The following is a 57113-nucleotide window of genomic DNA, read 5'->3' on the forward strand; positions in this document are numbered from 1 at the left end:
AGCGAGTGCCGGTGCGATGTCTCGCCAGAGAAAGGAGGAGTAAGGCGTGCCGTGCACGAGGACCATCGGGTCTCGCCCGTCGCCGAGCCGTGCCCACCGGATGATTCCGCCATCTGTCTCGAACTGCTCGGACAATGTCCAGGTCACCGTGGGTCCTCCCGCCGGCAGCGACCGACGCGCTGCTCACCGAGCACATACCCGACCTCTCGGCGAACGACACTGCCGAGCACCCCCTCAGCGGTCTCGCCGGACGAGCAGGCGGGCGAGCTCGTGCAGGTCACTGACGGCCGCCGGTTCGGGGCCGTCCCCGCCGACCGGGAGCAGGTCGAGAGCATCCGTCACGAGCGCGTCGGCCTTCGTCCGGCACCACGCGCGGCCGCCGGCGTGCTCGACGAGCGCGGCCGCCCTCGACACGTCGGCGTCGGACAGCTCGGCGTCGCCGCGGTAGAGCGCGGCGAGCTCGCGGCCGGCCGGCCGGCCGGAGGTGAGGGCGACGATCACCGGCAGCGACTTCTTGCGGCGGCGCAGGTCGCTGCCGGCCGGCTTGCCCGTGGTCCGCGGATCACCCCAGATACCCAGAAGATCGTCCACGACCTGGAACGCGAGCCCGATGTCGCGCCCGAAGCGCCGCAGGCGGGCGACCTCGTCCGGGCGGCCGCCGCCGAACAGCGCGCCGAGCGAGCACGCGCATCCCAGCAGGGAGCCCGTCTTGGCCTCGGCCATGTCGAGGCACTCCGCCAGCCCGACGTCGGTCCGTCGCTCGAACGCGAGATCGGACATCTGGCCCTCCACCAGCTCCTGGACGGTGGTGGTCAGCATGCGCACGCCCTGCCCCGCCGCCGGGTGCCCGCTACCGGCGAGCACGTCGGCCGCCAGCGCCAGCAGCGCGTCGCCCGCGAGGATCGCCGGACCGATGCCGAACACGGACCACGCCGTGGGGCGGTGGCGGCGGGTCGGGTCACGGTCCATGACGTCGTCGTGCAGCAACGAGAAGTCGTGCACCAGCTCGACGGCGACCGCGGCCGGCACGGCGTCCTGGACCTGTCCGGCGCCGACGACGCCGGCCGACAGCAGCGCGAGCGCGGGCCGGACGGCCTTACCGCCGCCGTCGGGCACGGGCGTTCCGTCGGCGTCCCACCAGCCCAGGTGGTAGCCCGCGACGTGCCGGACCGAACCGGGCAGCGAGTCGATCGCGGCCCGCTGGGCGGGCGTGACGGTGTCGCGGCACGCCGCGAGGACGGCCGCGACCGGCCGGTGTCCGGTGTCGGTGGGTGACCGGCCGGCCGTGTCCTCCGTCGCGGCGCCCCCGGAGCCGACCGTGGTCACCGGCCCAGCTGCACGTTCTCGAGGACACCCAGCGCGTCCGGCACCAGCACCGCCACCGAGTGGTAGGCGCTGACCTGGTAGGTCAGCACGGCGCGCTCGTCGATGCCGGTGAAGCGCACCGTGACGCCCGGCTCCAGCTGGTCCGGCAGCTCGTCGGGCCGCAGCCCGATGACGCCCTGGTCGTCGGCGCCGGTCCGCATCGCCAGGATCGAGCTGGTGCCGTCGGCGGCGATCGGGATCTTGTCCGACGGCAGCACCGGCACGCCGCGCCACCCGGCGTGCGGCCGGCCGTCGACCAGCACCGGGGCCGGGTAGACGCCCCGGCGGTTGCACTCGCGGTGGAACGCGGCGATCGCCTTCGGGTGCGCGAGGAAGAACGCCGTGCTGCGCCGCCTGCTCAGCAGCTCGTCCATGTCGTCGGGGCCGGGTGGCCCACTGCGGGTCTGCACCCGCTGGGCCAGCGCCACGTTGTGCAGCAGCCCGAAGCCGGGGTTGGTGAGCAGCTCCAGTTCCTCGCGTTCGCGCAGCTCGTGGATCGTGAGCCGCAGCTGCTGCTCGGTCTGGTTCTGCGGCTTGTTGTAGAGGTCGGCGACGCGGGTGTGGACCCGCAGCATCGCCTGCGCGACGCTCAGCTCGTACTCGCGCGGCTGCAGCTCGTAGTCGACGAACGTCCGCGGGAGCACCGCCTCGCCCGTGTGGCCGGCCGCGATCTCGATGGGCGCCTCGCCGTACCTGTTCGCTGCGGGCGCCGCTGCTGCGTTCCGCTCCAGGTGCTCGCGCAGGCCGGCTGCGGCGCCGAGGTACCCGTCGAGCGCGGCGCGGCCGAGCACCAGCACCACGCCACGGGTGGCGGCCGTGAGCGTGGCGGGCCAGAGGGCGTCGCGGCCGGTGAGCAGCTCCGCACCGGCGATGTCACCGTCGGCGAGCACCCCGAGCACGGCCGGGTCGCCGTAGGGGCCGGCGCCGAGCCTTCTGATCTTGCCGTGCGCCACCAGCACCAGCTCGTCGACCGGCTGCCCCGCCGTGGCGAGGACCTGCCCGGCCTGCACCTCCCGCTGTGTGAACAGCCCGGCGAGGCCGGCCAGGGTGGAGTCGTCCGCGACGCCGCGCAGCGCCCCGATCTCCCGCAGCTCGGCGGGGATGACCGTGACGGCGGAGCCGGTCTGCGCGAACGTCACGCGCCCGTCGCCGACGACGCTCGTCAGGCGGCGGTTGAGCCGGTAGGAGCCTCCGCTCACCCCTTGCCACGGCAGCATCCGCAGGAGCCAGCGCGGGGTGATGCCCCGCATCTGAGGGGCGGTCTTCGTGGTGGTCGCAAGCCGGCGTGCCGCCTCGGTGTGGAGGCTCGTGGCCCTCGTCGCGTCGGCGACGTCGGGCGTCTCGGTGACCGTCATCGCCGCCTCAGTCCTCGCGCCCGACCTCGACGTCCTCGAGCACGGCGAGCGCGTCAGGGACCATCACGGCCACCGAGTAGTAGGCGCTGACCAGGTAGGACGCGACCGCCTTGTCGTCGATCCCCATGAAGCGCACGTTCAGGCCGGGCTGGTACTCGTCGGGGAGCCCGGTCTGGTGCAGGCCGATCACGCCCTGGTCGTTCTCGCCGGTCCGCATGAGCAGCACGGAGCTGGTGCGGGCCCGGCTGATCGGGATCTTGTTGCTGGGCAGCACGGGTACGCCGCGCCACGCCGGTACCTGGTGGCCGCCCAGGTCCACTGTCGACGGATACAGGCCCCGGCGCGAGCACTCCCGGGCGAACGCGGCGATCGTGCGTGGATGGGCGAGGAAGAACCCCGGGTTCTTCCAGACGACGGAGAGCAGCTCGTCGAAGTCGTCCGGGGTGGGGGCGCCGCTGCGGGAGGGCAGCCGGTTGGCGAAGTCGGCGTTGTGCAGCAACCCGATCCTGCGGTCGTTGATCATCTCGTGCTCTTGACGCTCGCGCAGCTCCTCGATCGCGAGCCGCAGCTGCTGCTCGGTCTGGTTCATCGGCTTGTTGTAGAGGTCGGCGACGCGGGTGTGGACCCGCAGCACCGTCTGCGCGACGTCCAGCTCGTACTCACGTGGTGTGCGCTCGTAGTCGACGAACGTCTGCGGCAGCTGGTACTCGCCGACCAGTCCGGCGGCGAGGTCGACGGCGGCCTCGCCCTCGTCGTTCTGCGGCCTGTCGGCGGCGGTGAGGCGGTGCTGGATGTGCGCCCGGAGCCCGCCCGCGTTCCCGTCGAGCTCGTCGAACGCCTGCCGGGAGAGGGTTAGAACGGTGCCTGCCGTGAGCGCCCGTGCGGTGAAGTCCCACTGGCCGCCGCTGTCGGCGAGTACGTGGCCGCCGAAGTGGTCGCCGTCGGCGAGCACGCCGAGCCTGACCTCGTCGCCGTACTTGCCGGTGCGGAACTTGCCCACCTTGCCGTGCGCGATCAGGACGACCTGGTCGGCGGGTGTGCCTGCCTGCACCAGCACCTCGCCGGCCTGCACGTCGCGCTGGGCGAACCGGTCCGCCAGCGCGCGGAGCACGTCCTCCTCGTCGAACCCCTTGAGCAGGCTCAGCTCGGTGAGCTCGCGGGGGATGACCCGCACCTCGGCGCCGGTGCTCTCGAACTGGACGCGGCCGTCGTCGAGAGTGAAGGTCAGCCTGCGGTTGAGCCGGTACACACCGCCGTCGACCTGCACCCACGGCAGCATGCGCAGCAGCCACCGCGAGGTGATCCCCTGCATCTGGGGGGTGGACTTGGTGGTCGTCGAGAGGTTTCGCGCCGCCGACGTGTCGAGGCTCGTCCGCTGGAGAGCGTTCTCGAGGGCGGACGCGGCGGAGTCGGTCACGGTCATGACGGGATCACCATTCCTGGGAGAAGGGAGGAAACCGGACTGCAGGAGGCGGCCGCTCGGAAGTCGCGGTGGAATCCCAGGGGCCGAGGCAGGGTGAGGTCGGCTGTTGCGACGATACGCGGAACGTCAACGACGGCAAGAGTCCGAAAGTGGATGTCTCAATGGAGGGGTCACCGGAAGTCGGATGCGTAAATCGGTTCGACAAGATGCGCCGCCCGACTCGGAGCGATTTGTGAGAAGTGCTTGACGAGTTGACTATCGGAAGCGCCGCAGAGCGGCGAGCCCACCCATGCTCAACGTCATCACGAACACGGCGAGCACGGCGACGATCGCTGCGGTCATCCCGGATGGAGCAATCAGCCCTGCTTCTTCGGCGAGGCTCGACCTACTCGTCACGGGCGACCGCTCCGGCGGGGGTGGCGCCGGCTGCGGTAGCGCCGGGGGTTCCCCAGCCGGTTGGGCCGGTGGCGCGGCGGCCTGCTGGGCCGCAGGTCCGGCCGGTCCCTGGGCCGGCGGCTCGGCCGCTCCCTGCGGTGCTTGGCCTGCGGGTGCCGGCAGGAGCGGGGCGATGGGAAGCGGTGCAGGCGGTGGCGGCGGGGGTGGCGCAGGTGGAGGCGGCGCGGGCGGTGGTGGGGCGAGCGGAGGTGGGGCAGGTGGTGGCGGTGCGGGTGGTGGCGGCGCGACCGCGGCAGCAGGTGCGGGTCCCGGTGCAAGAGGTGGCGGCGCGGGGGCCGGCGGCTCCGGTGCTGCGGGGGAGGGCGCCTGGGCGGGCGAATCCGGTCGACACAGCACGCAGACATCCACCGGCGGGACCGAGACCTCCGCGAGGGACGACCCGCCGGGCGGCACGTTCGCGCGCACCCTGACGTCCGGGAGACCCGAGTCCGGGAGGCCGGCGCCGGGCAGGTCGACGTCCAGGCCGATGCCTCGTGCGCGGGTGTCCGGCGAGTCGTCGGTCTCGGAGTCGTCCGGTGGTGAGTCGTCGTCCCCCGGGAGATCGACGCGCAGCAGGGACCGGCCGCCCTGTGAGTCGTCGTTATCGGGGTCGTCCCGTGGTGAGTCGTCGCCGCCGGAGAGGTCGATGCGCAGCCGGTCGGACGAGTCGGAGTCCGGAGGGTCGTCGTCCCGTGAGTCGGAACCGAGGAGATCCAGGTCAGGCAGGTCGACGTCCGGCAGGAAGCCGTCCTCCGGGAGGGTCGCCGCGGGTGCCCGTGCCGGGCCCGCGGCGATACCGGTGTCCACGGCGGCAGCGGGGGCGCCGAACCCGATCACGGCAGTGGTCACGGCCATCACGAAGAAGGGAGCGGTCGGCAAGTTCGTCGGCATGAAAGCCCTTTCCCGTGCCGTAGGCGGGCTGTCGGATCGCGGGTGCCCTACCGGGACCACGGACGTGCCTATCCGCTTCACCGTTCCTAACGGACCGATTGCAGGGCGTACAAGAACATTCGGCAAGGGTTCACCCGATCCGGTGGACTACCTGCGACCTGCCTCGACCATCAGGTGTTGGGGAGCTTACGGTATGCGTCGGCCTACGACTGATCATTGTGCTGCCGCGAATTCGTCCGCGCCGACCGCAGCGGGCTCTCCTCGACTACCTATCACGGGGTCAATCCGTGTTGACAGATCTGATCCTCACCATAATCGCCCCCACGCTTATCGTGGTACTCGTCGCAATTCTTCGGGGCCGCCGAAAAACGGTCTCCGAAGGCGAGTTCGACTCCGACTCCGTCGGGTTCGCCGGCGGCGTGATCAGCGCGCTGTTCACCGTGATGCTGGCGTTCTACATCGTCTTCGCGTGGCAGGTGGGTGCCGACATCGAGGGCAACACGAAGTCCGAGGCCCACGCCGTCGTCGACGCGTATTGGCAGGCCGACGCCCTCCCCGAACCGCACCGCACCGCGATCCGGAGCGGGCTGGGGGACTACGTGTCTTCGGTGGCCGACGAGGAGTGGCCTGCCCTGGTGGCCGGCCGGACCCACCCACGGCCTGCCGAGCTGATCCAGGTCATCCGCACCGAGTTCACCACGGTGCCCGACTCCGGCGGGGCCGTCGCCTATGCCCGTGAGCAGGGCCTGCAGGACGTGCGCCAGCTCGACGACAACCATCGCGCCCGCGTCGACGCCGCCACCCGCGGCGACACGCTCACCACCGTGCTGCTGGTCGGAACGCTGATCGGGGCGGCCCTGATGATCGTGATACCGCTGCTCGTCGGGGCCAGCACGCGCCCCGCGAACGTCGTGATCCTGGGGGTTCTGACCGCCGCGGTCGGGGCGACGGTGTTCCTGGCCATCGCGCTGAGCCACCCGCTCGACGGGCCCTTCGGCGTCGAGCCGGGCGCGCTGGTCGACGCGTGGCAGGAGATCAGCCCCAGACCCTGACGAGGAGGAGCCGACCCATGGCGACACAGCAGGCTTTCACGATGCCGGACTTCTACCTGCCCTACCCCGCGCGGATCAACCCGCACCTGGAGCGGGCCCGAGCGCACTCGATGGCGTGGGCCCGGCAGATGGGCATGCTCGACGCGCCGAAACCCGGTGGTGGGGTCGTCTGGACCGAGGCCGCGCTGGCGCGGATGGACTACGCGCTGCTGTGTGCGTACACGCACCCGGACTGCGACGGGACCATGCTGGACCTGATCACGGACTGGTACGTGTGGGTCTTCTTCTTCGACGACCACTTCCTCGAGCACTTCAAGTACTCCCGCGACATCCCGGGGGCGACGGCCTACCTCGCGCGCCTCGAACTCTTCATGGCCGCGGACAGGCAGGAGCCACCCGAGGCGACCAACCCGGGCGAGGTGGGGCTGCTCGACCTGTGGCGGCGCACCGCGCCGGACCGCTCGCCGCACTGGCGGCGGAGGTTCGCGCTGAGCACCCACAACCTGATGATCGAGTCGATGTGGGAGCTGACGAACATCGAGCGCGGCCGCGTCGCGAATCCCATCGAGTACGTGCAGATGCGGCGGCGGGTGGGCGGCGCGCCGTGGTCGGCGAACCTCGTCGAGCACGCGGTCGCCGCCGAGGTACCCGACCAGCTCGCGGCCGCCCGCCCGATGCGGGTGCTCGTGGACACGTTCGCCGACGCCGTGCACCTGCGCAACGACCTGTTCTCCTACCAGCGCGAGGTGCAGGAGGAGGGCGAGAACTCCAACGCGGTGCTGGTGGTGGAGCGGTTCCTGGACTGCTCGACCCAGGAGTCCGCCGACGTGGTCGGTGAGCTGCTCACCTCCCGGATGCAGCAGTTCGAGAACACGGCGCTCGGCGAGGTGCCCGCGCTGCTCGCGGAGCACGGCATCGCGCCGGACGAGCAGCTCGGGATCGGGGCGTACGTCAAGGGCCTGCAGGACTGGCAGTCCGGCGGCCACGAATGGCATGCCCGGTCGAGCAGGTACATGAACGAGGGCATGGCCGCGGACGCGTCGGTCCCGCAGCCGGGCACGCTGCTCGCGGGCCCGACCGGGCTGGGCACCTCCGGCCTGCGCTTCCGGTCCAGCGGGCTGAAGCGGCGTGCGCAGCAGCACGCGTTCGCGCCGTTCCGGCCGGTCGGCCACCTGCCGGTTCCCGAGCTCTACATGCCGTTCGCCCACCGCGTGAGCCCGCACCTCGGCGCCGCCCGCGAGTACGCGCCGAGCTGGGCCCGCGCGGTCGGCATGTTCGACCCCCTGCCCGGCAGGCCCGACGTCGGCGCGCTGTGGGACGAGCGCCGGTTCCGCGGGTTCGACTTCCCGTACTGCGCCGCGATGATCCACGCGGACGCAGATCCCGAGCAGCTGTTCCTGACGTCGGCGTGGCTGAGCTGGGGCACGTACGCCGACGACTTCTACCCGCGCGTGTTCGGCCCGAGCCACGACCTCGCGGGCGCGAAACTCCTCACCGAGCGGCTCTCGGCATTCATGCCACTGGACCTGGGCGCCACCCCCGAGCCGGTCAACGCGGTCGAGCGGGGCCTGGCCGACCTGTGGCCGCGTACCGCGGAGCCCATCGCGGTCCCTGCGCGACGGAAGTTCCGCGCCGACGTGGAGCGGATGACCGCGAGCTGGGTGTGGGAGCTGCAGAACCGGGCGTGGGGCCGCGTCCCCGACCCCGTCGACTACGTGGAGATGCGCCGGGACACCTTCGGCTCGGACCTGACCAGCAGCCTGCGGCGGCTCGCCGGCGGGGGAGCGGTGGCGTCCGAGGTCCACCGGCACCGGGTGATGCACGAGCTGGACACCGCGGCCCAGGACTACGCGGTCTTCCTCAACGACCTGTTCTCCTACCAGAAGGAGATCGAGTACGAGGGCGAGATGCACAACATGGTGCAGGTCGTGGAGACGTTCCTGGGCGTCGATCGCAACCGCGCCGCCGCGGCCGTGGCCGAGCTGATGAAGGCACGGATGGAGGAGTTCGAGCTGCTCGTCGAGCACGACCTGCCGGCGATGTTCGACGAGCTCGCCCTCGACGCCACCACCCGGGCCGTCCTGGTCGACCACGTCGCCGGCCTGAAGGACTGGCTCTCCGGCATTCTCGAGTGGCACCGCCGGTGTGCGCGCTACACGGAGGCCGAGCTGCAGCGCAGCCGCGTGCCGACCACGCCGTCCGGGCTCCCGCTCGCGCCGGTCGGGCTGGGCACGTCGGCGGTGCGGGTCTTCGCCGGCAGCGGCGGAAGGTGACCCAGCGGCCTGTCCGCTCCGACCCGTGCCGCGCGCCGCCGATCACTGGCGGACCGCTTGGTCGAGGCTGCCGTCGAAGCTCTGCAGGGCGTGTGCAGTCTGCTGGAACATCCGGTGGAGCGACTGGGCCGCCGGAGTCAGGCGGTGCTCGCGCGAGCGGGCGAGCAGGATGCGCCGAACCGGTGCGTCGGGGCCGAGTCCGACGGTCGTGACGTCGTCACGCAGGCCGGTCAGTGCGAGCCGTGGTGCGAGTGCGATGCCGATGCCGACCGCGGCCATCGCCTGGGCCTCCTGGTAGTCGTGGGCCATGTAGGCGATCTTCGGTTCGAAGCCGGCCGCTCGGCAGCTCCTGGTCAGCACCTCGGAGACCGGGTGGTCCGAGCGCACGATCCACTGTTCCAAGGCCAGTTCGGCGAAGGTCGTCGACCCGCGAGCGGCCAATGGGTGCGCGGTGGACACGACGAGGGCGGTGGGGTCGTCCAGCAGGTGGGTGATGTCGAGGTCGTCCTCTGGCGTGCGGCTCCACGCGTAGTCCCACAGCAGCGACAGCTCTGCTTCCCGCTCCTCGAGCAGCTCGAGCAGGCCTTCCCTGCGGGCGCTGTGCACGACGAGGTTCACGGCGGGATGCCTGCGCCTGAACTCGCGCACCACGAGAGGCAGGAAGGATGCAGCGACGGTGGGGAACGTGCCCACGCGCAGGTAGCCCGACCGCAGGCCCGCCAGATCGTCCAGCTCCGTCCGAGCGGCCCGCAGCTCCCGTTCGATGCGCTCGGCGTGAGCCACCAGCGCACGTCCTGCACCGGTGAGCGTGACACCCCGGACGTGGCGTTCGAGCAACGGCTGGCCCGCTTCGGCCTCGAGCCTGCTGATCTGCTGGGACACGGCCGAGGGGGTGTAGGTCAGTGTGGCGGCGGCCGCGGTGATGGAACCCCGGCGGCCCACCTCGGCCAGCAACAGGAGCCGCCGTACGTCGAGGGCCATCTCACGTGCCTTAACTTCTGCTAAAGGGGTATGCAATTTTCCGACATTGTACTCAAGGGTCCCGAGGTCGATCGTCGATGCATGCGATATCTGCGCGGGACCTGGATGCGGGGCGGTACCAGCAAGTGCTGGCTCTTCGACGCAGAAGAGATGGCCGGCGCCGACCCGGACGACATGCTGGCCGCCGCGTTCGGTGCCGCTGACCCGCGTCAGCTCGACGGGGTCGGCGGGGCGACGTCCACCACCTCCAAGGCAGCGATCGTGCAGCGGTCAACCCGGCCCGACGCGGATGTCGAGTACCTCTTCGCGCAGGTCGGCATCGGCACCCGGCGGGTGGAGTGGTCGAGCAACTGTGGCAACTGTGCGACGGCGATCGGTCTGTACGCGCTGCTGACGCGGAAGGTGCCGGCCGGCCCCGACCGGACCACGGTCCGGATGCGCAACATCAACACCGGCGCCCTGCTGGCGGCGACGGTGTTGACGCCCGGAGGCGTCGTGCCGGAACAGGGATCGACGACGGTCCCGGGGACGGCGGTCGGCGGGGTGCCGGTCGAGCTCGCGTTCCTCGCGCCGGAGGGGACCACGACCGGGGCTCTGCTGCCGACCGGACGGCCCGTCGACGCTCTGCCGCAACCCGTCACGCTGGTGGACGCCGGGGCGCCGGCCGCGCTGGTGGACGCCGCCGCCCTTGGCTTGACGGCCGGCGAGTCCGTGGACGCGTTGGCGCCGCACATCGCCGAGCTCGTCCGGCTGCGCCGTGAGTCTGCGCTGGCGATGGGGCTGGCGAGACCCGGCGATCCGGTCGACCACGCCGTCCCGAAGACCGGAGTCGTCGGTCCGCCGATCGACTACCGCGCGGCTGACGGAGCCGTGATCCGCGCAGCCGACTACGACCTCGCGGTGCGGATGCTGTCCATGCACGCCCCTCATCCGGCGATCGGTCTCACCTCGGCCGTCGCCGTGGCAGCGGCGGCGGGCGTCGAGGGAAGCCTGGTCCGGCGCGCGCTGCGCGGTCGGATGCCGGAGGTCCTGCGGCTGGGCACCCCGGTCGGGATCGTCACGGCACGAGTGGAGCGCCGGCCGGACGGCCTGCGCGCGGTCTGGATGCCGCGGGCCGCCCGCCGGCTCGCGGTCGCCGAGATCTCCGTTCCCCTGGTCGGAGCGGATGAAGCGGCCGTGTTCGAGGCAGTCAGCTGACGCGACTCGACCGAAGGTAGGGAAACAGATGTCGCACGAATGGGACGTCGTCGTGGTGGGCGGCGGCAACGCGGGTTTCTGCGCGGCGCAGTCCGCTCGTGAACGGGGCGCACGCGTGCTGGTCCTGGAGAAGGCACCGCGGGAGTGGGCAGGCGGGAACAGCTACTTCACGGCAGGGGCGATGCGCACCGTCCATGGTGGACTGGACGACGTCGCCGGCCTCGTCGAGCCGTTCGACGCGGGATGTGTCGACCTGGACCCCTACAGCGAGCAGGACTTCCTCGGCGACCTGGACCGGGTCACCGGTGGTCGGTGCGATCGTGGTCTCGCGGAGATACTGGTGAGCGAGTCGCGGCAGTCCCTGAGCTGGCTGAAGCAGCTGGGCCTGCGCTTCGAGCTGATGTTCCACCGCCAGGCCTACGAGGTCGACGGGCGCTTCCGGTTCTGGGGCGGCCTCGCCGTCGGCGTGCTGGGCGGCGGTAAGGGCCTGGTCGCCGACCACCTGACCGCAGCGGCCGCGCACGGGGTCACCGTCCGGTTCGACGCCCACGTCAGGGAGGTGCTCACCGGACAGGACGGAGGCGTCGAGGGGGTGGTGCTCGCCGGTGGGGAACGGATCCGGGCCGCAGCGGTGATCCTGGCGTGCGGCGGGTTCGAGGCGAACCCCGCGATGCGCTCGGCCTACCTCGGGCCCGGATGGGACCTCGCGGCGGTGCGGGGGACGCCCTACAACACCGGCGACGGGATCACCATGGCGCTCGGCGTCGGTGCGCAGCCGTTCGGGCACTTCAGCGGCTGCCACTCCGTCGCCTGGGATGCTGGGGCGCGACCGGTCGGCGATCGCGACCTGACCAACCAGCTGACCCGGGGCGGATACCCGTTCGGCATCGTGATCAACGCCGACGGCGAGCGGTTCGTCGACGAGGGCGCAGACTTCCGCAACTACACCTACGCCAAGTACGGCGCGGAGATCCTGAAGCAGCCCGGCGGCTGGGCGGTGCAGGTCTTCGACGCCAAGACCACGCCCCTGCTGCGGCCCGAGGAGTACGCCGCGCCCGGCGCGACCAAGATCGAGGCCGACACGATCGAGGGGCTGGCGAAGGCGCTCCGGATCGACGAGACGCGGCTCGCCCGCACCGTCGAGGAGTTCAACCGGGCCGTGACCCGGGAGCGGTTCAACCCGACGGTCAAGGACGGCAAGCGCGCCGAGGGCGTGCGCCCGGTCAAGTCGAACTGGGCACAGGCGCTGGACACACCACCGTTCGTCGCCTTTCCGGTCGGCTGCGGGATCACCTTCACTTTCGGCGGCCTGCGCATCGACGAGGCCGGGGCGGTCCTGGACACCGCCGGACGTCGCATCGCCGGCCTGTTCGCCGCCGGTGAGCTGGTCGGTGGGTTGTTCTACTTCAACTATCCGGGCGGCTCCGGCCTGACGTCCGGCACCGTGTTCGGTCGCCGCGCCGGTCGTAACGCCTGCGCGTGAGCGGCTGCCGACCCTCGTGACCGACGAGCCCGTCAAGGAGGACGGATCATGACTTCAGCCCACCTGGCGGCACGACTGGATCGGCTGCCGATCAGCCGGTTCCATCGGCGGGTGCTGTGCGCGCTGGCCGTGGCCTTCGTGTTCGAGTTCGGCGATCTCAACACCTTCGCCTATGTGGCCCCGGCGCTGCAGGCCCACCTACGGCTGTCCGTGCAGGACATCGCGTTCGTGACCTCTGCGTCGTTCCTCGGCATGTTCATCGGAGCGGTGCTCGGCGGCCGGTTCGCCGATCTGCTCGGGCGGCGCCGGGCGCTGTTGGTCTCGGTGGCCGCCTTCTCGGTGTTCTCGCTGCTCAACGCGCTGGTCTCGACGGTGCCCACCCTGGCGGTCGCGCGTCTTCTCACGGGTGTGGGGCTGGCGGCGATGACCGTGGCCGCCACGACCTACATCTCCGAGATCATGCCTGCCGCCCACCGCGGGCGCATGCAGGCGGGCGTGATGGCGATCGGACTGCTGGGAATCCCGATCATGTCGTTCACCGCGTCGGGCGTCATCCCGCTGGGCACGGACGCGTGGCGGTTGGTCTTCGTGTTCGGCGCGCTCGGGCTGGTCGCGCTGCCCTTCATCGGACGGCTGCCGGAGAGCCCCCGCTGGCTGATGTTGCGCAGCGGCGCCGATCGGGCGGAGGAGGTGCTGGCCGCGATCGAGCGCGACGTCGAACGGCAGCACGGTGCGCTTCCCGAGGCGGCGAGCACCGACCCCGCCCCGGCCGTCAGAATTCGCTACCGCCAACTGCTGTCCGGCCGGCTCGGCCGCTGGACCCTGATGCTCGCGGTGGCCTGGGTCTTCCAGACCCTCGGCTTCTACGGGTTCGTGTCCTGGGTGCCGACGTTGCTGGCCGCTCACGGGTTCAGCCTCGTGCACACCCTGACCTTCTCCGCGCTCACGACCCTCGGCGCGGTACCCGGTGCGTTGCTGGCGTGGGGCATCTCGGACAGGTACGGCCGCAAGCTCCCGATCGTGCTGGTGGCCGTCGCCGTCGCGGCGTGCGGGCTCGCCTACGGCCTCACGTTCAACGTGGTCGCCATCGTCGCCTTCGGGTTCTGCGTGAACGCCCTCATCCAGACCTTCGCAGCGCTGCTGTACTCCTACACCCCCGAGCTCTATCCGACGGAACTGCGCAACTCCGGGAACGGTCTCGTCTACGGGCTGGGGCGGCTGAGCAACATCGCCGGCCCGCTCATCGTGGCCGCCGTGTTCACCACCCTCGGCTACCAGGCGGTGTTCGTCTACATCGCCGCCTGCTGGGTCGTCGTCGCCCTCACCGTCGGCCTGTTCGGTCCCCGCACCGGCATGCGCAACCTCGAGGGCATCGCGGAGGACGGTGCCGCACCGACGAGCGTGGGCGGCCGCGAGCTGCGGCCGCTGGGCGAGGAGAGCCCCTCCTACTGAGGCTGGATCCACGGGGGTGGCTCACCGAACGTCGGGATCCTTTCTGCAGGCGGGGCCCTCCAGGCGTCGTCGCTCTCGCGCTACGTCCGGTACCGGAACACGATCCGGCCCCGGTTCAGGTCGTACGGGCTGAGCTCGACGAGCACCCGGTCGAGCAGCACGATCTTGATGTAGTGCTTCCGGATCTTCCCGCTGATGTGCGCGAGCACCTTGTGCCCGTTCTCGAGCTCCACCCTGAAGGTGGCGTTGGGCAGGCAGTCGACGACGGTGCCCTCGACCTCGATGGCTCCTGCTGCCTTCGTCATACGCCACGCACCATTTCCACGGCGCTGCTCACGCGCTGCGCGCCGATGCCCTCGAACAGCGCCGTCGCCGCGCTGTTGCGCTCGTCCACCTCGGCCGACGCCGCCTCGACCCCGCGGCGGTGCAGCGCGCCCAGCACCTGGGCCAGCATCGCCCGGGCGATGCCACGGCGGCGCACACCCTCGCGGACCGCGACCAGCCCGATCCGCGCGTGCCGGCGCCGCGCCACCACCCGGACCAGCCCCACGTACCGATCGGCAGCCTCGGCCACTGCGTACTTCGACGGGTCCATGGGAGCCCCGTACGGCCGGGGCGGCACCTCGACCGGCATAGAGTCCCAGCCCTCGCGGGCGTCGACCTCGGCGCGGACGGCCTCGTAGACCTCGCGCAGCGCGGGCTCCCGCGCAGCACCGAGGCCCAGGATCGTCACGTCCGACGGCGCCTGCGCGGTGTCGAGCCCGGTGACCAGCGGGTCGACGGCGACAAGGTACTCCTGTTCCCGGCGCCGGACGGTGAGGCCTGCCCGCTCCCAGCGGGCCGTCAGGTCGTGGTCGGCCGCGTCGACCATCGTGTGCAGCGGGCTCGGCAGGTCCGCCAGCATCGCGGTCGCGAGCCGGTCGAAGACCGCACCGTGCCAGGTGTCGATGCTGAGGAAGACGCGGCCGTCGGGTCGGCGGGATGCCTCGCTGTGGCCGATCACCACGCCGTCCTCCACGGCCCGCCACCGCAGGTCGTCGAACCGGGTGATCACCGCGTGCGTGCCGACGGTCGGGGGTGCGCCCGCGCTGAAGTGCACGGAGTCCATAGGTTGTGCCCTCTCAGAAGTGCCTGGTGGGAGGCGCTCCTGGCGACACCTGCGTCAGTCGCCCGATCGTGACGGAGAGGGGAGCACCCACGTGCGTTCAACGAGCATGGGTCTCACCTCCACCGGCCGGGTCGCGATCGCGGGCACGGTATCAGCGCGGGCACCCTCGGCCGCCACGGATTTTTCCCGAGAAAGTTCGGAGTGGTCGTCGAAATCCGGTGGGGCCACCCGAAGGACGGGTTGAGGGCCGGATCAACCGGCCCCCCGGCAGAGGGAGCCCCATGCGACGCATCATCGCCTCGACCTACACGACGCTCGACGGATTCATCGACAACCCGCACGAGTGGTCGCTGTCGTACAACGACCCCGGCGCCCAGCAGTGCGCACTGGATCTCACTCTCGGTGCGGATGCCCTCCTGCTCGGCCGGGTGACGTACGCCGGGATGGCCCAGGCATGGCCGCACATGGGCGGCAACCCGTACGCCGACCATGTCAACAAGATCGAGAAGTACGTCGTCGCCTCGGAGCCGGTGGACGTCGAGGCCTGGGGTCCGACCACCGTCATCGCCGGCGATGACGTCCTCGGAGCGGTCGAGCGACTGAAGCGGAGCGTCGGCCAGGACATCCTGATCTGGGGCAACGGTCGACTGACCGACGCCCTGGCCACAGCCGGGCTGCTCGACGAGTACCGCGTCTGGGTCTACCCCGTCATCAAGGGCAGCGGCGAGCCGCTGTTCCGGCCCGAGAGCCGCACCGGCCTCGAGCACATCGGCACCACGACCTTCGAGTCCGGTGTGGTCGTGCTGTCCTACCGCGTCACCGCAGCGTGAAGGAGAACGAGATGAACACCGACGTCACCGCCTACATCGCCCGCACGAAGCCCTGGCAAGCAGAGGTCTGCAACGCTCTGCGCGAGACCGTCCACAGTGGCCTGGAGGTCGAGGAGGTCCTTCAGTACGGCAAGCCGCATTTCGTGCAGGAGGGGAGGAACGTCGCGGTGCTGCACGTAGCCGCCGCTAAGGTCTCGTTCATGGTCTTCGACGCAGGGGACGTCGAACCAGTACCGGGCCTGCTCCGCTCCCTCGGATCCGGCGACCGCAAGGTCGTCGACATCCGGGAGGGCGAGTCCGCCGATCTCCCGTTCATCGCCGATCTGCTGCGCCGCACTGCCGGCCACAACCAGTAGGAGGAACCACCTGTGCGCGTGATGGTGATCACCAAGGGCGATGGTGCCGACGAGGGCAAGGGACAGCCGACGACGGAGATGTTCGAGAAGATGCGGGCCTTCAACGAGCAGCTGGTCAACGCCGGCATCATGCTCGGCGGCGAAGGCCTCCAGCCCAGCGGCGTCGGAGCGAAGGTCGCGTTCTCGAACGCGGGGATCTCGGTCGTCGACGGCCCGTTCACCGAGTCGAAGGAAGTCATCGCCGGCTACTGGATCTGGGAGGTCAGCTCCCTGGCGGAGGCTGTTGAGTGGGCCAGGCGTTGCCCGTTCGATCCCGCGTACGGCGAGACGCAGGTCCTGGAGATCCGGCCGCTGTTCGACATGGCCGACTTCGCCGAAACCGTGGACGGCGAGACCCTCGCCCGCAGCGAGGAGCTGCACGACCGGACCTCGACCGAGTCGAGCCCGTCTCACGGCTGACCGGTGGAACTCCGGGATTCGGTCGACGCGCTCTGGCGGATCGAGGCGCCGCAGCTGATCGCCACGCTCGCCCGGCGCATCGGAAACCTCGACATGGCCGAGGACATCGCCTCCGAGGCGTTCGTCGCAGCCCTGGCGCAATGGCCCGTCGAGGGGGTGCCACCCCGGCCGGGCGCGTGGTTGATGACGACGGCATGGCACAAGGCGATCGACCGGGCCCGGCGCGAGGAGACGGCACGCACGAAGGCGCCGCTCCTCGTCGCCGGGCAGGACGGCGCGCTTCCCGACGTCGCCGCAGAGGCCCTCGACCCGATCCCGGACGACCTGCTCACCATGGTGTTCACCACCTGCCATCCGGTGCTGCCGCCCGAGTCCCGGGTCGCCCTGACCCTGCGGCTGTTCGGAGGCCTGACCACCGACGAGATCGCCCGGGCGTTCCTCGCTCCCTCATCGACCATCGGCCAGCGGATCTCCCGCGCGAAGCGCACGCTGGCCGGAGCCCGCGTGCCGATCGAGGCACCATCGGCCGACGAACTGCCCGGGCGCCTCCGCGCCGTTCTCGAGGTGCTGTACCTGGTGTTCAACGAGGGCTACTCGGCCTCCTCCGGCGAGAGCGTCGTCCGCGCGGACCTCGCGGTCGAAGCAATGCGGATGGGACGGGTCCTGGCCGGGCTGCTGCCGTCCGAGGCCGAGGTCTTCGGCCTGGTCGCACTCATGGAACTGCAGGCCTCCCGGTTCCGTACCCGCACCGACGGGAACGGCATCCCGATCCAGCTCGAGCTCCAGGACCGTCGGCGCTGGGACCGGACCCTCATCGACCACGGCCTCGGCATGCTCGACCGCGCTTTCGGGCTGGCCCGGCCGCTCGGGCCCTACTGCCTACAGGCCGCGATCTCCGCCTGCCACGCCCGCGCCCCCAGCTTCGCCGAGACCGACTGGGTGACGATCCTCGCGCTCTACGACGCGCTCGCCCAGATCACCGCCTCACCGGTGGTCGAGCTGAACCGCACCGTCGCGGTTCTCCACGTCGACGGCCCCGAAGCCGCACTCATCGCCACCGAGCCACTCACCTCCGACCGCAGATTGGCCGGCTACCACCTCCTGGGCGCCGTCCGCGGCGACCTCCTCACCCGCCTCGGCCGGCATCACGAAGCAGCCGCCGAACTCGAGCGAGCCGCCGAACTCGCACCCACGAAGCAAGAGCGACAGCTCCTCCTCGACCGCATGGCTGCAGCACTCAACGTCACCGGTGACTGAGCGAACCTGCTGCAGCTGGAGACCTCGCCGAGGGCTTCGGGACCGGCACCAGCACCGCATCCCATTGCCGGAACACTAGGAGCGGAAGGTCGTCAGCAGCTGCCGCACCTCCCGGCTGACGCGGTCCGGGTCGACGCCCAGCGCGACCAGGGCCTGCGTTGCGACCGTCTCGCCCTCGCCCGCGCGCACGAGGCTGAGCAGGACGTGCTCGGTGCCGACGTAGCTCTGGCCGATCCGCTGAGCCTCGTCCAGCGAGCGCTCCAGCACCTCCCTGGCCCGCGGCCCGAGCGGGACGTCCCCGCTCGGCGCCCGCCGGCCCCGGGGGACGATCCGCTCCACCTGGTCGCGCACACCCTCAAGGGTGATCCCGAGTGATTCGAGGACCTGAGCGGCGACCCCGTTGCCCTCACTCAGGAGGGCGAGCAGGACGTGCTCGGGGCCGACGTGGTCGTGGTCGAGCATCCGGGCCTCGTCCCGGGCCAGGGCGACGACGCGGTGGGCCCGGTCGGTGAACCTGTCCACCCTTGCGAACCCCTCGGTCATCGGGAACGCCTCCTCATCCACCGGCACCGAGCGCACGAACAGTTCGAACGCGTCGTCGTGCACGACGAGCCGCGGCCCTCCAGGACCGAGGTCGGGGAACACGCCGTCGAGGTGGTGGGTGACCAGCCGGCTGAGCGCCATGCTGTACTTCGCCGTCGTGGCCGGTCCGGGCATGCGGATCCCGAGCTCGTCCCGGCCGGGCCAGGACTGGACCTCGACGCCCGGGGGCAGCGCGCCCGCCACCGAGTCGGCGTCGGTCGTGAGGACCGGGAGCTTCGCGAGCCAGTGCGGCCCGTCCGCGGTCATGCTGTCGGCCGACTGTCGGGGCGTCTCGGCGGCCGGGGTCTTCCAGGCGGTGCCGGCCTGCTCCAGGCCGCGCGCGGCGGCCACTCCGCGCAGCCGGCGCACGGTGTCGTGGAACGACCGGTGCGCCCGGTCCCAGTCGTACCACCGCTCGTCGACGACGTGGCCCTCCCAGGTCCCGGCCTCGGCGTGCGGCACCGGGGCCGACAGCACAACCTGGCCGGCGAAGCGATCGGTGCGCACCTCGGGCCAGGACGTGAGGAGACTGCGGGCCTCGTCGATCGCCTGGTCCTCGCGGCGGCGCCGGTGCTCCACCGCCTCCGCGTGGTCGTGCAGCAGCGCCCCGGCGTGATCGAGGTCGTCGAGCGCCCGTCGGACGTCGCGGACAGCGAGACCGGCCTGGCGCAGGGTCGTCACGAGCACGGCCTGCTCCACCTGGTGCATCCCATAGGAGCGGTACCCGGTCTGCTCGTCGACCGAAGCCGGTACGAGCAGGCCCTGGGAGTGGTAGAAGCGCAGCGTCTGCGGCGGCAGGCCGGACACGGCGCTGAACTCGCCGATGGAGAAGTCCACGGCGCCCAGCATGGGGCTTGCAGCAACTACAAGGTCAAGGCGGTGGTGATGGGCGAGCGCCGGATCGCGGGAACGTCGGCCGCGACGGCCGTGTTCTGGCGGACGGTTCGGGGAAGGCGTGCGAGTCGGGTCTGGTGCATGAACGTGCGACATGCACGTGGATCCATCACGCGGAATTCCGCTCGACGTGTACTTGATCTTGTGTCCGAGGGGCGAGATGCGCACTAACCACACGGGTCGTATTGCCATAGTGCACGTTCGGTGCTGGCGGTACTAGTGAATCATTGATAGTGCGGGCATTGGCTCGGGCGCCGACCGCACAACACGCGGCCGCTGCCGCACCCCTGGCTCCTGCAGGATCTGCTCACGAGCGCGGCGTTCCTTACGGCTGTGGGCGAAGCTCACGCGGGCGGTTGGGGACCTCGACTCAGTTTTGCCCGCCCGGACTTCACTCTATGCGGCACCAGCTCGCGCCGCCGCCGAGGGTCGTCCTGGGCAGCAGGAGACGTTGCAAGCGGACTGTAGCGCTGTGCGGGTACGCCGACCGACGATCTGGACGCGTACGGCCCAGTCAGCAACGTCCCCAGCCAAGCGCTCCCTACCGCCGAGAGGCCAGGCGACCACCGGTACGGTGACGTTGGTGTCCACTGCCGCCGAGCCTCCCGCTTGTGCAGCAGCATGCGGCGGAGGTTGCGCGGGTCAACGCCAGAGCCTGGAGGGCGGTCGTCTGAGCGGTCGCAAGGAGCCTCTGGAGGGGTTTCGGGTGTCGAACACCGGTGAGAAGCTGTCCTGGCCAGGTAGCCGGGGTGCGATCTTCACCATGGGCGGAGACCCGCCAGCGAGGAGGCAGCGGGGCATTAGCTGTCACTGCTGCAACTGGGTGCCGTCGATCGACCTGACGTGCCACCCCGCGGCGACGCAGCTTGGCAGGCGTCGAGATCGGTCCGGGCGTAGAGCCGAGCTTCAGACCGGATCGCTGCTGCCGTTCGCTGCTGCGCGTCGCCATCGCTCTGACTTGAGTAGCCACACCATCCGCCGTACTGCGGGACCGCCAAGGTTCGGCCAGACGCGCGTGGCGTCACGGGCAGCCATCTGCGAGAAAAGCGTCGTCCCTCCGTGTTATGAAGAGGTCGTTCGCGAGGGACCACGACGGAAGGCCGAGGTTATCCCGATATGTCACGGTTGGGCGCGGCTGCGACAGCAGCACCGGGACTACCGAAATTCCGATACGTGTGCAGGGTGGGCCGGGAGTGGCACAGAAACCATGGATTTGATTGCATGCAGTGCTCAGCACTTCGGCGCGCGGCCGCGTTATGCGCAAACCGCCGACTGGCGGAGCGCTGTGACAGGAGTTCCAAAATTCTATCACTTGTCGACCCGGCAGAATGTGCCGTCGACTATTGCAGAGGACGGATGAATTGAACTCCACCGGCACGCTTGTACGTCGGCTTTGGAGCCTCTGCAACGTTCTGCGCGACGACGGAATCTCTTACCAGGATTATCTTTCTGAGCTTACCTATCTGCTATTTCTCAAGCTTGCCGACGAGCAGGGAACCGAATTCGAACTGCCGGAGCAGTACAGGTGGTCGAACCTTAGAGTTATTGCAGATCACCAATTGGCAACATTCTACCAGGAGAGTCTTCAGCGGCTGGCTGGTTCGGAGAGCCCTATCATCGCAGACATATTTGCTAATGCAAAGACTAATATCCGAAGCGGGCATTCGCTTTCACGACTCATACGTGCTATTGAGTCGCTAGACTGGTATGGTGCGACTGAAAATGGAATGGGAGACGTCTACGAAGGACTCATTGAAAAGAACGCGCAAGAGTCAAGGTATGGAGCGGGCCAGTACTTCACCCCTCGACCATTGGTCGAAGCGCTTGTTCGGGTAACGGATCCCAAACCGAGCGATGACGTATATGACCCCGCAGCAGGTACGGCCGGATTTCTGGTAGCCGCTGGTCAGCATGCTGCGCTACTGCATAGGCGTCCTCCACAGCTAGTCGGCAATGAGCTGGTGCCAGACGTCCGCCGAATGGCGCTTATGAACCTGCATTTGCATCAACTAAAGGCGGAAATTCATCTGGGCGACACCTTCTCTGTCGCCCCTGAGCGGGCGCAGCACTCCATCTGCTTGACTAATCCGCCCTTTGGGGTCAAGGGTGGTCTCAGTGCGGACCAAACGCGTCTCCTCGACTTTCCCACGAATAACAAGCAGCTAGCCTTCCTTCAGCACATCTACAAAAGCCTTAAAGTCGGAGGTAGAGCGGCTGTTGTCGTTCCTGAGAATGTTCTTTTTGAAGGTGGTGCTGGCGCCTTGGTGCGTACCCACCTTCTCAACCATTTCAACCTCCACACTATTCTTAGGCTTCCTACCGGAATCTTCTATGCCACGGGAGTCAAGACCGCAGTTCTGTTCTTTGCCCGTACAACGAGCACGGCAAGTACGTGGGTATATGATCTAAGATCGAACGGCGAGACATTCACGAAACGGCGTCAGCTTGAAAGAGCTCATCTTCAAGGGTTCGTGGCCGCATATGGGAGCGACCCGCTCGGCGAAGCCAGGCGGACTCGGTCAGCTGGCTTCCAAGAATTTTCTCGTGAGGAAATACGCGCCGGCGAGGACCGGCTAGACTTCGAAGTTGGACAGGGAGACGTCGGGCCGATTGACTCACCTGTCGCAAGGCTCGAGCTGATCACAAAGGAGCTTGAGGGGGCGGTGGAGGCAGCACGTGAGATGCGTGCTCTACTCACAGGAAAGACACCTCTGTGACCGACCAATCCGTTCTTGGGCCACTGCCTCCAGCATGGGCTTTATGCAAGGTGGGCGAAGCTGGCGAATGTTCTGTTGGACAAGCGAAGAAGGCTGCGTCGTCTGGCGACAATCTTCCGTACGTCCGGGCAGCAAACATTGATGACCAGGAGCTCAATCTTACTGACATAGCAACTATGCCCTTCGTCGACGCCAAGCGACATGAGCTTCGTCCAGGCGACGTGCTCTTGACCGAAGGCTCAGGCAGTAGGAGTCTCGTAGGAAGGTCGGCCCTGTACCGAGGTCAATTGGCGCCGCTCTATATGCAAAACTCTGTGCTGAGGTTCAGGCCACGGCCGGGAGTCCATCCAGAGTATGCATTACTGGTGTTGCGGGCATACCAGAAGAACGGCGTATTTGCTAGGGTTGCGAGAGGGTCATCAGGAATATCGCATTTGAGTCTTGGGCGTCTCCGTGAGCTTCCCTTTCCTCTCCCGCCACTGAGCGTCCAGCATTCGATTGCTTCAGTAGCGCAAGCAATCCAAGATAACTTGGATATCATAAATAGAACAGCAGGGTATGTTTCTTTTGCGTTGGAGAACATACTCCGCGAGATTCGCAACTTTGAGATCTTAGGCGAGGATCAATCGACATGGGTCGGCGGCACGATTGGAACGTCGCCATGGCCGGTCTGGTCGGCTGCCGAGATCGTAGATCGATCAGCTCCTATCGTCTACGGCATCGTCCAGCCCGGGCCAGATATCGTGGACGGAATTCCGTATATCAGGGGCCAGGATCTCCAAGAAGGTCATATCCTTACCGACCAGCTGCGCAGGACAAGCGCTGAAGTGGCGGCGCGATACTCGCGCTCTAGTCTCCGAGCTGATGATGTGCTCCTAGGCATCATTAGGCATACTCGTGTAGCCATCGTTCCGCCAGAGCTCGATGGCGCTAACATCACCCAGGGAACTGCGCGGTTGAGGCCAGGGTCCAAAGTGTCAAGCAGCTACCTGGCGCATTGGCTTTCAGGTGCGGCGGCCCAAGGATGGCTAAAGGCGCAAATGCGGGGCATCGACATGCCCGGACTCAATCTGCGGGATGTTCGTCGCGCGCCGATTCCTGTGCCTGATTTGGCGACTCAGGCTCGAATCTCGGGACGGCTAGACAGTGTCATTGGTGAAGCATCTGTCTTGATTGCGCGCCTACAACGACTTTCGACCGAGCTTCCTCAATTGGAGGCAGAGCTGTTGCAGGCTGCCGCGTACGGTGATTTGGCGGCAAGATCCAGCGAGGCTATGCTGGGGCGGGATTCAGATCAAGCGCAGGGCCTGCTCAATGAAATTCGGTCAGAAATATCGAAAACTTCTGATAATGCCTCCTCTGAGGGACGGAAGAAGCGAATGGCTCGAAGCCGAGGGAACCTGGAGACAGTTACTGCCGCGGAGATCCTGGCGGCACTCGAGACGTCGTCCGGCGCGCAGACACCAGGGGATCTCTTCGCAAAGCTTAAACTCGCTGAAGCGGCAGTTGATTCATTTTATTCAGGCTTACGTGAACTTGCACACCAGCATAAACTGCAAGTCTTGAGGCCTGACAGTTCGACGGTTCTCTTAGAGTTGATGACTTAGCATGAGGCTTCTGGAGCTCTCCATACCGAACTTCAAAAATCTGCATGATTTCTCGATTGATTTCGATCGAGAGTCACCAGTGACTGTTCTTGTAGGAAGAAATGGGGCAGGCAAGTCAAATGTCCTAGAAGCTATCACGCTTATTTTCCGTGATTTGGATCTAGGTCAACCGGCGAGTCTTGATTATCGCATATCATATGAATGTCGCGAGCGCCTGATCACGGTCGCCGGCACGGCAGGACAGCGAGGTGTGGAGGCAACAATCGATGCTCATACGTTGCCCTCAAACAAAATTGTTGGCGAAGGAGGACGTAATGCGCGGCCTGATTTCGTCTTTGGATACTATTCAGGTCCATCTAATCGACTAGAGGGCCACTTTATCCAACATCAAGAGCGTTTTTATCGAGACCTTGTCAATGGAGTTGAGAATCCATTGCGGCCGTTGTTCTATGCGCGTGCCGTGCACTCGAACTTCGTTCTTTTGGCGTTTTTTCTCGAAGAAGATCCGGACGTGCGCCACTTCCTGGTAGAGCATCTCGGAATTGACCACCTGGATTCTGTTCTGTTCGAGATGCAAAAGCCGAACTGGAACAGCCGAGCCGGAGATCCTCGCTTCTGGAATGCCCGAGGTATCGTGCAGGGATTCCTTGATAATCTTTACAGTCTTGCCCTCGCACCGATGCGCCTGGAGCCACGTGTGCGTGTGGGCAACCGAAGACCTGTCAGAGTGGAGCACCTGTATCTTTACCTTTCAAGCATGGAGGATGTTCGAAGGCTTCGTGGCTACTACTCCTCAAACCAAGAGTTCTTTAAAGCGCTAGAGAGCACGTACATATCCGATCTGATATTCGATGTGAGAATCCGTGTCGCACTTGGTCGGTCACGCGGCGCTCTAACGTTCCGAGAGCTAAGTGAGGGCGAGCAGCAGCTCTTGCTGGTCCTAGGGCTAATGCGGTTTACGCGCGAGGAGGAATCTCTCTTTTTGCTCGACGAGCCGGATACGCACCTCAATCCTGCCTGGAGTGCGCAGTATCGTGTGTTCTTGGAACGATTTGGCGGACTAGGGCCAACTTCGCATGTCCTGATGGCAACACATGATCCGCTCGTAGTGAGTGCGATGACTCGGCACGAGGTTCGGATCCTTGAGAGGGGCGAAGAGTCGATTATTCGTGCGCTTGAGCCTCTTGAAGATCCACAGGGCATGGGCGTGGGGAGCCTGTTGACAAGCGATGTTTATGGGCTCCGGGCCCCGGTGGATATCGTAACGCTCGAGAGGCTCGAGCGGAAGCGTTTCCTGTCCGCAAAGAGCGATCCACTCACAGGGGACGAAGCGGCTGAGCTGTCGAAGTTGGACGCCTACTTGTCCGGGTTGGGCATGTTACTCGAAGATCGTGACCCCGATTATCAGGAATACCTAAGGGCGCGCTATAGAACTGCCGCGGACTTGGAGTCTCACTCGGATACTAGAACTCAACAGGACGTGGAAGAAGATCGTGAGATCGCTGCTGCAGTTGTGCAGCGAGTGCTAGGTCGGCAGGTTCCGAAGAAGAGCGAAGGCTGAAGGCAAAACTAGGGTGCGATTTGTCGATACTGAGCGGGCAGAGGAAATCATCCCCGGGGAATGGTTGAGGACTGCCGCGGAGGCCATCAGCAATATCGACGTAGAAGAGGAGGCGGAGGCCAGAAAGAACTGGATGCGGCGTGCGGCTGCTCTCTGGCAGGAAGCAAAGCCATACCTTGCGAAGGTGATGGACGGAAAGTGCTGGTACTGCGAAACTAAGGATAGTCGGTCCGACAATGCAGTCGATCACTTCAGGCCAAAAAGTCACTACTGGTGGCTCGCTGCGCGGTTCGAAAACTTCCGCTTCGCGTGCACATATTGCAACAGCAGGCGAATAGATCGAGAGTATAGGACTGAAGGTGGCAAGCAGGACAGCTTTCCACTCTTCGACGAGTCGAATCGAGCAAAATCATCGGGCGACTCCCTTGATCGCGAGGGCCCAATTCTCATCGATCCATGCAAGTTCCTCGATCCGCGACTTCTGTGGTTTGATGAGACCGGTTTGCCGTCGGTCAATCCCGAGTATGAAACCGAAGAAGTTAAAGCGCGGGTCAAAGTATCAACCCGGCTATACCATTTAGACCACGCGCCGTTGGTGGCGGCACGTCGTCGGAAATTTCTTGAGGTTCATCGCCGATGTACCGTTGGTGATGCAATATATAAGGTTTATGAAGAGACGCGCGATCACGTCGAGCTTGAGAGATGGAGCCATGAGGTCGCGGCCGTATTTCGGCTCATTGACCGGGCGTCAGAATATTCTGCCGCCGCGCGGTGTGCACTTCTTGGATTGCGGAGTCGAAGCCCAACGGCGCAGGCGGCGCTGGAATGCTAGGAAGTAGTCGAGCGGTGGTGGTGGGCTATAAAGTTGCTCGCTGCGGGTCGAGAAGGCCCGCACGGAGTGAGCGCGTGGGTACGTGCTGCCGGCGAGGAGCGAGTCATCTCACCGTAGGGGTTCCGGCGGGCGGAACCCAGTTCGGATCGTCCGGGTCAAGCAGCTTCTCGTGCGTGTCGCGGTCGAACAAATCTGACGCGCGAAAGGCGGCGCGCTAAGCGGTGTTTCGTGACTGGTTTATGTCGATGTCGGTGCTCTCAACCTTCAAGTCGGCAAGTGTGCGGTACGGCTGACCAGAAGTGAGTCGATCACCCCGATTTATTGAGTGTTGATGTGTAAAGCTGCTTCCGTAAGGCTTCGATGTTCCAGCGCATATGGCCGCCTGGTGTTCTGAGGTTGGGGGTTATCTTTCCCTCTGATTCCCAACGGGCGATACTGCGGGCGCTGATGCCGAGAGCCTTCGCGGCCTCGGAGGTAAGCACGAGGTCGCCCCGGCACTCGGCAAGTATCGAGGCTAGTGCGTATGGTTTCTGATCTGTGACTCGTTTGTCGCGATTGACTCGATTCCTCGGAGGCTGTCGTGGTCGCAAGCCTGCCGACCTCGGCGCAGTTTGGAGCTGCCTACGAGGGCGTCTGCCGGGGTAGGCGCTGGTTGAATCAGACTGCCGGGCGGAGCCGTCTCTGCTGCTAGGGTGCGGTTTATGGATCTCGGCGAAGCCGCAGCACGTCGGTCCCTGGAAGAGGCTTGTGGCAGGCTTGGCGTCGCATCAGGTTCGGTTGAGTTGATCCGAGTCGGCACCAACGCTGTATTCCGTGTCGGTGGCGGCGTCATCGGGCGGGTCGTGCGGGACGAGGGGAACGAGCCGGACGTCGAGCGGCAAGTAGCCGTCGCGCGCTGGCTGGAGTCCGTGGGGTTCCCGGCCAACCGTGCGCTGGCCGTGGATCAGCCGGTAAAGGTTGGCGGCACGCTCGTGACGTTGTGGGAGTCGGTCTGCGACGGGGAGGTTTACGCGCCCATCGCCGATGTCGCCGCGGTGATCAGGCGCCTTCACGCGCTGGGATTGCCGCCCGACATCGATCTGCCGAGCTGAAGCCGTTCGGCGTTGAGGCGGATCCGCTCCCAGACTTCCCTGGCCTCAACGACGATGACGCCACGCTCCTACGCTCGCGGATCGAGTGGGCACGTCGGGAGTTCGACCGTCTCCCATTCGCGCTGCCGCGAGGAGTCATCCACGGCGACGCGAATGTGGGCAACGTGTTGAGTGGCCAGGATGGCCTGCCGGTCGTCATCGACCTCGACAGCTTCGCCGTCGGCCCGCGAGAGTGGGATCTCATCCAGACGGCGATCTTCTACGACCGTTTCGGATGGCACACTGCCGAGGAGTACCGCACGTTCGTCGACGTCTACGGCTACGACATCATGACGTGGCGCGGATACTCGGACCTCGCTGACATGCGCGAGGTCGCGATGGTGACGTGGCTGAGTAAGAAGGCCGCCGAGTCGAGTGGTGCCGCGGCGGAGGCGAAGAAGCGTATCAACGCGATGCGAACCGGCGGAAGTCGACGTGACTGGGGGCTTTCTAGCTCGCGCTCGGTGTCCATAGCCGGGATCCCTGGACTCGCGATACGAATTCACGGGCCTCGGCGCTCCGCCGGTATCGCACGAGTCGTTGCTGGAACTCGGTGACGTAGGTACGGCATCGAACCGAGTCGAGCGTTTCGCCGACGATGATGGCCTTCTCGGCGACGCGGCAACCTTCCTCGACTTGTCCTCGGTCCACGTGCGCGTCGGCGAGGACCATCGCCACGAAGAAGTCACTCCGCGCGTAGTCACCCGATGCGGAAGCCAGCGCGTCGGTGGCGGTGGCGTGCCGGATCGCCTCATCTGGCCTGCCGAGGTCGCGATAGCAGTGGCCAAGCTCGGCCGACATTTCAGCGCTATCGAATTACTGGATCCCCTCCGGGCCGTCGCCGGCGACGTGGCGGTCAAAGAGTTCGACGGCACTGCCCATGGCGCGCTCACGGGCTTCGGCGTCGCCTGTCCTCGCCAGTGCGCGAGCCTCCATGATATGGATATGCGCGGTGAGGATCGGTGCGGGGATCGACTCTGTGCCGAGTCGCGCCGAGCGCGCCATGTTGGCCGCTTCGCGATACCGGCCGAGGAAGCTTGCTTGATGGCTCATTGCGTCGAGGATGGACGCAGCAAGAAGGCGATCCTCGGCCGCGTCGGCGAGGCTCAGCGCCTGGATGAAGTACCGCTGTGCGAGGCCGTGCAACCCCGCGTCGTACGACTTCCACGCGGTGAGCTCGACGAGTTCTCCGGCCGCGGCGAAGAGCTCTCGCCGCACGTCGGCCGCTCCGCTTGCTCGGAGCAGGCGCGGAAGGTCGGTACGCAGGTACTGCACGAGCGCGTTGCGCGCGTGCGCACCGCCGAAGGTGCTGTCGAGCAGGTCGAACGTCTGGCGCATCGCGCGGAGACGGACGACGTCGGCGGCGCCGACCATCGCGGGGCCGGGCAGCTCGGCAAGCGGCTTCTGTGATCGCACGAGCCATCGACCGACGCGTCGTTCCAGGCGCCCACGTTCGTGCTGGATCCGGCCACGGCGTTGCCCGACAGGTCGGCGGCGAGCAGATCGGCCATGCTGGCAACGCCCTCTTCTGGCTGCTCGAGATAGTTCAGGCCGACATCGGGGGAGGTCGTGCTGTCGATGCTGAAGCCCAGCTCGTCCACCGCAACGATCCGGCCGAGCCGGGCGACCAGTGCCTCTCGGATGGCCTCGCGTCTCTCGTCGTCTCGTGGGGTCACACCGCTCAGCCAGCGGCCGACGTAGGTGTGGTTGTATGCCCGCCCGGCGCGGAGTGCTGCCGGAGCTTCCGTGACCGCCCGCGCGAATCGCTTCTTACCGATCTTCCCGTCACGGTCGAGGTACCCGGCTTCAATCACGAGCGCGGCGAGGCGTTCGTTCGTGGCCATCGGCCGCCCCCCTCGTCCGGTGTGCCCGCGAGCGTCCAAGTGTGCCCTCAAGTGATCCCTGTTGGCGGGCATTCCAGAAATCCAGTCTCGACGGCATGAGTGAACCAGGTCCGAGCACTGATCTCTTCGAGCGTGACGCCGTGCGTCTCGGCCCGTTCGGCACCGACCCGGTCGACCTGCTGCCGCACGTGTGCCTGCGGCGGACGGCTCGTGGCGGAACGGTGAGGAGATCCGGGCTTACAGCGCTGCGTGGTTGGTTGGCGCGCTGGCGATCGCTGGCGTGAAGCTCGGCGAGCAGGACCGTGCGGTCGTTGTGCTCATCGCCGATGACGGCTGGCCGACCGTGCAGGTGGTCGCCGGGTGGGTCACGCGCCCGTGGCGGGCACACGGTGACTGCACAACGTGCCGTGTTCGCGCCGAAATGGACCGCCATCCGCTCGGCGGCTGACGAGGACACAGCCGGTCGGGCGGATAAGGCGCCAGACCTCATCTGAACGGCCCATTTGCGGCCGGGCCACCGTGAAGCCTGGACAGCAACCATGTGGCCCGACCCTGGGAACGCGAGTCCCCGATGCCAGAAGGTATCGGGGTATTCGTGCTGCGCGCGAGTGCTCCGACGAAAAGGGAGCACACGTATGTCTACGAATCGACTCAATCGCGCCAATCTCGCCAAGTACGACGCGATTTCCATCGATCAGTCCGCAGTCGAGGGCAACGAAGAGTCATTGGTCGTCATCGCCGAACGGTTGGATCGGCGGTCCTCCCCCGGCCGCAGTATCGCCAGGAGTGTACGGCTGACCGGCACGTGCCCATCCGCGCGGCGGCCTGATCAGAACCGCCACCGGCTCGCCGATGGCTGGCAGGGCAGCACGGCGCGGTCGATCTTGGACAACCTGCGCTACACCGGCTTCGCGTTCTTCGGGCGGTGGACCAGGAAGGAGATGCTGCTCGATCCCGACGATGTGGCAGCCGGTCACGTCACCCGATTGCGCCGGGCCGCGCCCGACCGCATCGTGCGCTCGCGCCATCCGGCACATTCGGCGATCGTGTCGGTGGAGGACTTCACGCAGGCTGCACTGCTCCGGCGATCCAAAGCGGCAGGGGGACTCCAGACGGCGCGCAAGACGGAGCGCAGCGGTCGGCGAACGACCCGGAACTACCTGTTCCGAGGACGTATCCGGTGCGGCGAGTGCGGCGGGAAGATGGAGGCCAGTCCCCGTGCGCACGGGATGTACTACCGGTGCCCCGCGCGGACATTGGCACCCGGATCGCCGGCGCTGGCGTCGCATCCGCCCGCCGTGTATCTCCGAGAGGACCCGTTGCGGGATGCGGTGAACTCATGGATCGGTCATCTTTTCGCCCCGGCAAACGTCGACCGGACCGTTGCGGCGCTCGTCGCTTCGCAGGAGGGCCGATCTGAGTTGCTCGGGCACACCGCGGCGACGAAGCGGCTGGCCGACGCCGAGGCGCGCCTGCGCCGCTTCCAGGCGGCCATCGCGTCGGGCATCGATCCGGCCGCGCTGGTCGACGCGATCAACGAGGCCCAGGCCCAGCGGGTCGCCGCGCGGGCGGAACTGGACGGCACTCCGGCGCCGAACATGCTCACCGATGCCGAGGTGTACGCCATGGTCGACTCGCTCGGCGGCGTGGGTGCGGCGCTCTCCGACGCCCGGGAGGACAGCCTCGCGAACCTCTACACCGGTCTCGACCTGCAAGTTCGCTACGAGTCGACGGTGAACACCGCCGACGTGAGCATCCGCATGGGAAGACAGGTGAATAGTGCTGGTGTCCGAGGGGGGACTTGAACCCCCACGCCCGTTAAAGGGCACTAGCACCTCAAGCTAGCGCGTCTGCCATTCCGCCACTCGGACAAGCTGCGTGACCTCCCGGTCGCGCGAGGAAGAGGATAGCTCACGCGCGCCGAGGCTCCGCGCCGGGACCTCCGGTGGTAGGAAGATCGGCGTGACCAGCGATATCGCAGCCGAGGACGAGGTCGTCGAGCTGGCTTCGGAACTCATCCGGATCGACACGACCAACACCGCCGACCCCGCCACGACGGTCGGGGAGCGGGAGGCCGCGCAGTACGTGGCGGCGAAGCTCACCGAGGTCGGGTTCGAGGTCGAGGTGGTCGAGTCGGGCGGCCCGCGGCGCGACAACGTGATCTGCCGGCTCAAGGGCGCCGACCCGGAGCGGGGGGCGCTGCTCGTGCACGGGCACCTCGACGTGGTGCCGGCCGACCCGTCCGAGTGGTCGGTGCACCCGTTCTCGGGCGCCGTGCAGGACGGCTACGTGTGGGGCCGCGGCGCCGTGGACATGAAGGACATGGTGGCGATGACGATCGCGGTCGCGCGCCGGTTCAAGCGCGACGGCGTGGTGCCGCCCCGGGACATCGTGTTCGCCTTCCTGGCCGACGAGGAGGCCGGCGGGCGGCTCGGGGCCCAGTGGCTCGCCGCGAACCGGCCCGACCTGTTCGAGGGCTGCACCGAGGCCGTCGGCGAGGTGGGTGGGTTCTCCCTGACCCTCGCCGAGGACCGGCGCGTGTATCTCATCGAGGCCGCCGAGAAGGGCATCGCCTGGATGCGGCTGCAGGCCCGCGGGAGGCCCGGCCACGGGTCGTTCCTCCACGACGACAACGCCGTCACCAAGGTCGCGGAAGCCGTCGCCCGGCTGGGCAACCACAAGTTCCCGCTGGTGCTCACCGACACCGTCCGCGCGTTCCTCGAGCAGATGGCCGAGCTCACCGGGCTGGAGTTCCCGGAGGACGACCTGGAGGGGGCGATCGCGAAGCTCGGGCCGCTCTCGCGGATCGTCGGCGCCACGATCCGCGACACCGCCAACCCGACGATGCTCTCGGCCGGCTACAAGGCCAACGTCATCCCCTCGTCAGCCGAGGCGGTCGTCGACTGCCGCGTGCTGCCCGGCCGGGAGGAGGCGTTCCTCCGCGAGGTGGACGAGCTGCTCGGCCCGGACGTGACCCGGGAGTGGGTGACCAACCTGCCGGCGGTGGAGACACCGTTCGGTGGCCCGCTCACTGACGCGATGGCCGCCGCGCTGCGCACCGAGGACCCCGGCGCCGTCACCGTGCCGTACATGCTCTCCGGCGGCACCGACGCGAAGTCGTTCCAGGACCTCGGCATGAACTGCTACGGCTTCGCCCCGCTGCGGCTCCCGCCGGACCTGGACTTCGCCTCCCTGTTCCACGGCATCGACGAGCGGGTGCCGGTCGACTCGCTGAAGTTCGGTGCGCGCGTGCTCGACACCTTCCTGAGGAGCTGCTGATGGACCTGACGGGCAAGGCGGCGCTGGTCACCGGAGGGGCGTCGGGGATCGGCGCCGCCGCGGTGCGCAGGCTCGCCGCCGCGGGGGCCGTCGTCGCGGTCGCCGACCGGGACGAGGCCGGCGCGCGGGCGCTCGCCGAGGAGGTGGGCGGGCTCGCCCTGCCCGGCGACGCGTCGGACCCGGACACGATGACGATGGCCGTCGACGTGGCCGAGGACGCGTTCGGCCGGCTCAACATCGTGCTGCTCAACGCGGGCGTCACCGCGGGCCAGTCGGGCATCGAGAACCTCGACCTGGCCGCGTACCGGCGGATCGTCGGCGTCAACATCGACCACGTGGTCTTCGGGCTGACGGCGGCCGTGCCGGCGCTGCGCCGGGCGGGCGGGGGCACCATCGTCGCCACGGCGTCGCTGGCCGGGCTCGTCGCCATGCCCGGCGACGCGCTCTACACGATGACGAAGCACGCCGTGGTGGGGTACGTCCGCTCCGCGGCGCCCACGCTGGCGCCGGAGGGGATCCGGGTGAACGCGGTGTGCCCGGGCTTCGCCGACACCCCGCTGATCGCGAAGGCGAAGGACCGGTTCGGGGACTTCCCGCTGCTCAGCGCGGAGGACGTCGCCACGGCGATCGAGGCGGTTCTCGAACGCGGGGAGCCGGGGGAGTGCTGGTTCGTCCAGCCCGGTCGCGAGCCCGCGCCGTACGCCTTCCGCGGGGTACCGGGCCCGAAGAGCGGCACCCCGCCCCCCGAAGACGTGACGTGGAAGGACCACTAGCGAGCCAGGGAAGCACTGCCGAGGTTCAGGAAAGCCACTTTCAGGCCCTCCCAGTACAGGAAAGTGGCTTTCCTGAACCGGGCTAGACCGAGAGCTCCGGGAGCATCCTCGAGCTGCGCCGCCGCCGCAGCCACACCTTGCGGACGCCTCCAGGGTAGAGCCGCACGCGCGAGAGCTCCCAGCCACCGAACTCGGCCTGGATCGCCAGTCGCACCGCCGCGGTCATCCGGGACACGTCACCGGGTAGCTGGACCGGGCGGTACTCCCAGTCCCCGTCGATCGAATCCTCCTCGACCATGCCGGTCGGGCCGCCTCGCTCCACCGGCTCACCTCCCGCCAGCTCGTCCGTCCGACACCCCACGTCGGGGTGAACACCGGGTGGAATTCCCCACACCATAGGCGTGGCCGCGATGCCGTGCCAGGTCCCGGCAGCGGTCATGCAGGCGCGCTCACGTCGTCCAGCGCCGAGCGGATCTCCGCGGGCAGCACCACCGACTCGGCGGCCAACGAGGCCGACAGCTGCGCGGCGTCCCGGGCCCCCACGACGGCGGCGGCGACCCCGGGCCGGTCGCGCACCCAGGCCAGAGCGACCGAGAGCGGGGAGGTGCCCAGCCCGTCGGCCGCCGTGAGCACCGCCTGCACGATCCGGGCCGAGCGCTCGTTGCGCCGCGCCTCCACGTAGGGCGCCAGCGTGGGCGACGCGGCGCGGGAGTCGGCCGGGGTGCCGTCGGCGTACTTGCCGGTGAGGACGCCGCGGCCGAGCGGCGCCCAGGCCATCAGCCCGACGCCGTGGTGCTGTGCGGCGGGGAGCAGTTCGGCCTCGACGTCCCGGGCCAGCAGCGAGTACTCCACCTGCGCCGACACCGGAACCGTGATGCTGCCCAGCGCGCGCCCGCGTTCCGCCACCGTGGCGAGCTGCCACCCCTTGGGCGCGACGAGCCCGCAGTAGCGCGCCTTCCCGGCCATCACGGCCACCTGCACCGCGGAGAGCGTCTCCTCCAGCGGGACGTCGGCGTCGAAGCCGGGCAGCTGCCACAGGTCCAGGTGGTCGATGCCGATGCGGGCGAGGGTGGCGTCGAGAGCCGCGAGCAGCGCGCCGCGGGCGGCACCGTCCCCGAGAGGGCCACCGGGCAGCGTCGCGCGGCCGGCGATGACCAGGTCGTCGCGCGGCACGGCGGAGGTGAGCACCTCACCCAGCGTCGCCTGGGCGGCGCCGTCGCCGTAGCCGTCGGCGGTCTCCACGAGGGTGCCGCCCGCGTCGACGAACGTGGCGAGCTGGGCGGCCGCGCCGTCGACATCGGTGTCGGCACCCCAGGTCATGGTGCCGAGGCCGATCTGCGACACCTCCAGTCCGCTGCCCCCGACCCGTCGCCGTCGCACGGGAAGAGCCTAAGCGGGCCGCTCGGAAGGGTGTCGGTACGGTCCCGCGCGTGACTTGGCTGGAAGTGCTCGTTCTCGGTGTTGTGCAAGGTTTGACGGAGTTCCTCCCGATCTCCTCGTCAGCCCACCTCAGGATCATCTCGGAGGTTTTCTTCGGGCGTGATGCCGGTGCCGCGTTCACGGCAGTGACGCAGCTGGGCACCGAGGCCGCCGTGATCGTCTACTTCGCCAAGGACATCGGTCACCTGGCCGTCACCTGGTTCCAGGGCCTGCGCGACCCGTCCGTCCGCAAGACCCCGGACTACCGGATGGCCTGGCTCGTGATCATCGGCACGATCCCGATCGGCCTGCTCGGGGTGCTCCTGGAGGACCAGATCCAGACCGCGGCCCGCAACCTCTGGCTGATCGCGACCACCCTCGTCGTCTTCGGGCTGCTGCTCGGCCTGGCCGAGCGGCTGGGCAAGCAGCGCTACGAGCTGAAGCACATGGGCGTGACGGACGGCGTGCTGCTCGGGTTCGCGCAGGCGATGGCGCTGGTCCCCGGCGTCTCCCGCTCCGGCGGCACGATCACCGCGGGGCTCTTCCTCGGCTACACCCGGCCCGCCGCTGTGCGCTACTCGTTCCTGCTCGCGATCCCGGCCGTCGTCGCGTCCGGCCTGTTCCAGCTCCCGGACGTGTTCTCCGGTGACGGCCCGAGCCCGCTGCAGATGACCGTGGCCACCGTCATCGCGTTCGTCATCGGCTACGTGACGATCGCCTGGCTGCTGCGCTATGTGGAGCGTCACAGCATCTACGTGTTCGTCTGGTACCGGGTGGTGCTGGGCGCGGTGTTGTTCGTCGCGCTGAGTGCCGGTTGGCTCGCAGCCACCTGAGAGCCGGCGGCTGTTCCACGTAGGCTCGCTGATCGTGACCACCCTGATCCTGCTCCGCCACGGCCGGTCGGCGGCCAACGCCGCCGGTGTCCTCGCCGGCCGCACCCCCGGCGTGGAGCTGGACGAGGTCGGCCAGACGCAGGCGCAGAAGATGGTCGACCGGCTGGCGGGCGTGCCGCTGGCGGAGATCGTCTGCTCGCCGATGGTGCGCTGCGAGCAGACGGTCGCGCCGCTGGCGAAGGACCGCGGGCTCACACCGGTGTCGGAGCCCGAGCTCGCGGAGGTCGACTACGGCTCGTGGACCGGGGCCGAGCTGAAGACGCTCTTCAAGGAGCCGTTGTGGAAGGTGGTGCAGGCGCACCCCTCCGCCGCGGTGTTCCCCGGCGGCGAGGGCCTCGCGGGGATGCAGGCCCGCGCGGTGGCCGCCGTACGCAGGCACGGGGCGCGCATCGCCGCCGAGCACGGGCCCACCGCGGTCTGGCTGGCCTGCACCCACGGTGACGTGATCAAGGCCGTGCTGGCCGACGCGCTGGCCACCCACCTGGACAACTTCCAGCGCATCGTCGTCGACCCGAGCTCGATCAGTGTCGTGCATTACACCGACACCCGCCCGTTCGTCGCGCGCGTGAACGACCTCGGCGGCGACGTGGCCGGGCTGATCCCGCCCAAGCCCAAGCGCCGGCGCAAAACGGCTTCCCGCAGCTCCGACGCGGTGGTGGGCGGGAGCACCGGCGGCTGACCCACGAGGACGTGCCGAGCGCGCCGACGTGGCCTACTCTCGATGTCGCCATGTCACGCGTCATCCATGTCTTCCGCCAGCCCGAGCGCTTCGTCGCCGGGACCGTTGGCGAACCCGGCGACCGCTCCTTCTACCTGCAGGCCATCGAGGACGCGCGCACCATCAGCGTCCTCCTGGAGAAACAGCAGGTGTCGGTACTCGCCGACCGCATCAGCGCGTTGCTCCAGGAGGTGGCTCGCCGCTTCGGCGACGAGGTACCCGACGAGGGCGGCGGCAACGACCTCGACCCGCTCGCGGTGCCGCTGGAGGAGGAGTTCCGCGTCGGCACCATGGGCCTGGGCTGGGACGCCGACTCCCGCTCCATCGTCGTCGAGCTGCTCGCCGTCACCGATGAGGAGATCGACGAGTCCGTCGTCCTCGACGACACCGAGGAGGGCCCTGACGCGCTCCGCGTGTTCCTCTCGCCGGTGCAGGCACGCGCGTTCGCCGACCGCGCCGAGCGGGTCGTGTCCGCCGGCCGGCCGCCGTGCCCCCTCTGCGCCGAGCCGCTCGACCCCGAGGGCCACGTGTGCGTGCGGCTCAACGGCTACCACGAGCGGTCCCCGGTAGCGGACTGACGAAGAGACCGACCTGACGCACGTGGAACCTCGTGACCCGGCTGTGCCGGAACTGCTCCGGCGAGGCCGGATAGAGATCACCGGACGACTCGTCGACGCCTCCAACGCCACCCTGTTCGGCACGATCACCAGCAACGGGCTCGAGGCGCAGTGCGTCTACAAGCCGGTGCGCGGCGAGCGTCCGCTCTGGGACTTCCCGGACGGCACGCTCGCCGGGCGCGAGGTGGCGACGTACCTGGTTTCCGAGGCCGCGGGGCTGCACGTCGTGCCGCCGACGGTGCTGCGCGAGGGCCCGTTCGGGCCGGGCATGGTGCAGATCTGGGTCGACACCGACGAGGAGCGCGAGCTCGTCGACGTGCGTGACCCGTCGGACGTGCCGGCGGGGTGGCTGAGGGTGCTGCGGGCCCGCGGCGACCGCGGCGAGCCCGCCGTGCTCGTGCACGCCGACAGCGCGGAGCTGCAGGCGATGGCGGCGTTCGACGTGGTCACCAACAACGCCGACCGCAAGGGCGGGCACGTCCTCGCGGGCGTCGACGGCAATGTCTACGGCGTCGACCACGGGCTCTGCCTGCACACCGAGGAGAAGCTCCGCACCGTGCTGTGGGGCTGGGTGGGCAAGCGGCTTCCCGACCGGGTGGTCGAGGCGATGGAGCGGCTGCGTTCCGAGCTCGACAACGGGCTCTCCGCCACGCTCGGCGAGCACATCACGCGCCGTGAGATGCGCACGCTGTCGGCGCGGGTGGACGCGTTGCTGGCCGACCCCTGCTACCCCGAGCCCTCCGGCTACGGCCCGGCCATCCCCTGGCCCGCCTTCTGACCACGCGTCCCGGGCCCCGTCAGCCGGGGTCCGATCGTGTCACTTCGCCCGGCTCCGGACCGCGTACGGGGACTAGCGTCGGGAACGCCCCGGACGGCGTTCACCGAGGAGTCATCGTGGATATCGGTCTCCACCTCGCAGACCTCACGTTTCCGGCGGGAGCCCCCGGGCTCGCCGACGACCTGACGCGGATCGTCATGACGGCCGAAGATGTCGGCTTCGCGCGCATCAGCGTCATGGACCACGTCTGGCAGATCGGGACGATCGGGCCGCCCGAGCACGACATGCTGGAGGCCTACACCACGCTGGGCTTCCTCGCGGCGCGCACGTCGCAGGTGCAGCTCCTGGCCTGGGTCACGGCCGCCACCTACCGGGAGCCCGGGATGCTGGCGAAGCTGGTCAGCACGGTCGACGTGCTCTCCGGCGGACGCGCCTGGCTCGGCATCGGTGCCGGCTGGAACGCCGAGGAGGCGCGTGGCCTCGGGCTGCCGTTCCCACCCACCGCCGAGCGGTTCGAGCGCCTGGAGGAGGCCCTGCAGATCTGCCTGCAGATGTGGGGTCCCGACGACGGCCCGTACGAGGGGCAGCACTACCGGCTCGAGCGGACGCTGAACGCCCCGCAGTCGCTGCGCCGCCCCCACCCGCCCATCCTGATCGGCGGCGGTGGGGAGCGGAAGACGCTGCGGATGGTCGCCCAGTACGCGCAGGCCTGCAACCTGTTCGCCAACGCCGACCTCGAGCACAAGCTCGACGTGCTGCGGGAGCACTGCGAGGCGCTCGGCCGCCCCTACGACGAGATCGAGAAGACGGTGATGTTCCCGCTCGACCCCGGGGAGAAGGGCGAGAACGTCGACGCGATCCTCGAGCAGCTCCACCGCTTCGCCGAGCTGGGCATCGGAGAGGTCCACGGCCGGGTCGCCCGGGTGTGGGAGCTGGAGCCGCTGAAGCTGCTCGGACGTGAGGTCGTGCCGATCGCGGCGCAGCTCTGACACCGCGTCGAGGACCGTTCACACCGCGTTCGCGTCCCGGACGGAATGCCGGGGCAGCGGGCATGGTCGTGGTGGTGGAGGCGACGAGCCGGGCAGTCCGCTCCGGCGGTACCGTCGCCCGGGGCTGAGTGAGGGAGAGCGATGACAGACGCGAAGAGCCGCATCGGGGTGACCGGGCTGGCCGTGATGGGGGCGAACCTGGCCCGCAACATCGCGCGGCGGGGCACACCGGTCGCTGTGCACAACCGGACATCGGCGCGCACCCGCGAGTTCATGGAGGCCTACGGCGACGAGGGCGCGTTCACGGCCACGGACAGCCTCGAGGACTTCGTGGCCGCCCTGGAGAAGCCCCGCCGCATCCTCGTCATGGTGAAGGCCGGTGCCCCGGTGGACGCGGTGATCGAGGAGATCTCCCCGCTGCTCGACGAGGGCGACATCATCATCGACGGCGGCAACTCGCACTTCCCCGACACGACCCGCCGCACGCGGGCCTGCGCGGAGCGCGGGCTGCGGTTCATGGGCGTCGGGGTGTCCGGCGGCGAGGAGGGCGCGCTCAACGGGCCGAGCATCATGCCCGGCGGCGACCCCGCGGCCTACGCCGAGGTCGAGGACATCTTCACCACCATCGCCGCGCAGGTGGACGACACCCCCTGCTGCGTGCACGTCGGGCCGGACGGCGCCGGGCACTACGTCAAGATGGTGCACAACGGCATCGAGTACGCCGACATCCAGCTCATCGCCGAGGCGTACGACCTGCTCACGCACGTGGCCGGGCTGGACGCCCCGGCGATCGGCAAGATCTTCGAGGAGTGGAACGCGGGCGACCTCGAGTCCTACCTCATCGAGATCACCGGCGAGGTCCTCCAGAAGACCGACGCGCGCACCGGCGGCCCTCTCGTCGACGTCATCGTCGACGAGGCCGAGCAGAAGGGCACCGGCCGCTGGACCTCGCAGGACGCCCTGGAGCTCGGCGTCCCGCTCACCGGCATCACCGAGGCCGTGTTCGCCCGCACGCTCTCCTCGCTGCGCAGCGAGCGCAAGGCGGCAGCCGGCACGCTGGCCGGGCCCGTCCCCGGCGCGGGGGAGGACCGGACCGACCTCGTCGAGGACATCCGCCAGGCGCTCTACGCCAGCAAGGTGGTGGCGTACGCGCAGGGCTTCGCGCAGATGCGCGCCGCGTCGAAGGCCAACGACTGGAACCTCGACCTCGGCGCCATGGCCACCATCTGGCGGGGTGGCTGCATCATCCGGGCCCGTTTCCTCAACCGGATCCGCGAGGCGTACGCCGAGCACGGCGACGTCGAGAACCTGCTGATGGTGCCGTACTTCACCGAGGCCGTGGCCGACGCGCAGGACGCGTGGCGGCGGGTCGTGGCCACCGCCACGCAGCAGGGCGTGGCGATCCCGGCGTTCTCGTCGTCGCTGTCGTACTACGACGGCTACCGCCGCGAGCGCGGCCCGGCCAACCTGATCCAGGGCCTGCGCGACTACTTCGGCGCCCACACCTACCGGCGCATCGACGCGGACGGCTCGTTCCACACCCGGTGGGGCCAGGACGGCGCCGAGGTGCGCACCGACGTCTGACGGCCCGCGAGTCGCCCGTTTCGAGTGCGCGAGTCGCCCGTTTCCTGCTGCGGGCGGCCAGGGTGACAGCGTTGTGGTCCCGTGTTGCTGTTCCAGGGCGGCCTGGCGCCGCGTCATGTGTCCATGACGCGGCTGGGGGGCGGGGCGTCAGCTCGCAGGCCTCCGGCGAGGACGCTCCGCGAGCGGGGCAGCCGCGCTCCGGAGCTCGTGCGGCGGCGGACACTCGCGTCCTGTTCGCCCCGGTTCTCCGTATCTGCGATCGAGAGACGGATTCTTGTCCGCAGTCGCGGATATCCTGGACGTCGTGAGTGCCTTCGAGTGTGACGCCCCTGCTGCGGTGGGCCGATGGGCCTGACACGGCGGCGGGCGGGCACCGGGGTGTTCGCGACCCCGCTCCCGTGGCTCGCGGCGCTGCTGGTGGCGTACCTGCTGGTGCCGATCGGGGCGTTCCTGGTGCGGCTGGCGGGGGCGTCCTCGGAGCAGCTGACCGTGCCCGGCATCGTCGACGCCCTGGGCGTCTCCCTGGTGAGCGCCAGCATCGCCACGGTGGCCATCGCCGTGGCCGGGATCCCGTTGGGCTACCTGCTCGCGCGGGCCCACGGCCGCGCCGCCGAGCTGCTCGGCGTGGCGGTGCAGCTGCCGCTGGCGCTCCCACCGCTGATCAGCGGCCTGCTGCTGGTGTACGTCATCGGGCCCTACACCTCGCTCGGGCAGCTGTTCGACGGCCAGCTGACCGACGACCTCACCGGGGTGGTGCTGGCGCAGATCTTCGTGGCGGCCCCGTTCCTGATCATCGCCGCCCGCTCGGCGTTCGCGGCACTGGATCCCGAGCTGGCCGACGTGGCCGCCACCCTCGGGCACGGCCCCTGGTCGCGGTTCGCGCGGGTCGCCCTGCCGGGTGCCTGGGCGGGCATCCGGGCGGGGCTGCTGCTGGCCTGGCTGCGCGCCTTCGGGGAGTTCGGGGCCACGGTGGTGCTCGCCTACCACCCGTACTCACTGCCGGTGTTCACCTACGTCGAGTTCGGCAGCTCCGGGGTGGACACGACCATGGTCCCGGTCGCGGCTGCGCTGCTCGCCGCCGTTCTCGTGCTGGCTCTGAGCGGTGGAGCGGGACGGCGGCACCGCCGCCGTGCGGCGCGGATGACGCTCCCGGCGCCGCAGCCTCCGAGCGCCCGGCCGCCCGCCCACCTGGGATTCGATGTCGACGCCCGGCTGGGCGCGTTCCAACTCCGGGTGGGCCACACCGCTCAGGGCAGGCACCTGGCCGTGCTCGGGCCGTCCGGAGCCGGGAAGTCGTTGCTGCTCAAGCTGCTGGCCGGACTGGCGCCGCTGGACGGGGGGAGCGTGCGGCTCGGTGGGCTCGACCTGACGGGGCTCGACCCCGAGTCCCGCGACGTCGGCTACGTGCCGCAGGACTCCTGCCTGCTCCCGCACCTGCCCGTGTGGCGTCAGGTGACCTTCGGCGTCGGCACCGATCCGGCGGTGGCCGCCCACTGGCTCACCCGCCTGCAGCTCGACGGTCTGGAGGACCGGCTGCCCCACCAGCTGTCCGGAGGCCAGCGCCGCCGGGTGGCGCTGGCGAGGGCGCTGGCCCGGCAACCGCGGCTGCTGCTGCTCGACGAACCCTTCACGGGGCTGGACACGCCGGTGCGCGACGAGCTTCGGCGGGAGCTGCGGCGCGTGCAGCGCGACACGGCGGTCACCACGGTGCTCGTCACCCACGACCCCGAGGAGGCCGCGCTGCTCGCCGACGAGGTCCTGCTCGTCGCCGACGGAGCACTGTTGCAGGGCGGCGGTCAGCCCGAGGTCTTCTCCCGTCCGGCAGGCCCGGCGGCCGCGCGTCTGCTGGGCATCCGCAACCTGCACACGGGACGGATGCGCGACAGCGACACGCTCGAGGCCGCCGGCTCGCTCATCGCGGCCGGTCCCGTCGGAGCTCCGGCCGGGTCCGAGGTGGCGTGGTGCATCCGGCCGGAACACGTGGAGCTCGACCCGGCACCGCCCCACACCGGCGAGGAGCACTCGGCAACGATCGTCGACGTCGTCCACATGGGCGCGGTCGCCGAGTTGCTGGTCGTCCTCGACGGAGGGTGCGAGCTCACCGTCGTCACCGCCGACGACGGGACGGCGACGGTCGGCGCGCGGTGCCGGGTGCGGCTCCCCCCGGAACGGCTCATCGTGTGGCCGGTTCCCGCGCGCCCCGGTAACCCGGAGCCCGCGGTCGCGGCCAGGGCGTGACGCCGCGCCTCAGGGGGCCGGGATCAGCGGGTGCAGCCCTGCGGGGACCGCGCCCTTGTCGCCGGACACCGCAGGCGGCGACGTCACCTGGAACCCGTCGGCCGTGAGCGTCGAGGAGCCGTCGTGGCCGAGCAGGTAGTTGACGAACGCGACCGCTCCGGCCCGGTTCGGCGCCTGGTTGAGCACGGTGACCGTGTAGGCGGCCCCCAGCGACACCGGGGGGATCGTGATCGTCGGGATCTTGTCCGGGGCGGCCTCGGCCGAGTAGAAGAACCCGGCGTCGAGCTGACCGGACTGCAACCGCCCGATGAGCTCCGTCTCGGGGAACACCCCCGACTGGTCCGAGGCCAGGCTCGTCAGCCCCACCTGGTTGAGCGCCTGCACCGCCAGCTTCCCCTTCGGGTCCGTGGTGGGGTCGGTGCGGCCCAACCGGAACCCCGGCTCGGCCAGCACCTGCTGCCACGGTTTCGACGTGAGGTCCGCGGCGAAGCGGCTCTTCGGGCTGTACCCGATCACGAGCGGGGACGACGCGAACGTCGCGAACCACGACTCCGCGTTGCCACCCGCCGCCCCTTGCAGCGTCGAGTTGGTCTGCGGGCTCGCGCTGATGAACACGTCGGCCTGCTTGACCTTGCCCTTGATCTCGTTGGCCAGCGCGTCGGACCCGCCGCCCTCACCCTGGAACCGGTAGCCCTCGGCGGCGGTGAACTTCGGTCCGATGTCGTGCTCCATCAGGTTCACCAGTGAGCCCGCGTAGAGCACGCGCACCGGTTGCCCGGCGGCGGCGCCGGGGGTCGGGCCTGCCGTGCTCGGGTTGGTGCTCGGGCTCGAACATGCCGCCAGTGCCACTCCGGCCGCCGCCAGGGCACCCACCACTCGCCACGACCTCATCAGATCCTCCGGCTCGTTCCTACCGCGGCGCGGACTCGCCGCGGAACCATCACCTTATGCTCCGCAGCTGCGGAATGGATTGCGTCCAAGAACCGCACTCAAGGGGAAGAATCGGAGGCTATGTCCGAACCTGCCGTTCTCTTCCCGTCGGGTCCTCGGGCAACTCGAACAGGTCGGCCGACTACGGCAAATCTGGAAGTGCCAGGTCAGGGACCCGTACTGTGCGGCTGATGGCGGGTGTGACGGGCGCGTGGTGGCCAGGGGAGGTCCTGGCCGCCCGTGGGGCCGGTGGTTCGCCTCGGGTCCGGATCCCGCACCTCGCCGCACTGCTGGCCGTGCTCGCCGCGCTGGCGGCCTGCGCCGGGTCGGCGCCCGCGGCACCCCCGCCACCCGCAGCTCCGCCGTCGGTCGACGGGCTACCCGGGATGCCGCCCGTGACCGATCCACACAACGTCTACGCCGCCACCGGGCCGACGATGCTCTCCGAACCCGCGAAGGCCGCCGTGCCCCGGGTGTACGTGCCCCACACGAAGACCGGCGAGGTCTGGGTGATCGACCCCGCCACCTTCACCGTGGTCGGCCGACACCGCCTGGGGGGCGAGCTGCAGCACGTGGTGCCGTCCTACGACATGACCACGCTCTACGCCACCGACGACACCGGGTACCGGGTGACGCCCTTCGACCCGACGACGGGTGAGCCTGGCCCGAGCATCCCGGTGACCGACCCGTACAACATGTACTTCACGCCGGACGGGCGCTCGGCCATCTCCGTGGCCGAGGCGCGGCGGGAGCTGGTGTTCTACGACCCGCACACCTGGCAGCAGCAGGACGTCCTGCCGACGCCCGACTGCGCGGGCATCGACCACGCCGACTTCACCGCCGACGGGCGCACGGCCGTGTTCAGCTGCGAGTTCGCCGGACGGGTCGCGGTGGTCGACGTGGCGTCACACCGCCTGCTGCGCATGATCGACATGCCGGTGCGGAACACGACGATGGGTCCGCAGGACGTCAAGCTCGCCCCGGACGGCTCGGTGTTCTACATCGCGGACAGCGAGCAGAACGGGCTCTGGGTGCTCGACGGCGCGGCCACCACCGTGCTGCGCCAGATCCCGACCGGGCACGGCGCGCACGGGCTCTACCTGTCCCGCGACGCCAAGCGGCTCTTCGTCACCAACCGGCACGCGGGCAGCGTGAGCGTGCTGGACGCCTACACCGGCGCTGTGCTCACGACCTGGCCGATCCCCGGGGGCGGCAGCCCCGACATGGGCAACATCACCGCCGACGGCACCCAGCTGTGGCTGTCGGGCCGCTACGACAGCGCGGTCTACGTCCTCGACACCACCGACGGGCGCCTCATCCACAAGTTCGACGTGGGCGAGGGGCCGCACGGGCTGTGCGTGTGGCCGCAGCCGGGCCGCTACTCGCTCGGCCACACCGGCATCATGCGGTGAGCGGCTCCCGCGGTCTTCGCGGGGCGACCCGCTGCGTACCGGCGTCGATCATCCGGTGCGCCACCGGCCCAGGGCTCTTGGCCAGCGCGATGGCCGGACGCGCCTGCGGAGCGGTCGCGGCCAAGCCGTGGTGGGTTTTGCCACCTTCCCGTTGGTCGGGTGCCCGGCCGACTGCCGGCGACCTCGGAGCTTGCGAAGCGGCTTCGGGTGTCCTCGCGGACGATCCAGCGGTGGCGCAACGAGGGCTGGATCAAGCCGGAGTGGACCACGATCGGTGGCCAGGCCAGGTGGATCGAGGAGGACGTCCGGGAGCAGGTTCGGCAGTACCAGGAGCAGATCGAGGCTGAGCAGGATGGCGGCTAGGTGTAGTGCCCAGGCGGGTTGTTGACGCGGCTGTTGAGTGGGTGGCCGCGGTGGGCTTTCTCGTCGGGTGGATCGCGGCGTAGGCCAGGCGGGTGTGGTCGTCGATGGCGCGTGGACGGAGTTGAACCCGGCCCGTGGGCTGGTGCGGGTGTGGCGGGACTGGTAGCTGTCGCGGCCGTGCGCCCGCCGGCGCTGCCGTCGCGGAGCCGGCCGAGCTTCTTCACGTCCACGTGCACCGGCTCGCCCGGGCGGGGGGCGTTCGCCGCGGCGGATCACCGCTGGGGCGGTCGAGCCAGGCCGGCCGGGCGAGTCCGGGGCGAGTCGGCCGGCATGCATTGTGGAGGCCGCCGGACGACCAGTGGGCCGACGCGGGCCGGGCGTGTGTGCGCTCCACTCGCACTGTCACGATCTGCCGCGCCGCCGCGGGCGGCGCGCGGTAGGAGAGGGGGCGTGCGCGACCGGAGCGGTCGGTGATTCCGGGCGCTGAACGGCTGTTGACCTGCGACGACGAACATCGAATCGAACATGTGTTCGAGTATGATGGTGGGGTGTCGGACAGCCCGCTCACCACCGCGCATCGCCTCCTGGTCGAGGCGATCGACGCGCTGTCCGCGGCTGCTGAGACCGGCGCTGCCACCGATGACGAGCTGCTGTCGGCGCTCACCTTGTGCGAGGGCACGAGCAGGCGGTTGGACCGGGTCGTGGTCGCCACTGTGGCGGCTTTGGAGCGGCGGGGCACGTTCGCCGAGCGGGGCTACACGTCCACTCCGGCGGCGTTGGGGGATCTGCTGGGGTGGGAGCGGTTCGAGGCGCGGCAGCGGGTGGTCGCTGCCGAGCAGGTGTGCCCGCGGGTCGGGCTCGATGGCACCGTGTTGCCCGCGCGGCTGGGCGCCACGGCGGGGGTGTTCGCGGCCGGGCAGACGGGTTTGCGGCACGTCGCGGTGATCGCCCGCGTGTTGGCGAGCCCGGCCGCGGAGCGGCTCAGCCCGCAGGTGTGGGCTGGTGCGGAAGCCCAGCTCGCCGACAAAGCCGCCGTCTATACGCCGTCGGAGCTGCAGGCCTGGGGTGTCGCGCTGGTCGAGGCCCTTGATGAGGACGGGCCCGAGCCTGATGACCGGCCACCCGCTCTCGTGAACGAGTTGCACCTGATTCGCCACCGCGGCAAGTCCGGCGGCACCCTGAAGGGCCAGTTCGATGACGCGGCGATGTTCGATGCCATCGCGACCGTGATCGACGCCCACGCCCGCCCGGTCACCGCCGAGGAGCACCGCAGTCTCGCCCAGCGCCAGGCCGAGGCGCTGGCCGATGTGTGTGGGTATGTGCTCGACCACGGTGATGTGCCCGAGTGCGGCGGGCGGCGCCCGCACCTGAGCGTGTTGGTCCGGCTGGAGGACCTGGAGAACCGGGCCCGCGCCGCCTGCCTGGACTTCGGTGGCACCCTGAGCCCGCAATCACTGCGGATGCTGGCCTGCGATGCCGCGGTCGTCCCGGTCGTGTTGAACGGGAAAGGCCAACCCCTCGATGTCGGGCGGGTCACCCGGACCATTCCCGATGGTCTGCGCCGCGCGATCGCCGCGCGCGATCGTGGCTGCGCCGGGTGTGGGCGGCCGCCGTCGTGGTGCGAGGTCCACCACATCACGCCCTGGCAGGACGGTGGTGACACGGCCCTGCACAACTGCGTGATGTTGTGCCGGGCGTGCCATCGCCTGCAGCACCATTCCGACTGGGAAGTCCGCATCCGCGACGGGTTGCCCGAGCTGATCCCGCCCGCCTGGATCGACCCGGAGCGAAGACCCCGCCGACAACCACTCCTGCACCTCGCCGCATAAGAGGGGCGCGCAGATGGCGCGGTCGGCAGGGCCCCTGTGATCGCTGGGGAGACCTGTCCCCGCGCTGCGACCCTGGTCGGCCGAACCGCGCTGGCGCCGATTCGCGGCCGTGCTGTCGTGAGCATCGACAACTCACACCTCGCCCGAGGGTCTCCCCATGTTCACGCCGACGCCGTCAACAACGCTCATGGGCATTACAGCCAGGCGCGCCGCGGCTCAGCTGAGTCGGATGGCCGACACTGATGGGCCGGCCACGTTCATGCCCGGCCGGCTTCGGGCGCATGAGGCTGCGCCGTTCACGCGGTGAGCGGCTCCCGCAGCAACGCCACCACCTCGCGGGCGGCTGCGCGGCCCGCCCGGTTGGCCCCGATCGTGCTCGCGCTGGGGCCGTAGCCGACCAGGTGGATCCGCGGGTCGGCCCGCACGCGGGTGCCGTCGACCCCGATGCCGCCGCCCGGTCCGCGCAGGCGCAGCGGGGTGAGGTGCCCGAGCGCGGCCCGCCACCCGGTGGCCCACAGGATCACGTCGGCCGGTGCGGTGGAGCCGTCGGCCCACGCCACCCCGTCCGGGGTGATCCGCTCGAACATGGGCAGCCGGCGCAGCACCCCCGACTCCTGGGCGGCCCGCACCTGCGGGGTGAGCATCAGCCCGGTCACGCCGACGACGCTCTGCGGGGGCAGGCCGGCCCGCACCCGCTCCTCCACGCGCGCCACCGCCGCGCGTCCCGCGTCCTCGTCGAACGGTCCCTCGTGGAAGTGCGGGGGCCGCCTCGTCACCCACGTCGTGGCCGCCGCGACGCCGGCGATCTCCATCAGCAGCTGCACGGCGGACGTCCCGCCGCCGACCACCACCACCCGCAGTCCGGCGAACTCGGCAGGCCCGCGGTACTCGGCCGGATGCAGCTGGCGCCCGAGGAAACGCTCCTGGCCGGGGTAGCGGGGACGGAAGGGGTGGGTCCAGGTGCCGGTCGCGTTGATGAGCGCGCGGGTGGTCCACGTGCCGGAGCCGGTCTCGACGAGCAGGTCGGGCGCGGCGTCCCGGACGGCCGTGACGCGCACCGGACGGCGTACCTGCAGGTCGAAGGTGCGCTCGTACTCGTCGAAGTACGCAGGCACCACCTCGGCCGCCGGCCGCGACGGGTCGGTGGGCGCGAACGGCAGACCGGGCAGGTCGTTGATCCGGTGGGTCGTGTCGACGCGCAGGGTCGGCCAGCGGTGGCGCCACGCCCCACCGGGGCCGTCCTCGCCGTCGAGCACCACGAAACCCGCACCCGGCTCGAGCCCGGCCCGGCGCAGCCCGTACGCCGCCGCCAACCCGGCCTGGCCGGCTCCGATCACGACGACGTCAGTGCGCACGATCGTGGAACGCCGGGCGGCCCGCCGAGCTTCCGCTCCGCCGGGCTACCGCGGGGTCAGGGCGCCGCCGGGACGGGACGGCGGGGGAGCGGGGCGGCTCCGAACCGCTGCACCCACCCCGTCAGGTCCGTGGCGGTGACGTTCCCGCCGCAGACCACCAGCCCGAGCCGGACGTCCGGGCCGACCCGGTCGAGCACGCGCTGGGCGGCCGGGAGCAGGCAGCCTGCCGCGGGCTCGGCCCAGACCTTCGCCTCCTCGGCGAGGGCGAGGGTGCCGGCCACGGCGTCGGCGTCGGAGACGACGATGACGTCCTCGACGAGGGCCTGCACGTGGTCGAGCGTCAGCTGCGACACGTACGGCGCGCTGAGCGTGGTGACGATCGAGGTCGGCGTGAACCCGGTCGGGTCACCGGCGGCGAGGGCGCGGGTCATCGCGTCGGCGCCCTCGGTCTCGACGCCCCAGACCCGGACCCCGGGCACGAGGGCGCGCATCGCCGCGGCCACGCCGGCGATCAGGGCACCCCCACCGATGCTGACCAGCACGTCGGTGACGTCGGGCGCGTCGGCGGCGAACTCCAGGCCGACGGTGCCCTGGGCGGCGAGCACGATCGGGTCGTCGAACGGGTGGACGAGGGTGAGCCCGCTGGCCACGAGCTCGTCGAGCAGTGCGAAGGCGCCCCCCATGTCGGGGGTGAGCCGCACCGTCGCGCCGGACGCGCGGCAGGCGGCGATCGAGCGCTGTGGCGCCGCCTCCGGCATGACGACGGTGGCCGCGATGTCCAGCGAACCGGCGGCGTCGGCCAGCGCGAGTCCGTGGTTGCCGCCGCTGACCGCCACGACACCGGCCGCGCGCTCCGCGGGGGTCAGTCCGAGCAGCTTGTGGAAGGCGCCGCGCGGCTTGAACGAGCCGGACCGCTGGAGTAGCTCCAGCTTGAGGGTGACGGGCACGCCGAGGTGCGCGGCGAGGCCAGGGCTCGCGACCGTGGGCGTACGCAGGACGTATCCCGCGATCCGCTCCGCTGCTGCGGTGATGTCGTCGATGGTGATCAGGTCGCTCACCGCTTCACGCTAACCCGGCAGTGGAGTCACGGGGATGGCGGATCGGCCGCGGGGGTGGTGGGGTGTGCGCGTGCTACGCGCGTCGCGGATGGGGCTGCTGAGCACCCGGTACGAGATCGCCCAGGACGGCACGCCGCTCTGCGTCTGGAAGCCGTCGGCGTTCATCGGCGGGGGTTCCTTCGTGCTCGACGGCTGCCGCTACGACGTGGCCCGCGGCGGGTGGTCGTGGCGCCGGTTCCGGTTGGTCGACGAGCGCGGCGAGCTCGTCGCGCTGGCCGACGGGGTGGGCCGGGCGGAGTGGACGCTCGACACCGACGGCGTCACGCACGCCTTCGAGCGTCCGTCGCTGATCCGCCACGAACACGTGCTGACGGTGGCCGGCAGTCCGGTCGGAAGGGTGCGCCGGGTCAGCGCGTGGCGGGGCGAGGCGGAGGCGGACCTGCCCGGACTGCCGGTGCCCGTGCAGGTGTTCGTGCTGGTCAGCCTGCTGGGCGTGTGGGACGAGGACTAGTACGGCAACGGTCGGGGCCGCCGCACACGGTGAGCGGGTCCATGACGGGACCGCCTGCGACGACCCCGACCCGCGCTCACGTCAGGTGCCGGGCGAAGAACCGGTTCCCCTCGTCCCCCTCGAACTGCGGGACGCCGGTGTGCCCGCCCATGTTGGCGTGCAGCGTCTTCTCCGTGGAGCCGAAGGCGTCGAACAGGTCCAGGGCCATCTGCCGGTCGTTGCCTTCGTCGTCCCACTGCAGGAGGACCTGCAGCGGAATGGTGACCTGCCGGGCCTCCTCGAACAGGGCGCGGGGCACGAAGCTCCCGGCGAACAGAACGGCGGCCGAGATGCGCGGCTCGACCACCGCTAGCCGGACGCCGATGGAGATCACCCCGCCCGCGTACCCGACCGGGCCGCCGATCCCGGGCAGCGAGAGGAGGGCGTCCAGGGCGGCCCGCCATTCCGGGACCGCCTTGTCGACCAGTGGGAGGACGAGGCGGTCGACGATCCCGTCGTCGACCGGCGCGCCGGCCTCCAGCGCCCGGCGCAGGTCGGCGCGGGCCTCCTCGGCGGCGGCGGAACGGGGCCGGTCACCGCTCCAGGGGAGCTCGATGGTGGCCGCGGCGAAGCCCGCCGCCGCGGAGTGCCGGGCCCGGGCAACCAGCCGGGGGTACATCCTGTGCAGTCCGCCGGGGTGGCCGAGCAGGATCAGCGGGGCCGGTGCGGACGCGGATCCGGGCGTCCACAGGATGCCGGGGATCTCGCCGAGGGTGAACCTGCGTTCGAGGACGCCGTCGTCGAGGCGCTGATCGGAGGTGAATCGCATGGTCGTGCCTTTCGGGAGTGCTCGTGAACGGCGCTCCCGGACGACCTATCGCCCGACCGTGACCCCGGAGGGGAGCACCCATGTCGATACTGCGTTCACGGGTACCACCTCCTCGATCTCTCGCACGGCCGCCGGCAAGGTAGCAGTGGTCGCCGTGGCCCGCCATCGGGTTTCGCGCCAGCGCCTCGAGGCCGAGGCCGGGCAGCCGCGTCGCACCCGATAATTGCGATGGGATGATTCGACGAGAATATCCATTCCGCCCACTCTGTGATCAATTCTTGGGCGGGGATCCGGCTGGTGGAGCGGGATATTCCCGGTACCGTCGGACGCAGGTCGCGAGGGGAATCGGGGGTTTTTGTGTCGAGTTTTACGATTCGTGCGCCCGGGGGGGCTGCGCAGGAATATCGCAAATCCGGGATCTGGCGGGACTCGACCCCGGTCGGAGATCTGCGGCGATGGTGCCGAGAGACACCCGATGCCGTCGCGGTCAAGGCCTACCGGGCCGGTGGCGGACCCACGGAGATGAGCTCGGTGGAGATCGGCTACGCGGAGTACGGCCGACACGTGGAGCGCTTCGCCGGGGCGCTGTACGAGCTGGGTGTGCGGCCGGGCCAGGTGGTGTCCTGCCAGCTCCCGAACTGGTGGCAGGCCGGTGCGCTCCTGCTGGCGGCCATGCGGCTGCAGGCGGTGCTGGCCCCCGTCATGACCACCATCCGTCCCCGCGAGCTGGAGCGGGTGCTGGCCCGGGTGGGCGCGAGCGTCGTCGTCACGGTGGACGAATGGGCGGGGTTCGACCATGCCGCGGCACTGCGGGAGATCGCTCCCCGGCTGCCTCAGCTGCGACACCGGGTCGTCCTCGGGAAAGCGGACGACGGCGAGATCGAGTTCGCCTCGTTCTTCGAGGAAACGCCCTGGGAGCAGCGTCATCCGGTCGCTCTGGACGACGCGGTGGAGGATCCGGACCGGGTCGCCGCGATCTTCTTCACATCGGGCACGTCCGGCGAGCCGAAAGGCGCGCTGCACACCCACAACACGCTGTACGCCACGGTCTCGGCGACTGCCGAGCGGGACCGCCTCGGACCTCAGGACGTGCTCTTCACCCCGCACTCGTCGATGCACGTCCTGGGGCACCTGCTCGCCCTTCTCCCGCTGTTGCCCGGCGCGTGCAGCGTCCTGCTCGACTCGTGGTCGGGTGAACGGGGTGCTGCTGTCCTCTCCGGGACCGGCAGCACGGTCCTGATCGCCGCACCCTTCTTCGTCGAGGACCTCATCACGGCGGGGAGCGGACAGCCTCAGCACCTGCCCGCGCTCCGCATCGTCGGCTGCGGTGCCACCACCGTCCCGCGACCGCTGGTCGCGGAGGTGCCGCGGGTGTTCGGGGTACCGCTGCAGAGCGGGTGGGGGATGACCGAGATCGGGGTCGGCACGCTGACCAGCAGAGAGGATCCCCCGGACTGGGCTGCCCACAGCGACGGACGACCGCTCCCGTGGGCGGAGCTCGACCTGCGGTCGGACACCGAGATCACCGTGGACCGGCCGGGGCGGCTGTACGCCCGCGGCGGCGGCGTGTGTCTGGCGACACTGGGCCGGGACAGCGCTGCGCTCACTGTCATCGCCGAGCACGAGGACGGCTGGTTCGACACGGGCGACCTCGCCGTCCCGGACGGGCGGGGCGGAATCCGGCTGATGGGCCGGGCCGGCGACCGCATCGGCGGCGCGTTCATGATCCCGGTCAACGACGTCGAGTCCGAGCTGCTCACCCACCCGGGCGTCGCCGACGTCGCGCTGGTCGGCTATCCCGACGGCCACGGTGGCGAACTCGCCTGTGCCGTCGTCGTCGCGGCCGGCTCGCCCCCGGTCACCCTCGAGGAGCTGCGCGCCTACCTGACCGGCAAGGGCATGACCGACTGGTACCTGCCCAGCCGGCTGGAACTGGTCGGGCAGCTGCCCCGCAACGACAACGGCAAGGTGCGCAAGGAACTGCTGCGCCGCGAGCTGCAGACCGGGGCCGCGCTCACCACGGAGTGACCGCCCACGGGCCCCGGCCGCCCAGCCGGTGCACCCGGGGCACGCCACCGTGCGAGCGGTGGCGCGCCCCGGGGCCGGATCAGCGGACGGGCACGACCTCCGGTGCGCCCATCCGGGCGGCGTCGGCCGTCTCGTCGTCGGGCATCTTCTGGCTCTCCCGCTCGGCCTCCACGCGCTTGCGGTAGTGCTCCACCTCGCGCTCGATCTGCTCGCCGCTCCAGCCCAGCACCGGTGCGACGAGCCGGGCGGCCTCCTCGACGGCACCGATGCCGCGGTCGAAGGTCTCGATCGAGATCCGGGTGCGACGGGCGAGCACGTCGTCGAGATGCCGGGCGCCCTCGTGCGACGCCGCGTAGACGATCTCGGCCCGCAGGTGGTCGGGCGCGCCGGTCAGCGGCTCGCCCAGCGACGGGTCCTGCTCCACGAGGTCGAGGACCTCGTGGACGAGCGACCCGTACCGGCCGAGCAGGTGCTGGATGCGTGCCTCGTGCAGCCCGTAGCGCTCGGCCAGCACGTGTGCGGAGTTCTTCAGCGCCGTGAAGCCTTCGGCCCCCAGCAGCGGCACGTCCTCGGTGACCGACGGCGGAACCTTCTGGTAGAGCCCGTGCACCGCGGCGTCGACGGCGTCCTTGGCCATCACGCGGTAGGTGGTGTACTTGCCGCCAGCCACCACCACGAGACCGGGCACCGCATGCGACACCGCGTGCTCACGCGAGAGCATCGACGTCGACTCGGACTCGCCCGACAGCAGCGGCCGCAGCCCGGCGTAGACACCTTCCACATCGGCGTGGGTGAGGGGCTGCTCCAGCACCTTGTTGACGTGGTCGAGCAGGTAGTCGATGTCGGCGGCACTCGCCGCCGGATGGGCCAGCCCGAGCGTCCAGTCCGTGTCGGTGGTGCCGATGATCCAGTGCCGCCCCCACGGGATGACGAACAGCACGGACTTCTCCGTGCGCAGGATCAGCCCGGAGTCGCCGCGGATCCGGTCGTGCGGCACGACGAGGTGGATGCCCTTGCTCGCCCTGACGTGGAACTGCCCGCGCTCGCCCGCCAGGCTCTGGGTCTCGTCGGTCCACACGCCGGTGGCGTTGACGACCTGCCGGGCCTGCACCTTGATCGTGCGGCCGGACTCGAGGTCGTGCACCTCCGCCCCGGTGACCCGCTCGCCCTCGCGCAGCAGCGCCGTGACCCGCGCCCTGGACGCGATGTGGGCCCCGTAGGCCGCCGCCGTGCGGGCGACGAACATCGTGTGCCGGGCGTCGTCGACCTGCGCGTCGTAGTACTCCAGGGCCCCGACGAGAGCGTCCTTGCGCAGCGACGGGAACACCCGCCGGGCGCCGCGCCTGGTCAGGTGCCGGTGGTGCGGCACCCCCCTGGCCCGCCCGGACAGCAGCGCCAACGTGTCGTAGAGCGCCACGCCGGCGCCGGCGTACACCCGCTCCCACACGTGGTGGTTCAGCGGATAGATGAACGGCACCGGACGGACCAGGTGCGGGGCCAGCTTCTGGATGAGCAGACCCCGCTCCTGCAACGCCTCGGCGACGAGTCGGAAGTCCAGCATCTCCAGGTAGCGCAGGCCACCGTGGATGAGCTTGCTCGACCTGCTGGACGTGCCGGAGGCGAAGTCGCGAGCCTCGACGAGCCCGACGGTGAGGCCGCGGGTGGCGGCGTCGAGGGCAGATCCACTGCCCACGACACCGCCCCCGACGACCAGCACGTCGAGTTCGGTCGAGCTCATGGCCTCCAGTGCGGCCTCACGGGCCTGCGGAGAGAGCGCAACCGATCTCATGGTCTTCCTCTCATCGTCGTCATGAACGAGCCGGGCGGAGAACCGCTCAGTCGACGTCCACCCAGTCCAACGTCCTGGTGACGGCCTTCTTCCAGCGCTCGTACCCGTGGGAGCGCTGCTCATCGCTCCACCGGGGCTCCCAGCGCTTCGACTCGTTCCAGTTGGTGCGTAGCTCGTCGGTGTTCTTCCAGAACCCGACGGCCAGCCCCGCCGCGTACGCGGCACCCAGCGCCGTGGTCTCCGCGACGACCGGCCGGCTGACCGGTACGCCGAGCACGTCGGCCTGGATCTGCATGCACAGCTCGTTGGCGGTGACCCCGCCGTCGACCTTGAGCACCTCCAGGTGGACTCCGGAGTCCTTCTCCATCGCCTCGGCCACGTCGCGGCTCTGGTAACAGATCGCCTCCAGCGTCGCCCGGGCCAGGTGGGCGTTGGTGTTGTACCGGGAGAGCCCGACGATCGCGCCGCGGGCGTCGGAACGCCAGTACGGGGCGAAGAGCCCCGAGAACGCCGGGACGAAGTAGACGCCGCCGTTGTCCTCCACCTGACGGGCCAGCGACTCGCTCTCCGCGGCCCCCGAGATGATCCCGAGCTGGTCACGCAGCCACTGCACGGCCGACCCCGTGACGGCGATCGAACCCTCCAGCGCGTAGACCACCGGCTCGTCACCGAACTTGTAGCAGACGGTGGAAAGCAGCCCGGCCTTCGAGCGCACCAGCTCCGTGCCCGTGTTGAGCAGCATGAAGTTGCCGGTGCCGTAGGTGTTCTTCGCCTCGCCGGGGGCGAAGCACACCTGGCCGACGGTGGCCGCCTGCTGGTCGCCGAGGTCGCCGGTGATCGGGACCTCGCCGGCCAGCGGGCCCTTCGTGAGCGTGGTGCCGTAGGACTCCGGGCACGAGCTCGGCTTGATCTCGGGCAGCATCGACCGCGGGATGTTGAAGAAGCCGAGCAGCTCGTCGTCCCAGTCGAGCGTCTCGAGGTTCATCAGCATCGTGCGGCTGGCGTTCGTCGGGTCGGTGACGTGGACGCCGCCGTCCTTGCCGCCCGTGAGGTTCCACATCAGCCAGGTGTCGGTGTTGCCGAAGATCGCGTTGCCGCTCTCCGCCGCCTCCCGGGCCCCGTCGACGTTCTCCAGGATCCACTGGACCTTGCCGCCGGAGAAGTAGGTGGCCGGCGGCAGCCCGGCCTTCTGCCGGATGACGTCGCCGCGCCCGTCCCGGTCGAGCGCCGACGCGATCCGGTCGGTGCGGGTGTCCTGCCAGACGATCGCGTTGTACAGCGGGCGTCCCGTGCGCTTGTCCCACACGACGGCTGTCTCGCGCTGGTTGGTGATGCCCAGTGACACCAGGTCCGACGACGATAGGCCGGACCTGTTGAGCGCGGTCTGGACCACCGCCGACGCGCGCTCCCAGATCTCGACGGGATTGTGCTCCACCCAGCCGGCCTGCGGCAGGATCTGGTCGTGTTCGAGCTGGTGGCGACCCACCTCGTTGCCCGAGTGGTCGAAGATCATGAAGCGGGTGCTGGTGGTGCCCTGGTCGATGGCACCGACGAACTCGGCCATGAGTTGTCTCCGCTGGTGTTGGTGGGTCCTACCGAGGGACGTCGCGGCCCACGGGAGTGGGCTCGGAGGTCTCTTCGGCGGCGACGATGAAGCGGTTGATGCAGACCTGGAACAGCCCGCCGCCGATGAGGCCACCGATGATCGGTGCCACGATCGGCAGCCACCAATAAGGTGTGCCGTTCTGGTCGGTCCAGGCGGTCGAGTATCCGGTGATGTACGACGCGAGCCGGGGCCCGAAGTCACGGGCCGGGTTGATGGCGTAGCCCGCGTTCGCCCCCCAGGCCATGCCGATGCCCACCACGAGCAGCCCGATGACCACCGGAACGAGGTTGGCCAATGGTGGGTTGTTCCGCGCGTTGACCAGCGCGAAGACCACGAACACCAGGATCGCGGTGCCGATGATCTGGTCGAAGAACGCGGTCGTGAGGCTGATGCCGGCTGCGCCGTTGCCCGGGAGCGTGGAGAAGATGATCTGCGTCTTGTAGGTGTGGCCCGGGTCGATCATGTCGATGTAGTTGGCGTAGTTGAACCGGACGATGAGGGCGGCGACGAACGCCCCCGCCGTCTGCGCCACCACGTAGGGCGCGACCTTGCGCCAGGGGAACCCCTGGAACGCGGCCAGTGCGATCGTCACGGCCGGGTTGATGTGGCCGCCGCTGAGACGGCCCGCCACGTAGACACCGAGGATCACGCCGATGCCCCAGGCCCAGGCGATGGAGTCGTGGTCTCCCAGGCTGCTGCCACCTGCGACGACCTGCGCGACCACGCCTGCCCCGAACAACAAGAGGATCATGGTGCCGAAGAACTCGGCCGCCAGTTCCCCGATATACGAGTTCTTCGCCATCGAAGCCCTCCTTGGAAGGTGCCGCTCGAATCGGCGGTTCCTGAACGCTAGGAACGGGTGTGACCTGCGGTCAACGTCCGAGGTTCGGCATTGTCGAACCACCGATCGGACGAACATCACATTGGGGTCGACTGGACGGATCGAGGCGGGCAGCCCGTGAACGGCGTGTCGCGCTGCGTCGATCAGCGGTACACGGGCCGTACAGTCGGTCCGTGCCGGGGTTCATCCAGTCCATCGAGCGCGCAGCGGC

49 protein-coding genes, 1 tRNA gene and 5 pseudogenes (2 of these 55 cut by a window edge) are annotated in these 57113 nt (G+C 69.5%); 32 read left to right on the forward strand and 23 right to left on the reverse strand.

The genetic code is table 11. The features are described 5' to 3' along the window. The 5 genes from ACQPZA_RS07320 to ACQPZA_RS07340 form a co-directional block, all read right to left on the reverse strand. Positions 1-147: the beginning of an alpha/beta fold hydrolase gene (locus ACQPZA_RS07320; protein WP_433279514.1), read on the reverse strand. The gene continues 687 nt to the left of window position 1, outside the view; the window shows 147 of its 834 coding nt (coding positions 1-147); it begins with the start codon at positions 145-147; the stop codon falls past the left edge of the window. A gap of 87 nt (positions 148-234) precedes the next feature. Continuing rightward, entirely contained in the window at positions 235-1326 is a 1092-nt protein-coding gene (locus ACQPZA_RS07325) for a family 2 encapsulin nanocompartment cargo protein polyprenyl transferase (protein ID WP_433279516.1), read from the reverse strand. Further along, complete coding sequence (locus ACQPZA_RS07330) at positions 1323-2720, reverse strand: family 2B encapsulin nanocompartment shell protein (protein WP_433279518.1); 1398 nt, start codon at positions 2718-2720, stop codon at positions 1323-1325. The genes ACQPZA_RS07325 and ACQPZA_RS07330 overlap by 4 nt, the downstream gene beginning before the upstream one ends. A 7-nt stretch (positions 2721-2727) precedes the next feature. Then, positions 2728-4143: a family 2B encapsulin nanocompartment shell protein gene (locus ACQPZA_RS07335; protein WP_433279520.1), complete on the reverse strand. Its 1416-nt coding sequence runs from the start codon at positions 4141-4143 to the stop codon at positions 2728-2730. 255 nt (positions 4144-4398) lie between these two features. Then, positions 4399-5469 carry a hypothetical protein gene (locus ACQPZA_RS07340; RefSeq protein WP_433279522.1) on the reverse strand — a complete coding sequence of 357 codons (1071 nt, stop codon included), beginning with the start codon at positions 5467-5469 and terminating at the stop codon, positions 4399-4401. Positions 5470-5801: 332 nt separating this feature from the next. Here ACQPZA_RS07340 and ACQPZA_RS07345 point away from each other — a divergent pair, with 332 nt between their 5' ends. Both ACQPZA_RS07345 and ACQPZA_RS07350 read left to right on the forward strand, forming a co-directional pair. Further along, positions 5802-6521, forward strand: coding sequence for a hypothetical protein (locus tag ACQPZA_RS07345; RefSeq protein ID WP_433279524.1), 720 nt, complete (start codon positions 5802-5804; stop codon positions 6519-6521). 17 nt (positions 6522-6538) lie between these two features. After that, positions 6539-8794: a terpene synthase family protein gene (locus ACQPZA_RS07350; protein ID WP_433279526.1), complete on the forward strand. Its 2256-nt coding sequence runs from the start codon at positions 6539-6541 to the stop codon at positions 8792-8794. A gap of 42 nt (positions 8795-8836) precedes the next feature. Here ACQPZA_RS07350 and ACQPZA_RS07355 read toward each other — a convergent pair whose 3' ends face one another. After that, complete coding sequence (locus tag ACQPZA_RS07355) at positions 8837-9775, reverse strand: LysR substrate-binding domain-containing protein (protein ID WP_433279528.1); 939 nt, start codon at positions 9773-9775, stop codon at positions 8837-8839. Positions 9776-9856: 81 nt separating this feature from the next. On the opposite strand from ACQPZA_RS07355, the gene ACQPZA_RS07360 reads away from it, so the two are divergent. The 3 genes from ACQPZA_RS07360 to ACQPZA_RS07370 are packed head-to-tail and all read left to right on the forward strand — an operon-like array spanning position 9857 to position 13907. After that, positions 9857-10972 (forward strand): PrpF domain-containing protein, encoded by a 1116-nt coding sequence (locus tag ACQPZA_RS07360; protein WP_433279530.1) that lies wholly within the window; start codon positions 9857-9859, stop codon positions 10970-10972. 28 nt (positions 10973-11000) lie between these two features. Beyond that, positions 11001-12455 carry an FAD-dependent tricarballylate dehydrogenase TcuA gene (gene tcuA / locus ACQPZA_RS07365; RefSeq protein ID WP_433279532.1) on the forward strand — a complete coding sequence of 485 codons (1455 nt, stop codon included), beginning with the start codon at positions 11001-11003 and terminating at the stop codon, positions 12453-12455. A gap of 48 nt (positions 12456-12503) precedes the next feature. Then, positions 12504-13907, forward strand: coding sequence for an MFS transporter (locus ACQPZA_RS07370; RefSeq protein WP_433279534.1), 1404 nt, complete (start codon positions 12504-12506; stop codon positions 13905-13907). Positions 13908-13987: 80 nt separating this feature from the next. On the opposite strand, the gene infA is transcribed toward ACQPZA_RS07370, so the two are convergent. Then, positions 13988-14212 (reverse strand): translation initiation factor IF-1, encoded by a 225-nt coding sequence (infA, locus tag ACQPZA_RS07375; protein ID WP_169395862.1) that lies wholly within the window; start codon positions 14210-14212, stop codon positions 13988-13990. Further along, on the reverse strand, positions 14209-15015 hold the full coding sequence (locus tag ACQPZA_RS07380) for a GNAT family N-acetyltransferase (protein WP_433279536.1): 807 nt from the start codon (positions 15013-15015) through the stop codon (positions 14209-14211). The genes infA and ACQPZA_RS07380 overlap by 4 nt, the downstream gene beginning before the upstream one ends. Before the next feature lie 281 nt (positions 15016-15296). On the opposite strand from ACQPZA_RS07380, the gene ACQPZA_RS07385 reads away from it, so the two are divergent. From ACQPZA_RS07385 to ACQPZA_RS07400, 4 genes are read left to right on the forward strand one after another with little or no spacing between them, the layout of a single operon-like run. Then, positions 15297-15845 (forward strand): dihydrofolate reductase family protein, encoded by a 549-nt coding sequence (locus ACQPZA_RS07385; protein WP_169395860.1) that lies wholly within the window; start codon positions 15297-15299, stop codon positions 15843-15845. A gap of 11 nt (positions 15846-15856) precedes the next feature. Further along, positions 15857-16201, forward strand: coding sequence for a DUF1801 domain-containing protein (locus ACQPZA_RS07390; protein ID WP_433279539.1), 345 nt, complete (start codon positions 15857-15859; stop codon positions 16199-16201). A gap of 21 nt (positions 16202-16222) precedes the next feature. Then, entirely contained in the window at positions 16223-16660 is a 438-nt protein-coding gene (locus ACQPZA_RS07395) for a YciI family protein (RefSeq protein WP_433282707.1), read from the forward strand. 3 nt (positions 16661-16663) lie between these two features. Beyond that, positions 16664-17917 carry an RNA polymerase sigma factor gene (locus ACQPZA_RS07400; protein ID WP_433279541.1) on the forward strand — a complete coding sequence of 418 codons (1254 nt, stop codon included), beginning with the start codon at positions 16664-16666 and terminating at the stop codon, positions 17915-17917. Positions 17918-17998: 81 nt separating this feature from the next. On the opposite strand, the pseudogene ACQPZA_RS07405 reads toward ACQPZA_RS07400, so the two are convergent. Beyond that, positions 17999-18460 (reverse strand): annotated as a pseudogene (locus tag ACQPZA_RS07405) (Clp protease N-terminal domain-containing protein); the annotation flags it as partial. Positions 18461-19132: 672 nt separating this feature from the next. Continuing rightward, positions 19133-19585, reverse strand: a pseudogene (locus ACQPZA_RS07410) (MerR family transcriptional regulator); the annotation flags it as partial. Between the two features lie 1169 nt (positions 19586-20754). On the opposite strand from ACQPZA_RS07410, the gene ACQPZA_RS07415 reads away from it, so the two are divergent. The 5 genes and pseudogenes from ACQPZA_RS07415 (at position 20755) to ACQPZA_RS07435 (ending at position 26110) form a co-directional block, all read left to right on the forward strand. Continuing rightward, a complete protein-coding gene (locus ACQPZA_RS07415; RefSeq protein WP_433279542.1) occupies positions 20755-22110 on the forward strand; it encodes an N-6 DNA methylase in 1356 nt (451 codons plus the stop codon). Between the two features lie 50 nt (positions 22111-22160). Next, positions 22161-22643: pseudogene (locus tag ACQPZA_RS07420) on the forward strand (restriction endonuclease subunit S); the annotation flags it as partial. A 39-nt stretch (positions 22644-22682) separates the two neighbouring features. After that, positions 22683-23717, forward strand: coding sequence for a restriction endonuclease subunit S (locus tag ACQPZA_RS07425; RefSeq protein ID WP_433282709.1), 1035 nt, complete (start codon positions 22683-22685; stop codon positions 23715-23717). Position 23718: 1 nt separating this feature from the next. Further along, positions 23719-24819: pseudogene (locus tag ACQPZA_RS07430) on the forward strand (AAA family ATPase); the annotation flags it as partial. 472 nt (positions 24820-25291) lie between these two features. Next, positions 25292-26110, forward strand: a complete 819-nt coding sequence (locus ACQPZA_RS07435; protein ID WP_433279544.1) for an HNH endonuclease — start codon at positions 25292-25294, stop codon at positions 26108-26110. Positions 26111-26418: 308 nt separating this feature from the next. On the opposite strand, the gene ACQPZA_RS07440 is transcribed toward ACQPZA_RS07435, so the two are convergent. Next, complete coding sequence (locus tag ACQPZA_RS07440; RefSeq protein WP_433279546.1) at positions 26419-26592, reverse strand: MerR family DNA-binding transcriptional regulator; 174 nt, start codon at positions 26590-26592, stop codon at positions 26419-26421. Between the two features lie 219 nt (positions 26593-26811). On the opposite strand from ACQPZA_RS07440, the pseudogene ACQPZA_RS07445 reads away from it, so the two are divergent. After that, positions 26812-27797: pseudogene (locus tag ACQPZA_RS07445) on the forward strand (phosphotransferase family protein). A 259-nt stretch (positions 27798-28056) separates the two neighbouring features. Here ACQPZA_RS07445 and ACQPZA_RS07450 read toward each other — a convergent pair. Continuing rightward, complete coding sequence (locus ACQPZA_RS07450; protein WP_433279548.1) at positions 28057-28656, reverse strand: hypothetical protein; 600 nt, start codon at positions 28654-28656, stop codon at positions 28057-28059. A gap of 708 nt (positions 28657-29364) precedes the next feature. Here ACQPZA_RS07450 and ACQPZA_RS07455 point away from each other — a divergent pair. Together ACQPZA_RS07455 and ACQPZA_RS07460 are read left to right on the forward strand one after the other, a co-directional pair. Beyond that, on the forward strand, positions 29365-29532 hold the full coding sequence (locus tag ACQPZA_RS07455; RefSeq protein ID WP_433279550.1) for a hypothetical protein: 168 nt from the start codon (positions 29365-29367) through the stop codon (positions 29530-29532). A gap of 187 nt (positions 29533-29719) precedes the next feature. Beyond that, positions 29720-30889, forward strand: a complete 1170-nt coding sequence (locus ACQPZA_RS07460) for a recombinase zinc beta ribbon domain-containing protein (RefSeq protein ID WP_433279552.1) — start codon at positions 29720-29722, stop codon at positions 30887-30889. Here the strand turns inward: ACQPZA_RS07460 and ACQPZA_RS07465 are convergent. Beyond that, positions 30868-30955 (reverse strand) — tRNA-Leu (locus ACQPZA_RS07465). The genes ACQPZA_RS07460 and ACQPZA_RS07465 overlap by 22 nt on opposite strands. 91 nt (positions 30956-31046) lie before the next feature. Here ACQPZA_RS07465 and ACQPZA_RS07470 point away from each other — a divergent pair. Then, positions 31047-32363, forward strand: a complete 1317-nt coding sequence (locus ACQPZA_RS07470) for a M20/M25/M40 family metallo-hydrolase (RefSeq protein WP_433279553.1) — start codon at positions 31047-31049, stop codon at positions 32361-32363. Then, positions 32363-33136 (forward strand): SDR family oxidoreductase, encoded by a 774-nt coding sequence (locus tag ACQPZA_RS07475; protein WP_433279555.1) that lies wholly within the window; start codon positions 32363-32365, stop codon positions 33134-33136. The genes ACQPZA_RS07470 and ACQPZA_RS07475 overlap by 1 nt, the downstream gene beginning before the upstream one ends. A gap of 82 nt (positions 33137-33218) precedes the next feature. Here the strand turns inward: ACQPZA_RS07475 and ACQPZA_RS07480 are convergent, their stop codons facing one another. Together ACQPZA_RS07480 and ACQPZA_RS07485 are read right to left on the reverse strand one after the other, a co-directional pair. Then, complete coding sequence (locus tag ACQPZA_RS07480; RefSeq protein ID WP_169395897.1) at positions 33219-33434, reverse strand: DUF5703 family protein; 216 nt, start codon at positions 33432-33434, stop codon at positions 33219-33221. Positions 33435-33571: 137 nt separating this feature from the next. Further along, positions 33572-34516, reverse strand: a complete 945-nt coding sequence (locus ACQPZA_RS07485; RefSeq protein ID WP_169395854.1) for an aldo/keto reductase — start codon at positions 34514-34516, stop codon at positions 33572-33574. 50 nt (positions 34517-34566) lie between these two features. On the opposite strand from ACQPZA_RS07485, the gene ACQPZA_RS07490 reads away from it, so the two are divergent. The 7 genes from ACQPZA_RS07490 to ACQPZA_RS07520 all read left to right on the forward strand — a co-directional run bounded on the left by ACQPZA_RS07490 (position 34567) and on the right by ACQPZA_RS07520 (position 42372). Beyond that, positions 34567-35388, forward strand: a complete 822-nt coding sequence (locus ACQPZA_RS07490) for an undecaprenyl-diphosphate phosphatase (protein WP_433279558.1) — start codon at positions 34567-34569, stop codon at positions 35386-35388. Positions 35389-35422: 34 nt separating this feature from the next. Further along, positions 35423-36127 carry a histidine phosphatase family protein gene (locus ACQPZA_RS07495; RefSeq protein WP_433279560.1) on the forward strand — a complete coding sequence of 235 codons (705 nt, stop codon included), beginning with the start codon at positions 35423-35425 and terminating at the stop codon, positions 36125-36127. Between the two features lie 50 nt (positions 36128-36177). Next, on the forward strand, positions 36178-36744 hold the full coding sequence (locus ACQPZA_RS07500) for a DUF3090 domain-containing protein (protein WP_169395851.1): 567 nt from the start codon (positions 36178-36180) through the stop codon (positions 36742-36744). Positions 36745-36766: 22 nt separating this feature from the next. Further along, the gene (locus tag ACQPZA_RS07505; RefSeq protein WP_433279562.1) at positions 36767-37561 is read left to right on the forward strand and encodes an SCO1664 family protein; all 795 of its coding nucleotides are present in this window, start codon (positions 36767-36769) and stop codon (positions 37559-37561) included. A gap of 116 nt (positions 37562-37677) precedes the next feature. After that, a complete protein-coding gene (locus ACQPZA_RS07510; protein ID WP_433279564.1) occupies positions 37678-38550 on the forward strand; it encodes an LLM class F420-dependent oxidoreductase in 873 nt (290 codons plus the stop codon). Positions 38551-38691: 141 nt separating this feature from the next. Then, positions 38692-40134: an NADP-dependent phosphogluconate dehydrogenase gene (gene gndA / locus ACQPZA_RS07515; protein ID WP_433279566.1), complete on the forward strand. Its 1443-nt coding sequence runs from the start codon at positions 38692-38694 to the stop codon at positions 40132-40134. Positions 40135-40479: 345 nt separating this feature from the next. Next, positions 40480-42372, forward strand: coding sequence for an ABC transporter ATP-binding protein/permease (locus ACQPZA_RS07520; RefSeq protein ID WP_433279568.1), 1893 nt, complete (start codon positions 40480-40482; stop codon positions 42370-42372). A 9-nt stretch (positions 42373-42381) separates the two neighbouring features. Here the strand turns inward: ACQPZA_RS07520 and ACQPZA_RS07525 are convergent, their stop codons facing one another. Then, complete coding sequence (locus tag ACQPZA_RS07525; RefSeq protein ID WP_433279570.1) at positions 42382-43263, reverse strand: extracellular solute-binding protein; 882 nt, start codon at positions 43261-43263, stop codon at positions 42382-42384. Positions 43264-43493: 230 nt separating this feature from the next. Here ACQPZA_RS07525 and ACQPZA_RS07530 point away from each other — a divergent pair, with 230 nt between their 5' ends. Then, positions 43494-44714, forward strand: coding sequence for a YncE family protein (locus ACQPZA_RS07530; RefSeq protein WP_433279572.1), 1221 nt, complete (start codon positions 43494-43496; stop codon positions 44712-44714). On the opposite strand, the gene ACQPZA_RS07535 is transcribed toward ACQPZA_RS07530, so the two are convergent. Further along, the gene (locus ACQPZA_RS07535) at positions 44704-44838 is read right to left on the reverse strand and encodes a hypothetical protein (protein ID WP_433279574.1); all 135 of its coding nucleotides are present in this window, start codon (positions 44836-44838) and stop codon (positions 44704-44706) included. The two genes, ACQPZA_RS07530 and ACQPZA_RS07535, sit on opposite strands and share 11 nt — an antisense overlap. Positions 44839-44873: 35 nt before the next feature. Here ACQPZA_RS07535 and ACQPZA_RS07540 point away from each other — a divergent pair, with 35 nt between their 5' ends. Both ACQPZA_RS07540 and ACQPZA_RS07545 read left to right on the forward strand, forming a co-directional pair. Beyond that, on the forward strand, positions 44874-45077 hold the full coding sequence (locus ACQPZA_RS07540) for a helix-turn-helix domain-containing protein (RefSeq protein ID WP_433279576.1): 204 nt from the start codon (positions 44874-44876) through the stop codon (positions 45075-45077). A 470-nt stretch (positions 45078-45547) separates the two neighbouring features. After that, a complete protein-coding gene (locus ACQPZA_RS07545; RefSeq protein ID WP_433279578.1) occupies positions 45548-46906 on the forward strand; it encodes a DUF222 domain-containing protein in 1359 nt (452 codons plus the stop codon). Between the two features lie 296 nt (positions 46907-47202). On the opposite strand, the gene ACQPZA_RS07550 is transcribed toward ACQPZA_RS07545, so the two are convergent. Together ACQPZA_RS07550 and ACQPZA_RS07555 are read right to left on the reverse strand one after the other, a co-directional pair. Continuing rightward, complete coding sequence (locus ACQPZA_RS07550) at positions 47203-48264, reverse strand: NAD(P)-binding domain-containing protein (protein WP_433282711.1); 1062 nt, start codon at positions 48262-48264, stop codon at positions 47203-47205. 53 nt (positions 48265-48317) lie between these two features. Beyond that, on the reverse strand, positions 48318-49319 hold the full coding sequence (locus tag ACQPZA_RS07555; protein WP_433279580.1) for a threonine ammonia-lyase: 1002 nt from the start codon (positions 49317-49319) through the stop codon (positions 48318-48320). Between the two features lie 34 nt (positions 49320-49353). Between ACQPZA_RS07555 and ACQPZA_RS07560 the strand changes: the two genes are divergently transcribed. Then, a complete protein-coding gene (locus tag ACQPZA_RS07560) occupies positions 49354-49830 on the forward strand; it encodes a hypothetical protein (protein WP_433279582.1) in 477 nt (158 codons plus the stop codon). Between the two features lie 76 nt (positions 49831-49906). On the opposite strand, the gene ACQPZA_RS07565 is transcribed toward ACQPZA_RS07560, so the two are convergent. Then, positions 49907-50638, reverse strand: coding sequence for an alpha/beta hydrolase (locus ACQPZA_RS07565; protein WP_433279584.1), 732 nt, complete (start codon positions 50636-50638; stop codon positions 49907-49909). Between the two features lie 357 nt (positions 50639-50995). Here ACQPZA_RS07565 and ACQPZA_RS07570 point away from each other — a divergent pair, with 357 nt between their 5' ends. Beyond that, positions 50996-52666: an AMP-binding protein gene (locus ACQPZA_RS07570; protein WP_433279585.1), complete on the forward strand. Its 1671-nt coding sequence runs from the start codon at positions 50996-50998 to the stop codon at positions 52664-52666. A 79-nt stretch (positions 52667-52745) separates the two neighbouring features. Here ACQPZA_RS07570 and ACQPZA_RS07575 read toward each other — a convergent pair whose 3' ends face one another. From ACQPZA_RS07575 to ACQPZA_RS07585, 3 genes are read right to left on the reverse strand one after another with little or no spacing between them, the layout of a single operon-like run. Beyond that, complete coding sequence (locus ACQPZA_RS07575) at positions 52746-54455, reverse strand: glycerol-3-phosphate dehydrogenase/oxidase (RefSeq protein ID WP_433279586.1); 1710 nt, start codon at positions 54453-54455, stop codon at positions 52746-52748. A 46-nt stretch (positions 54456-54501) separates the two neighbouring features. Next, the gene (gene glpK / locus ACQPZA_RS07580) at positions 54502-56019 is read right to left on the reverse strand and encodes a glycerol kinase GlpK (protein WP_169398228.1); all 1518 of its coding nucleotides are present in this window, start codon (positions 56017-56019) and stop codon (positions 54502-54504) included. Between the two features lie 28 nt (positions 56020-56047). Next, positions 56048-56863, reverse strand: a complete 816-nt coding sequence (locus ACQPZA_RS07585; protein ID WP_433279587.1) for an MIP/aquaporin family protein — start codon at positions 56861-56863, stop codon at positions 56048-56050. A gap of 212 nt (positions 56864-57075) precedes the next feature. Here ACQPZA_RS07585 and ACQPZA_RS07590 point away from each other — a divergent pair, with 212 nt between their 5' ends. Next, positions 57076-57113: the 5' portion of an IclR family transcriptional regulator gene (locus tag ACQPZA_RS07590; protein WP_169398226.1), read on the forward strand. 727 nt of this gene lie beyond the right edge of the window; the window shows 38 of its 765 coding nt (coding positions 1-38); its start codon is at positions 57076-57078; its stop codon lies beyond the right edge, outside the window.

Source organism: Pseudonocardia xinjiangensis (assembly GCF_050948425.1).
Taxonomy (GTDB): domain Bacteria; phylum Actinomycetota; class Actinomycetes; order Mycobacteriales; family Pseudonocardiaceae; genus Pseudonocardia; species Pseudonocardia xinjiangensis.

Bases quoted from the DNA above. Each gene is read 5' to 3' on its own strand.
- ACQPZA_RS07560 (WP_433279582.1), top strand. From the start codon at position 49,354: ATGGCGGATCGGCCGCGGGGGTGGTGGGGTGTGCGCGTGCTACGCGCG.
- ACQPZA_RS07585 (WP_433279587.1), bottom strand. From the start codon at position 56,863: ATGGCGAAGAACTCGTATATCGGGGAACTGGCGGCCGAGTTCTTCGGC.
- ACQPZA_RS07390 (WP_433279539.1), top strand. From the start codon at position 15,857: ATGAACACCGACGTCACCGCCTACATCGCCCGCACGAAGCCCTGGCAA.
- gndA (WP_433279566.1), top strand. From the start codon at position 38,692: ATGACAGACGCGAAGAGCCGCATCGGGGTGACCGGGCTGGCCGTGATG.
- ACQPZA_RS07330 (WP_433279518.1), bottom strand. From the start codon at position 2,720: ATGACGGTCACCGAGACGCCCGACGTCGCCGACGCGACGAGGGCCACG.
- ACQPZA_RS07525 (WP_433279570.1), bottom strand. From the start codon at position 43,263: ATGAGGTCGTGGCGAGTGGTGGGTGCCCTGGCGGCGGCCGGAGTGGCA.
- ACQPZA_RS07380 (WP_433279536.1), bottom strand. From the start codon at position 15,015: ATGGACTCCGTGCACTTCAGCGCGGGCGCACCCCCGACCGTCGGCACG.
- ACQPZA_RS07530 (WP_433279572.1), top strand. From the start codon at position 43,494: ATGGCGGGTGTGACGGGCGCGTGGTGGCCAGGGGAGGTCCTGGCCGCC.
- ACQPZA_RS07340 (WP_433279522.1), bottom strand. From the start codon at position 5,469: ATGCCGACGAACTTGCCGACCGCTCCCTTCTTCGTGATGGCCGTGACC.
- ACQPZA_RS07575 (WP_433279586.1), bottom strand. From the start codon at position 54,455: ATGAGATCGGTTGCGCTCTCTCCGCAGGCCCGTGAGGCCGCACTGGAG.
- ACQPZA_RS07565 (WP_433279584.1), bottom strand. From the start codon at position 50,638: ATGCGATTCACCTCCGATCAGCGCCTCGACGACGGCGTCCTCGAACGC.
- ACQPZA_RS07480 (WP_169395897.1), bottom strand. From the start codon at position 33,434: ATGGTCGAGGAGGATTCGATCGACGGGGACTGGGAGTACCGCCCGGTC.
- ACQPZA_RS07520 (WP_433279568.1), top strand. From the start codon at position 40,480: ATGGGCCTGACACGGCGGCGGGCGGGCACCGGGGTGTTCGCGACCCCG.
- ACQPZA_RS07355 (WP_433279528.1), bottom strand. From the start codon at position 9,775: ATGGCCCTCGACGTACGGCGGCTCCTGTTGCTGGCCGAGGTGGGCCGC.
- ACQPZA_RS07370 (WP_433279534.1), top strand. From the start codon at position 12,504: ATGACTTCAGCCCACCTGGCGGCACGACTGGATCGGCTGCCGATCAGC.
- ACQPZA_RS07350 (WP_433279526.1), top strand. From the start codon at position 6,539: ATGGCGACACAGCAGGCTTTCACGATGCCGGACTTCTACCTGCCCTAC.
- ACQPZA_RS07475 (WP_433279555.1), top strand. From the start codon at position 32,363: ATGGACCTGACGGGCAAGGCGGCGCTGGTCACCGGAGGGGCGTCGGGG.
- ACQPZA_RS07335 (WP_433279520.1), bottom strand. From the start codon at position 4,143: ATGACCGTGACCGACTCCGCCGCGTCCGCCCTCGAGAACGCTCTCCAG.
- ACQPZA_RS07460 (WP_433279552.1), top strand. From the start codon at position 29,720: ATGTCTACGAATCGACTCAATCGCGCCAATCTCGCCAAGTACGACGCG.
- tcuA (WP_433279532.1), top strand. From the start codon at position 11,001: ATGTCGCACGAATGGGACGTCGTCGTGGTGGGCGGCGGCAACGCGGGT.
- infA (WP_169395862.1), bottom strand. From the start codon at position 14,212: ATGACGAAGGCAGCAGGAGCCATCGAGGTCGAGGGCACCGTCGTCGAC.
- ACQPZA_RS07395 (WP_433282707.1), top strand. From the start codon at position 16,223: ATGGTGATCACCAAGGGCGATGGTGCCGACGAGGGCAAGGGACAGCCG.
- ACQPZA_RS07385 (WP_169395860.1), top strand. From the start codon at position 15,297: ATGCGACGCATCATCGCCTCGACCTACACGACGCTCGACGGATTCATC.
- ACQPZA_RS07500 (WP_169395851.1), top strand. From the start codon at position 36,178: ATGTCACGCGTCATCCATGTCTTCCGCCAGCCCGAGCGCTTCGTCGCC.
- ACQPZA_RS07360 (WP_433279530.1), top strand. From the start codon at position 9,857: ATGCGATATCTGCGCGGGACCTGGATGCGGGGCGGTACCAGCAAGTGC.
- glpK (WP_169398228.1), bottom strand. From the start codon at position 56,019: ATGGCCGAGTTCGTCGGTGCCATCGACCAGGGCACCACCAGCACCCGC.